The 57,671-nt window shown below is 44.9% G+C and carries 53 protein-coding genes and 2 tRNA genes (1 of these 55 running past the window's edge); 48 read left to right on the top strand and 7 right to left on the bottom strand.

Going from position 1 to position 57,671, the window contains the following annotated elements:
• Positions 1-727, top strand: the 3' portion of a protein-coding gene (trpS, locus tag DXB83_RS15105) for a tryptophan--tRNA ligase (protein ID WP_022461312.1). 359 nt of this gene lie to the left of the window's left edge; only the last 727 of its 1,086 coding nucleotides appear in the window; its start codon lies off the left edge, out of view; it ends in the stop codon at positions 725-727.
• Between the two features lie 102 nt (positions 728-829).
• Complete coding sequence (locus tag DXB83_RS15100) at positions 830-1,525, top strand: anaerobic ribonucleoside-triphosphate reductase activating protein (protein WP_118697826.1); 696 nt, start codon at positions 830-832, stop codon at positions 1,523-1,525.
• A gap of 8 nt (positions 1,526-1,533) precedes the next feature.
• Here the strand turns inward: DXB83_RS15100 and DXB83_RS15095 are convergent, their stop codons facing one another.
• Positions 1,534-2,823 carry a DUF6128 domain-containing protein gene (locus DXB83_RS15095; RefSeq protein WP_147399383.1) on the bottom strand — a complete coding sequence of 430 codons (1,290 nt, stop codon included), beginning with the start codon at positions 2,821-2,823 and terminating at the stop codon, positions 1,534-1,536.
• On the opposite strand from DXB83_RS15095, the gene tadA reads away from it, so the two are divergent.
• From tadA to DXB83_RS15030, 12 genes are all read left to right on the top strand, one after another.
• Entirely contained in the window at positions 2,823-3,371 is a 549-nt protein-coding gene (gene tadA / locus DXB83_RS15090) for a tRNA adenosine(34) deaminase TadA (RefSeq protein ID WP_118697824.1), read from the top strand. The two genes, DXB83_RS15095 and tadA, sit on opposite strands and share 1 nt — an antisense overlap.
• A 179-nt stretch (positions 3,372-3,550) precedes the next feature.
• Positions 3,551-3,636: transfer RNA gene (locus DXB83_RS15085), tRNA-Ser, on the top strand.
• Between the two features lie 172 nt (positions 3,637-3,808).
• Positions 3,809-5,242, top strand: coding sequence for an RsmF rRNA methyltransferase first C-terminal domain-containing protein (locus DXB83_RS15080; RefSeq protein WP_118697823.1), 1,434 nt, complete (start codon positions 3,809-3,811; stop codon positions 5,240-5,242).
• A gap of 190 nt (positions 5,243-5,432) precedes the next feature.
• Positions 5,433-6,728 carry a PcsB-like coiled-coil domain-containing protein gene (locus DXB83_RS15075; RefSeq protein ID WP_117761688.1) on the top strand — a complete coding sequence of 432 codons (1,296 nt, stop codon included), beginning with the start codon at positions 5,433-5,435 and terminating at the stop codon, positions 6,726-6,728.
• Positions 6,729-6,964: 236 nt separating this feature from the next.
• Positions 6,965-7,038 (top strand) — tRNA-Pro (locus DXB83_RS15070).
• A 99-nt stretch (positions 7,039-7,137) separates the two neighbouring features.
• Positions 7,138-7,923 carry a Cof-type HAD-IIB family hydrolase gene (locus DXB83_RS15065; RefSeq protein WP_242857168.1) on the top strand — a complete coding sequence of 262 codons (786 nt, stop codon included), beginning with the start codon at positions 7,138-7,140 and terminating at the stop codon, positions 7,921-7,923.
• A gap of 510 nt (positions 7,924-8,433) precedes the next feature.
• On the top strand, positions 8,434-11,640 hold the full coding sequence (locus tag DXB83_RS15055; RefSeq protein ID WP_117509590.1) for a response regulator: 3,207 nt from the start codon (positions 8,434-8,436) through the stop codon (positions 11,638-11,640).
• A 58-nt stretch (positions 11,641-11,698) separates the two neighbouring features.
• Positions 11,699-13,543 (top strand): ABC transporter substrate-binding protein, encoded by a 1,845-nt coding sequence (locus DXB83_RS15050; protein ID WP_117804602.1) that lies wholly within the window; start codon positions 11,699-11,701, stop codon positions 13,541-13,543.
• A 146-nt stretch (positions 13,544-13,689) separates the two neighbouring features.
• Positions 13,690-15,831, top strand: coding sequence for an ATP-binding protein (locus tag DXB83_RS15045; protein WP_117804670.1), 2,142 nt, complete (start codon positions 13,690-13,692; stop codon positions 15,829-15,831).
• A 173-nt stretch (positions 15,832-16,004) separates the two neighbouring features.
• A complete protein-coding gene (locus DXB83_RS15040; protein WP_022463031.1) occupies positions 16,005-16,469 on the top strand; it encodes a MarR family winged helix-turn-helix transcriptional regulator in 465 nt (154 codons plus the stop codon).
• Positions 16,453-17,802 (top strand): MATE family efflux transporter, encoded by a 1,350-nt coding sequence (locus tag DXB83_RS15035; RefSeq protein WP_117804601.1) that lies wholly within the window; start codon positions 16,453-16,455, stop codon positions 17,800-17,802. The genes DXB83_RS15040 and DXB83_RS15035 overlap by 17 nt, the downstream gene beginning before the upstream one ends.
• 163 nt (positions 17,803-17,965) lie before the next feature.
• Positions 17,966-18,403, top strand: a complete 438-nt coding sequence (locus DXB83_RS15030; protein ID WP_022463033.1) for a MarR family winged helix-turn-helix transcriptional regulator — start codon at positions 17,966-17,968, stop codon at positions 18,401-18,403.
• Positions 18,404-18,493: 90 nt separating this feature from the next.
• Here DXB83_RS15030 and DXB83_RS15025 read toward each other — a convergent pair whose 3' ends face one another.
• The gene (locus DXB83_RS15025) at positions 18,494-19,135 is read right to left on the bottom strand and encodes an endonuclease III domain-containing protein (RefSeq protein ID WP_022463034.1); all 642 of its coding nucleotides are present in this window, start codon (positions 19,133-19,135) and stop codon (positions 18,494-18,496) included.
• A 45-nt stretch (positions 19,136-19,180) separates the two neighbouring features.
• Complete coding sequence (locus tag DXB83_RS15020; RefSeq protein WP_022463035.1) at positions 19,181-20,056, bottom strand: AraC family transcriptional regulator; 876 nt, start codon at positions 20,054-20,056, stop codon at positions 19,181-19,183.
• Positions 20,057-20,223: 167 nt separating this feature from the next.
• Between DXB83_RS15020 and DXB83_RS15015 the strand changes: the two genes are divergently transcribed.
• The 3 genes from DXB83_RS15015 to DXB83_RS15000 all read left to right on the top strand — a co-directional run bounded on the left by DXB83_RS15015 (position 20,224) and on the right by DXB83_RS15000 (position 25,912).
• Positions 20,224-21,174 carry a phospho-N-acetylmuramoyl-pentapeptide-transferase gene (locus tag DXB83_RS15015; protein WP_117804600.1) on the top strand — a complete coding sequence of 317 codons (951 nt, stop codon included), beginning with the start codon at positions 20,224-20,226 and terminating at the stop codon, positions 21,172-21,174.
• 303 nt (positions 21,175-21,477) lie between these two features.
• The gene (gene yicI, locus DXB83_RS15005) at positions 21,478-23,796 is read left to right on the top strand and encodes an alpha-xylosidase (RefSeq protein ID WP_117804598.1); all 2,319 of its coding nucleotides are present in this window, start codon (positions 21,478-21,480) and stop codon (positions 23,794-23,796) included.
• Between the two features lie 88 nt (positions 23,797-23,884).
• Positions 23,885-25,912, top strand: a complete 2,028-nt coding sequence (locus tag DXB83_RS15000; protein WP_117804597.1) for a glycoside hydrolase family 31 protein — start codon at positions 23,885-23,887, stop codon at positions 25,910-25,912.
• 84 nt (positions 25,913-25,996) lie between these two features.
• Here DXB83_RS15000 and DXB83_RS14995 read toward each other — a convergent pair whose 3' ends face one another.
• Together DXB83_RS14995 and DXB83_RS14990 are read right to left on the bottom strand one after the other, a co-directional pair.
• Positions 25,997-26,818 carry a hypothetical protein gene (locus tag DXB83_RS14995; protein WP_117804596.1) on the bottom strand — a complete coding sequence of 274 codons (822 nt, stop codon included), beginning with the start codon at positions 26,816-26,818 and terminating at the stop codon, positions 25,997-25,999.
• Positions 26,799-27,434 (bottom strand): helix-turn-helix domain-containing protein, encoded by a 636-nt coding sequence (locus DXB83_RS14990; protein ID WP_117804595.1) that lies wholly within the window; start codon positions 27,432-27,434, stop codon positions 26,799-26,801. The genes DXB83_RS14995 and DXB83_RS14990 overlap by 20 nt, the downstream gene beginning before the upstream one ends.
• Positions 27,435-27,583: 149 nt before the next feature.
• Here DXB83_RS14990 and DXB83_RS14985 point away from each other — a divergent pair, with 149 nt between their 5' ends.
• The gene (locus tag DXB83_RS14985; protein WP_055265064.1) at positions 27,584-27,859 is read left to right on the top strand and encodes a hypothetical protein; all 276 of its coding nucleotides are present in this window, start codon (positions 27,584-27,586) and stop codon (positions 27,857-27,859) included.
• On the opposite strand, the gene DXB83_RS14980 is transcribed toward DXB83_RS14985, so the two are convergent.
• Both DXB83_RS14980 and DXB83_RS14975 read right to left on the bottom strand, forming a co-directional pair.
• The gene (locus DXB83_RS14980; RefSeq protein ID WP_117804669.1) at positions 27,845-28,045 is read right to left on the bottom strand and encodes a Uma2 family endonuclease; all 201 of its coding nucleotides are present in this window, start codon (positions 28,043-28,045) and stop codon (positions 27,845-27,847) included. The genes DXB83_RS14985 and DXB83_RS14980 overlap by 15 nt on opposite strands.
• Before the next feature lie 38 nt (positions 28,046-28,083).
• Positions 28,084-28,326, bottom strand: a complete 243-nt coding sequence (locus DXB83_RS14975) for a hypothetical protein (protein WP_055265060.1) — start codon at positions 28,324-28,326, stop codon at positions 28,084-28,086.
• A 136-nt stretch (positions 28,327-28,462) separates the two neighbouring features.
• Between DXB83_RS14975 and DXB83_RS14970 the strand changes: the two genes are divergently transcribed.
• From DXB83_RS14970 to DXB83_RS14825, 30 genes are all read left to right on the top strand, one after another.
• The gene (locus tag DXB83_RS14970) at positions 28,463-28,945 is read left to right on the top strand and encodes a glycoside hydrolase family 3 N-terminal domain-containing protein (RefSeq protein ID WP_416388409.1); all 483 of its coding nucleotides are present in this window, start codon (positions 28,463-28,465) and stop codon (positions 28,943-28,945) included.
• Between the two features lie 206 nt (positions 28,946-29,151).
• Positions 29,152-29,415 (top strand): IreB family regulatory phosphoprotein, encoded by a 264-nt coding sequence (locus tag DXB83_RS14965; RefSeq protein WP_022461716.1) that lies wholly within the window; start codon positions 29,152-29,154, stop codon positions 29,413-29,415.
• Positions 29,416-29,426: 11 nt separating this feature from the next.
• Positions 29,427-29,870: a Holliday junction resolvase RuvX gene (gene ruvX, locus DXB83_RS14960; RefSeq protein WP_022461717.1), complete on the top strand. Its 444-nt coding sequence runs from the start codon at positions 29,427-29,429 to the stop codon at positions 29,868-29,870.
• A gap of 15 nt (positions 29,871-29,885) precedes the next feature.
• Positions 29,886-30,146 (top strand): DUF1292 domain-containing protein, encoded by a 261-nt coding sequence (locus DXB83_RS14955; protein WP_022461718.1) that lies wholly within the window; start codon positions 29,886-29,888, stop codon positions 30,144-30,146.
• A gap of 178 nt (positions 30,147-30,324) precedes the next feature.
• Positions 30,325-31,989, top strand: a complete 1,665-nt coding sequence (locus DXB83_RS14950) for a ribonuclease J (RefSeq protein WP_055218756.1) — start codon at positions 30,325-30,327, stop codon at positions 31,987-31,989.
• Between the two features lie 5 nt (positions 31,990-31,994).
• Positions 31,995-32,330 (top strand): YlbF family regulator, encoded by a 336-nt coding sequence (locus DXB83_RS14945; protein ID WP_158568317.1) that lies wholly within the window; start codon positions 31,995-31,997, stop codon positions 32,328-32,330.
• A gap of 26 nt (positions 32,331-32,356) precedes the next feature.
• The gene (locus DXB83_RS14940) at positions 32,357-32,770 is read left to right on the top strand and encodes a solute-binding protein (protein WP_117804592.1); all 414 of its coding nucleotides are present in this window, start codon (positions 32,357-32,359) and stop codon (positions 32,768-32,770) included.
• 30 nt (positions 32,771-32,800) lie between these two features.
• Positions 32,801-33,466 (top strand): O-methyltransferase, encoded by a 666-nt coding sequence (locus DXB83_RS14935; RefSeq protein ID WP_022461075.1) that lies wholly within the window; start codon positions 32,801-32,803, stop codon positions 33,464-33,466.
• Entirely contained in the window at positions 33,463-34,692 is a 1,230-nt protein-coding gene (locus DXB83_RS14930; RefSeq protein WP_118697822.1) for a peptidase U32 family protein, read from the top strand. Before DXB83_RS14935 ends, DXB83_RS14930 begins: the two co-directional genes overlap by 4 nt.
• Before the next feature lie 939 nt (positions 34,693-35,631).
• Positions 35,632-36,900, top strand: coding sequence for a glycosyltransferase family 4 protein (locus tag DXB83_RS14925; protein WP_118697821.1), 1,269 nt, complete (start codon positions 35,632-35,634; stop codon positions 36,898-36,900).
• A gap of 15 nt (positions 36,901-36,915) precedes the next feature.
• On the top strand, positions 36,916-37,503 hold the full coding sequence (locus DXB83_RS14920) for an acyltransferase (protein ID WP_118697820.1): 588 nt from the start codon (positions 36,916-36,918) through the stop codon (positions 37,501-37,503).
• Complete coding sequence (locus DXB83_RS14915; RefSeq protein ID WP_118697819.1) at positions 37,500-38,222, top strand: acyltransferase family protein; 723 nt, start codon at positions 37,500-37,502, stop codon at positions 38,220-38,222. Before DXB83_RS14920 ends, DXB83_RS14915 begins: the two co-directional genes overlap by 4 nt.
• A gap of 266 nt (positions 38,223-38,488) precedes the next feature.
• Positions 38,489-39,421 (top strand): glycosyltransferase family 2 protein, encoded by a 933-nt coding sequence (locus DXB83_RS14905; protein WP_118697817.1) that lies wholly within the window; start codon positions 38,489-38,491, stop codon positions 39,419-39,421.
• Between the two features lie 55 nt (positions 39,422-39,476).
• Positions 39,477-40,097, top strand: a complete 621-nt coding sequence (locus DXB83_RS14900) for a CatB-related O-acetyltransferase (RefSeq protein ID WP_158581121.1) — start codon at positions 39,477-39,479, stop codon at positions 40,095-40,097.
• The gene (locus tag DXB83_RS14895) at positions 40,094-41,194 is read left to right on the top strand and encodes a glycosyltransferase family 4 protein (protein ID WP_118697816.1); all 1,101 of its coding nucleotides are present in this window, start codon (positions 40,094-40,096) and stop codon (positions 41,192-41,194) included. Before DXB83_RS14900 ends, DXB83_RS14895 begins: the two co-directional genes overlap by 4 nt.
• 15 nt (positions 41,195-41,209) lie before the next feature.
• The gene (locus DXB83_RS14890) at positions 41,210-42,265 is read left to right on the top strand and encodes a glycosyltransferase (RefSeq protein ID WP_118697815.1); all 1,056 of its coding nucleotides are present in this window, start codon (positions 41,210-41,212) and stop codon (positions 42,263-42,265) included.
• Between the two features lie 11 nt (positions 42,266-42,276).
• Complete coding sequence (locus tag DXB83_RS14885) at positions 42,277-43,476, top strand: hypothetical protein (RefSeq protein ID WP_118697814.1); 1,200 nt, start codon at positions 42,277-42,279, stop codon at positions 43,474-43,476.
• A gap of 11 nt (positions 43,477-43,487) precedes the next feature.
• Positions 43,488-44,921 carry an oligosaccharide flippase family protein gene (locus DXB83_RS14880; RefSeq protein ID WP_158581120.1) on the top strand — a complete coding sequence of 478 codons (1,434 nt, stop codon included), beginning with the start codon at positions 43,488-43,490 and terminating at the stop codon, positions 44,919-44,921.
• The gene (locus DXB83_RS14875; RefSeq protein ID WP_118697812.1) at positions 44,914-45,840 is read left to right on the top strand and encodes a LicD family protein; all 927 of its coding nucleotides are present in this window, start codon (positions 44,914-44,916) and stop codon (positions 45,838-45,840) included. The genes DXB83_RS14880 and DXB83_RS14875 overlap by 8 nt, the downstream gene beginning before the upstream one ends.
• Before the next feature lie 17 nt (positions 45,841-45,857).
• The gene (locus DXB83_RS14870; RefSeq protein WP_118697811.1) at positions 45,858-47,312 is read left to right on the top strand and encodes a GNAT family N-acetyltransferase; all 1,455 of its coding nucleotides are present in this window, start codon (positions 45,858-45,860) and stop codon (positions 47,310-47,312) included.
• A gap of 23 nt (positions 47,313-47,335) precedes the next feature.
• Complete coding sequence (locus DXB83_RS14865) at positions 47,336-48,682, top strand: Gfo/Idh/MocA family oxidoreductase (RefSeq protein ID WP_118697810.1); 1,347 nt, start codon at positions 47,336-47,338, stop codon at positions 48,680-48,682.
• A gap of 13 nt (positions 48,683-48,695) precedes the next feature.
• A complete protein-coding gene (locus DXB83_RS14860) occupies positions 48,696-49,754 on the top strand; it encodes a pyridoxal phosphate-dependent aminotransferase (RefSeq protein ID WP_118697809.1) in 1,059 nt (352 codons plus the stop codon).
• Positions 49,755-50,072: 318 nt separating this feature from the next.
• Entirely contained in the window at positions 50,073-51,941 is a 1,869-nt protein-coding gene (gene glmS, locus DXB83_RS14855) for a glutamine--fructose-6-phosphate transaminase (isomerizing) (RefSeq protein WP_118697808.1), read from the top strand.
• Positions 51,942-51,959: 18 nt separating this feature from the next.
• Positions 51,960-53,345 (top strand): phosphoglucosamine mutase, encoded by a 1,386-nt coding sequence (gene glmM, locus DXB83_RS14850; RefSeq protein WP_118697807.1) that lies wholly within the window; start codon positions 51,960-51,962, stop codon positions 53,343-53,345.
• Between the two features lie 372 nt (positions 53,346-53,717).
• Positions 53,718-54,713 (top strand): alpha/beta hydrolase, encoded by a 996-nt coding sequence (locus DXB83_RS14845; RefSeq protein WP_118697806.1) that lies wholly within the window; start codon positions 53,718-53,720, stop codon positions 54,711-54,713.
• A gap of 487 nt (positions 54,714-55,200) precedes the next feature.
• Complete coding sequence (locus tag DXB83_RS16965) at positions 55,201-55,668, top strand: cupin domain-containing protein (RefSeq protein WP_243108938.1); 468 nt, start codon at positions 55,201-55,203, stop codon at positions 55,666-55,668.
• A gap of 69 nt (positions 55,669-55,737) precedes the next feature.
• Positions 55,738-56,064, top strand: a complete 327-nt coding sequence (locus DXB83_RS16960; protein WP_243108937.1) for a helix-turn-helix domain-containing protein — start codon at positions 55,738-55,740, stop codon at positions 56,062-56,064.
• Between the two features lie 73 nt (positions 56,065-56,137).
• Complete coding sequence (locus DXB83_RS14835; RefSeq protein WP_118697805.1) at positions 56,138-56,662, top strand: dTDP-4-dehydrorhamnose 3,5-epimerase family protein; 525 nt, start codon at positions 56,138-56,140, stop codon at positions 56,660-56,662.
• A 48-nt stretch (positions 56,663-56,710) separates the two neighbouring features.
• On the top strand, positions 56,711-57,052 hold the full coding sequence (locus tag DXB83_RS14830; protein ID WP_118697804.1) for a hypothetical protein: 342 nt from the start codon (positions 56,711-56,713) through the stop codon (positions 57,050-57,052).
• A 146-nt stretch (positions 57,053-57,198) separates the two neighbouring features.
• On the top strand, positions 57,199-57,585 hold the full coding sequence (locus DXB83_RS14825) for a hypothetical protein (RefSeq protein ID WP_118697803.1): 387 nt from the start codon (positions 57,199-57,201) through the stop codon (positions 57,583-57,585).
• The last annotated feature ends 86 nt before the right edge of the window (positions 57,586-57,671 follow it).

Here is a 57,671-nt window from a genome sequence, read left to right as displayed (position 1 = left end):
AAACTTTGAGGCGAGCATCCCGGTTGGATTCTTCACCTACCCGATCAGCCAGGCAGCCGACATCACTGCATTCAAGGCAACGACCGTTCCGGTTGGAGAGGATCAGATGCCGATGATCGAGCAGACACAGGAGATCGTCCACAAATTCAATACAGTTTATGGCGAAGCACTTGTGCAGCCGAAGATTATGCTGCCGGAGAATGATTCCTGCAGACGTCTGCCGGGTATCGACGGAAAAGCGAAGATGAGTAAATCGCTCGGAAACTGCATTTACCTGTCCGAGGAGCCGGATGAGATCAAGAAAAAAGTCATGAGCATGTACACCGACCCGGATCACATCAAGATCACCGACCCGGGCAAGATCGAGGGAAATACCGTATTTACTTATCTCGATGCATTCTGCCAGCCGGAGCACTTCGAGCGCTATCTGCCGGATTACGCAAATCTCGACGAGCTGAAAGCACATTACCAGAGAGGCGGCCTTGGCGATGTCAAAGTGAAGAAGTTCCTGAACAATGTACTGCAGGAGACCTTAGAGCCGATCCGTAACCGCAGAAAAGAGCTGGAAAAAGACATTCCGGCGATCTACGAGATGCTGAAAAAAGGCAGCGAAGAGGCAGAAAAAGTTGCCGCTCAGACACTGGCGGATGTCAAAGCAGCCATGAAAATCAACTATTTTGATGATCTGGACCTGATCCGTTCCCAGGCAGAGCGTTACGGCAAATAATTACCAATAGAAGATAAATGGAAAAAGCGGACATTATGGTTCCGCTTTTTCTGTTGCAGGGCGGACGAAAGTTCGGAGTCCTGCGGTCAGAGAGGATAGCATATGGTCATACATGGATTTCAAAAGCTGACGCTGCTGGATTACCCGGGCAAGGTGGCGTGCACATTGTTTTCGGGCGGATGTAATTTCCGCTGCCCGTTCTGCCAGAACGGAAATCTCGTGCAGCATCCCGAATGGGAGCCGGTGATTCCGGAGGAGGAGATTTTTGCAGTGCTCGAAAAGCGGCGCGGCGTGCTGGACGGCGTCTGCGTGACGGGCGGTGAGCCGACGCTGGATCCGGATCTGGAGCGGTTCGTGACGAAAATTAAGGAACTGGGATATCTTGTGAAGCTCGATACGAATGGATACCGGCCGGAGATTTTGAAAAAGCTGGTGGAAGAGAAGAAAATCGACTACGTCGCCATGGACATCAAAAACGCGCCGTCCCGGTACGGCGAGACGGCGGGCGTGAAAAAGATCGATGTGATGCGGATCAATGAGTCGGTCGAGTTTTTAAAGAGCGGCGTGGTGGACTATGAGTTCCGGACAACGCTCTGCCAAGAGCTGCATGGAAGGGAAGAGATCGAAGCGATCGGAAAGTGGCTTTCCGGGGCAAAACGGTACTTCCTGCAGAATTACCGGGAATCGGATTATGTGATTGATCCGAGGTTCTCGGGGTATGCGAGGGAGCAGCTCGAGCGGTTCTGCGAGATCCTGCGCGGAAAGATTGAGACGGTGGAGATCCGCGGCGTGGATTAAAAAACGCTTTAAAGCGTGCGGTACCAGTAGCCGAAGCGGGCATCGGGCGCGAGCTCGGAGGGGCGCATCGCCTGCTTGAAGTGGAAAAAGCCAAAGAGGCTTGCCATGAACTGCTCATTCGGCGTGTAGACGCCGGGGACACCGAAATACCAGAGTTCCTGCTGGTCGCGGTTCCGGGCGAGGAGCAGATGGCGATAGGACGAGGAGCCATGGAGGACGAAGCGGTTCGCATCCACCGAAAGACCGGCGGCGCGGAGCTGTGGAAGATCGTCGAGTGAGAGGCGCAGGCAGTCGGTCAGATCATCATCTGGGAACGGGTGGAACTCCGGGAACTGGTCCTGAAGCTGGAGATAGAGAGCAGCGCGGGACGGCGGCACGGCTGCTGCGGCTGGAAAATCAGCGGAAGTCATATGTAGCGGCTGGGCGGCAGAATCCGGGATGGGCTGCGGCGGTTCCGGGTTGGCAGAGGGATAGCTTTCTGCGGTTTTCACAGATTCCGCGGATGCGGGATGGAGTGTGTTGGCGGATGATTGCGTGATCCTGTCTGCAGGAACGGTGTTTACCGTGTCAGTTGATATGGATTCTGTGGAGACGGTGGATTCCGGGTTGGAATTTTGTGGATAAAGTTCGGAATTGCTGCTGAATTTTGTGGAAAGTTCATCGAACTGTGCTTTTGAAGCGTCTGATGATGGCAGGGACTGCGCAGGTACGGCGGGATCCAGAGGTTCGGGTGTTTCGGCAGTTTTCTCTTCGGTCGGTCTGGCACCATTGTCTGCGGATGTTTTGGGCTCCTGCGGGAGCGTGGGAGCGAAAAACTCCGGCTGAATCGGAAGATCGTCCCACTGGGTGGCGATGACGCCGGTCTGGCGGCAGAGCAGGATCAGACCGCCAAGCTCGTCGAGCGTGACATCCGTCTGCCCAATGGCATCGGAGTGCGTGAAGAGTTTTCCACTCGTAGAAGAGCGCCCCGCAAGGAGATTTCCGAGCGGAATGCCGTACATCCGCCCTGACCGGCGGATAAAACCGTAGACCGTGACCGAGGTCTCCGGCGGAAGAGACGGCGATTTGATCTGGAAGTCCATGCGGCAGAAGCCGTTCTGCGACTCCACGCGGACAAAGCCGCAGCATCCGCCCTTGCGGTTGTTCGGGTATTCGTATAGATAGGCAATGAAACGCCGGTAATCAGACATAAAAACCTCCTGCATAGAAGTAAAAAGAGTAGAAAAAGATACTGCGCTACAGTTCACGATATGCGGGAAGGACAGAAAATATACGCAGAGAAGAAAGGAAGTGCACAATGGAAGAAGAAACAAAGCTGGAAACGCCGGAGAAAAAAGCGCACCGGAAAGAACGGGAACGCTTCATGCGCCAGGCGATTACGCAGGCGAAGAAAGCGGAAAAGCTGATGGAAGTGCCGATCGGCTGTGTGATTGTGTACGAGGGAAAGGTGATTGCGCGGGGCTATAACCGCAGAAATACGGATAAAAACACGCTGTCCCACGCGGAACTGAATGCGATCCGGAAAGCAAGCAAAAAGCTCGGCGACTGGCGGCTGGAGGGCTGTACGTTGTATGTCACCCTGGAACCGTGCCAGATGTGCGCCGGTGCGATCGTACAGGCGAGAGTCAGCGAAGTCGTCATCGGCAGCATGAACCCGAAGGCGGGCTGCGCGGGATCGATCTTAAATATGCTGGAAATGCACGAGTTTAACCATCAGGTGAAGGTCGAGCGCGGCGTGCTGAAAGAAGAGTGCTCGGAGATGCTGAGTGCGTTTTTCCGGAGACTGCGGGTGGTGAAAAAGAAGAAAAAAGAAGAGAGGAAGAGGGTGGAAGAAGGGAAAGAATAAAAGAAGAGGCAGCATCGGGATGGGATGCTGCCTGAGGAAGATTATTTGTTTGAGTAAGTTGCACTTTCGAATATTTCCGTAAAAAATACAATCCCCGTATTTCCATCGGAAACCAATGAAAAAATCATTGACGAATCGTAGAAAAAGCACTATAATATATGATGTATTTGACAAAATACGGAGAAGTACCCAAGAGGCTGAAGGGTCTGGCTTCGAACACCAGTAGGTCGGAAACGGCGCAAGGGTTCAAATCCCTTCTTCTCCGCTATGCAAAAAAGAGACAGCAAAAAGATTGAAAAATCGAAAAAGCTGTCTCTTTTTCTGTGAGAAATTATGAAATAGATGCAAAACAAAAGAAACAAAGACAGAAAAAACATCGCCAGTTCACGAAAAGGGACCGATGCACAACAAAGCAAAATAAAAAGGAGAGACAATACATGGCGCAGTTACCACAGGAATTTCTGACCCGCATGCAGGACATGCTGGGCGATGAATTTGATGCATTTTTAACTTCCTACGACGCACCCCGCACAGCCGGGCTGCGTGTAAATACAAAAAAATGCCGGACCGAAGATTTCCCACCGCTTGTTCCGGGAATGTGGAAGAAAATTCCGTGGATTCCAAACGGCTATTTCGTGCCGGACGGCATGCGCATGGGCCAGTCTCCGCTGTATGCGGCAGGCGTCTTCTATCTGCAGGAGCCAAGCGCCATGACCCCGGCGTCCCGCCTCCCGATCGAACCGGGTGAGCGTGTGCTCGATCTCTGCGCCGCACCGGGCGGCAAAGCGACGGAGCTGAATGCGCGCCTGAAAGGAACCGGCCTTCTCGTCGCCAATGACATCAGCAACGCCCGCGCCAAAGCACTGCTGCGCAATCTGGAGCTGTTCGGAAGTGAAAACGTGCTTGTCACCAATGAGACACCGGCAGGCCTTGCAGACGTCTTCCCGGGCTTCTTCGATAAAATCCTCGTGGATGCACCGTGCTCCGGCGAGGGCATGTTCCGGAAAGACGAGGCAGTCATCGGCACCTGGACCCCGGAGCGGCCGGATTTCTTTGCGGATCTGCAGCGCGAGATCACCTCGAATGCTGTCAAAATGCTGCGTCCGGGCGGCCTCATGATGTATTCGACGTGTACCTTCGCCCCGCAGGAGGACGAGGGAACCGTTTCTTTCCTTCTGGAAAACTTCCCGGAAATGGAACTGATCGAGATGGAAGGCTACGAAGGTTTTTCAAAAGGCAATCCAGTCTGGGGAAACGGCGATCCGGAGATCGAAAAGACCGTGCGCATCTGGCCGCATAAAATGAACGGCGAGGGCCATTACCTTGCCCTGTTCCGCAAAAAAGGCGAAGCCATTCCTTATGAGACAGAAGAAAAACCGATCGAAAAGAAAAACAAAAAACAGAAAAACCGGAAAAAAGACCGCGGAACGGAAGCACCGGGTCCGTCGAAAGCAGAAAAACAGATCCTTTCCGATTTCCTGTCCCGGATGACAGCACCGATCCCGGTGGAGGAACTGGAAGTCCGTGCCGGAAAAGTATACCATTCCCCGTCCCTGCCGGATGGCGTGCGGAATCTTCATTTCCTGCGGAACGGTCTGTATCTCGGTGAACTGAAAAAAGACCGTTTCGAGCCGTCACAGCCGTTTGCCGTGACACTCTCCGCGGACAAGTTCAAAGATTACATGAATTTAAAGGCAGATGACGAGCGTACCGAAAAATATCTCCGCGGTGAGACAATTTCCGTAGAGCCGGGAGAGACCGCATCGCCGTCGGGCTGGAAGCTGGTCTGCGTCGATGGATTCGGCCTTGGATGGGGCAAACTGGTCAATGGAACCTTGAAAAATAAGTACCCTGTTGGATGGAGAAAGTAGAAAAATCATGTCAGTGTTTGCAGGAAAAATGTCGAAATATTACAAAGTTATTAACAGAAATTAAAAAAGACTTTCATTTCAGACATACTTGTGTTATAATGGCAAAGTACGGCGGGAAAAAAGACCCATTTTCCGCAGTAACTTGGAGTGACAATCAGCAACAGAACGTAATAAGTATGAGGTGTACGACATGAAAAAAAAGAAATTATTCAGCCTGGTTTTGGCCACAGTGCTTACGGCAGCAACCGTTCTGCCATGCTATGGTGCCAGTACAAAGGAGAAAATTTCAAATGCTCAGGCAGAACAGGCTGCCGCACAGTCTCAGCTTGACAGCATACAGAGCAGGATTGACGAACTCAATTCCAAAAAGGGACAATCAGAAGAATATCTTTCCGAACTGAACCAGCAGCTGGACGATCTGCAGAACCGTCTGCAGGAGCTTCAGGATCAGTATGATGCGAAGCAGAACGAACTGGTACAGATTCAGGCAGATCTGGAAGATGCAAAAGCAAAAGAAGAAGAGCAGTACGAGGCGATGAAGCTCCGTATCCAGTATATGTATGAAAATTCTTCCGGAAACGGATACATGGCAATGCTCTTTTCTTCCAAAAGCATTTCAGAGCTGATCAGCCGGGCAGAATACATACAGAAAATTTCCGATTTCGACCGCGATCTTATGCAGGAGTATGAAGACACGGTAGACCAGGTAAAAGAAAAAGAAACACAGGTGCAGGAAGAGCAGGCAGCGATCGTAGAACTGCAGCAGCAGAGCAGCGATCAGCAGGAAGCCATCCAGGAGCTGTATGCAGCAGCTTATCAGGAACTCCGTACCTACTCCGCAGAGCTGGACGATGCAAAATCCAGCGAGAGTGCACTGGTAGATGAAATCAACAGCAAAGCAGATGCAATCAACGACCTGATCCGTCAGGCGAAAGAAGAGGAGATTGCAGCGCAGAAGAAAGCAGAAGAGGAAGCAGCCGCAGCAGCCGCCGCACAGCAGGCTGCCGCAGAAGCTGAGGCAGAGGCCGCCAGAAAACAGGCAGCCGAGGCCGCAAGAGTCGCAGCCGCAGAAGCAGCAAATGCCGCAGCGAAAGCAGATACCGATACAAGCAGCAGCTCCGGAAGCAGTTCTTCGGACAGCAGCGCATCCTCCACGACAACGGGGAGTCCATCCGCGTCAGATACTTCCAGCAGCTCCTCCAGCGGAACATACCTTGGAAGATTTAAACTGACAGGCTATTGCTCCTGTTCCATCTGTACCGGACAGTGGTCCGGCGGATCCACCGCGAGCGGAACCACACCGACCGCAGGAAGAACGATCGCCATGGGCGGTGTACCATTCGGAACGAAACTGATGATCAACGGCCAGGTTTACACGGTAGAAGACCGCGGAACCGCTTACGGCCACGTAGACATCTTCTGCAGCAGCCATTCCGAGGCGCTGAGCTTCGGCGTGCAGTATGCAGATGTATATCAGCTGAGCTGAGAAACAAAGATAAGAGATATGCCGGAACAGAACTTCCGGCATATCTCTTTTTTTGACTTTCTCAGAAACTGTCATTCTAAAAGAACACCAAAAAGGCCGCAAACCCGTGTGAAATGTACCTTTTGAAGCAATAATAAAAAAAATTAAAAAAATTTCAAAAAAGGTGTTGACATTCCTATAGACATCATATATAATAGCTATTGTTGACGGACGAGAGTTCAGAAAACAAATAAAATCGAAGCGTGGCTCAGTTTGGTAGAGCGCTGCGTTCGGGACGCAGAGGTCGTGGGTTCGAATCCCGTCGCTTCGACTGGAATGAAAATGCCGAAAGCCTTGACAATCAAGAGCTTCGGCATTTTTTCGTATGTCAGAAAGAGAACAGGAAACAGTACACGAGGAGGAAATTTTTGTGAAAGCATTATTTTTTGATATTGATGGAACGTTACTGAGTGAGATTACAAAAGAAATTCCGCAGAGCGCGCTCGATGCATTGAAAAAGACAGCGGAAAAAGGAAATCTTACGTTTATTAATACCGGCCGCACCTGGTCGGAGCTGCCCGAGGAGCTGAAAAAGCTTCCGTTTTCCGGATTTCTGTGCGGCTGCGGGACCTATCTGCGCCGGGACGGCGAAATCCTGATGCATCAGACGATTCCGAAAAAGCGCTGTGAGGAAATCCCGGTTATTTTAAAGGAGTGCAGGATCGGCATGATTCTGGAGGGAACGGATAATGTTTATTTTTCGTCGGAGGTATCCCGTTTTCGGGAGGTCGAGCAGACCCGTGCCTATTTCGCTGCTGTCGGAATCGGACTCGCGGAGACAGCGGAGACAAAAGGAATCATTTACGATAAATTTTGTATCGTAACCGATGCACAGTCTGATATAGAACGTATGTACCGTGAATTTGAGCAGGAGTTTGATATCATGGATCGCCGCGGCGGTGTATACGAAATCGTTCCGCACGGCTGCAGCAAAGGAACAGCTGTGGACTATGCGCTGAAACAGTTTCAGCTGGAGAAAGAAGATGCATACGTATTTGGCGACAGCAGCAACGACCTTACCATGTTCCGGTGCGGCGCACACACCATTGCGCTTGGAAAACATGATGAGATTCTGGATCCGTACACAGAGTACGTAACCGATACCGTCGAGCGGGACGGCGTGGCAAAGGCGATGGAGCATTACGGATTGATCTGACAGAAAAAAAGAAAGCGAAGGGGCGCATTTGAAAAGAAATTTTCAGGTGCGCCCCTTTGGTTGCAATTTTCTGAAAAAGGAAACAAGAAAAGCAGCGTCTGAAAAGGTATGTGCATTGCAAAGTAAAAAATTTCATGGTAATATAAAAATGAGTTTTTATGTATATTTGTAATGATACCAGGAGGTGAGCGTTCAGAAGTTCCATGGAAACAGAAAAAAATCAGATAAATAAAAAAAGCCTCAGATACCGTTTTACAGCAGGAACGATCGGAGTAAGTGTCTGGCAGCAGGAATGAATGCTCACTTGGCAAAGCCTATAAAAATTGAAAACATAAAGAGAATTTTGTGTGAATATTGTGTGTAGTGGCTGCAACTTCTCAAATCCGTATACCTGTTTTTCACGTTTTGTAGGATATTATAACGTAAATGTAAAACTGGCAGGGACAGGTTCTCTGTATACAGATAAAAGCAGGATAATGAAGCATAAAACAGAGAGAGGATTTTTATAAAATGGAAAAGTATGAAGACAAAATATATTCTTTAGGTGAGGCTGTAACGGGACAGACACAGGCTATGTCACAGGCCGTACAGAAAACACTGGAAAATAACGGCGGGGTAGGTATAATGACAGGATCTTATGACCAAAACCTGTCTATTTTGTCTGTGAATAATCTGCTGTTGCATAGTACAGGATATACATTCGATACTTTCATGGAACAGACAAAAGGCTCATTGAGAAACTTCTTTTATGACGAGGAAGATAGACTGGAGCGAGACCGTTTTTTGCAGCTTCACGGAACAGGGGAAGCACAGATCCTTACAGCAGACGGTACAGTGAAAAATGTACGGCTTTGTAAAGAGGATGCGACAGATGAGGCGGGCAGACAGATCTGGGTTATGTCCGTACAAGTCAACTGGGATCATGTAAATTTGACACTGCTCAATGAGGCTATCTGTTCCGGCTTCTGGTATTTTGACTGTGACGAAAACAGTGAGATTGTGAATGCAAACTGGAGTCATGAATTCCGAAAAATGCTTGGCTATCATGACACTCTGGACTTTCCGAATAAACTGGAATCCTGGTCAGATCTTCTGCATCCACAGGATAAAGAAAGAGTAATGGTGCAGCTTCAGGCGGCAATTAAGGATAAGACGAACCAGATAAAATACCAGGTAGAGTATCGTATGAGAATGAAGGATAATCAATACCAGTGGTTTCGGGCATCGGCAGAAGTAATACGCCGTCTGGATGGTTCTGCCAGCAGGATTGCCGGGATTTTTATTAATATTGATGCGGAAAAAAAAGAGGCCATGCAGGCACAAAAATCTGCTGCTTTCCACCGGGCTTTTACGAAAGCAGACCTGTGTGAGTATTATGTAAATCTGGAAGCGAATACTTTTGATACCTTTAAGGTTGAACCGTCCCTGATGACAGTCTTTGAACAGAGTCATACATGGGATGAACTGATCCGTCATTTTGTGGATTCCTATGTTGTGGAGACAGATAAGAAGGCGGTATCCTCTTTTTACGACCGTGGTTATATTGCAGAAAGGCTGAAGGGTCTGGAAACCGAATTGGCTTTAGAGTGCCGTATCACTCTGAATGGAGAAGAACGATGGGTCCGCAATGTGGTCATACGTGGCGAAATAGAGGATTCAGAATATGCCATGATCTTTCTGCGTGATATCACAGAGACAAAGGTAGAGAGCGCACGGCATCTGCAGATGGCGGCGGATAATGCTTCCATGGAGCAGATAATTCAGAGTATTGTGCGTCTGGTTGACCGCTTTGTTGTCTGTGATCTGGAAAATGACAGATATGAATTCTATAACCTGAATGGACAGATGATATATAAACCTCTGGGATTCTATCATGATTTTCAGATGCAGGTTCTTGAAAAATATAAGACACTGGAACCATTGGAAACTATGGACATCCTGATCGCACCGGAAAATATCCGGAAGAATCTGAAAAGTGAAAATGATATTTATAAGTTTGAGTATTGCAGCCTGGATGAAAAGACTTATAAAATCGCTTCTTATATTCCTTTGGAATGGAAGAATGGAAAGCTGGAAAAGGTATTGCTGGCATCCATGGATGTGACACAGGAGAAGAAAGCAGAGATTGAATCCCGTCAGGCACTGAAAGAGGCTTACCGGTCTGCAGAAAATGCAAACCGTGCGAAAACAGAATTCCTTTCCAATATGTCCCACGATATCCGGACACCGATGAATGCCATTGTCGGCCTGACAGCAATTGCAGGAGCAAATATTGAGAGCCAGGACAGAGTCATTGAATGTCTCAGCAAAATTACAAAATCAAGCCGTCATCTGCTGGGGCTGATTAATGAAGTGCTGGATATGGCACGTATTGAAAGTGGAAAAATGACGCTGGCACAGGAGGATTTCAATCTGCCAGATCTGGTGGATAATCTTATAACACTCACAAAACCGGTGATTGATGAACATAAACACAATTTAGATATACACATTAATCACATTGAACATGAGAGTGTCTGTGGTGACAGCCTGAGAATCCAGCAGGTATTTGTGAATCTGATGAGTAATGCGGTCAAGTATACACCGGATGGCGGGAATATTACTTTTTCCATAGAGGAAAAGCCAAATGGATTTTCGGAACTTGGATGCTATGAATTTACGATTGAGGATAATGGGATCGGTATGTCACCGGAATTCCAGAAAATCATGTTTGATCCTTTCAGCCGCGCAGATGACCATCGGACAACCAGAGTCCAGGGAACAGGTCTGGGAATGGCAATCAGCAGAAATATTGTGAACCTGATGAATGGTAATATTAAAGTGGAAAGCACCTTACATAAGGGAACTAAAATTACAGTAACAATTTATCTGGAACTTCAGGAAAAAGAAAAAGAACAGGACAGAAATCTGATGAATCTACCTGTTCTGGTTGTGGATGATGATAAGACATGTTGTGAAAGTACAGTTGCCACATTGAAGGAGATTGGGATTACAGGCGAATGGGTTCTCTCCGGCAGAGAAGCCGTTGAGCGCTGTTATGCACATCATGAGCTAAAAAATGATTACTTTGCTGTTATTTTAGATTGGAAAATGCCGGATATGGACGGAATTGAAACAGCCAGACAGATCCGGAAACGGATAGGGAAAGAGATTACCATTATTGTACTGACATCTTATGAATTCAGCGAGATCGAAGAAGAAGCAAAGGCTGCAGGCGTAGATGCTTTTATTGCAAAACCGCTGTTCCGTTCCCGTTTGGCGGCTACATTGCGGCAGTTTACTTCTGGCAGAAAAGAAAAAACAGCAAGAAATTATCTGGATGAGCTGTCTGAAGCAGATTACACAGGAAAAAGAATTCTGCTGGTCGAGGATAATGAGTTAAACAGAGAAATTGCTGTTGAAATTCTGCAGATGACAGGGGCGGAAGTGGAAACGGCAGAAAATGGAAAAATTGCAGTTGAAAAAGTAGAAGCTTCACCGAAAGGCTTGTATGACCTTATTTTTATGGATATCCAAATGCCTGTCATGAATGGTTATGAGGCAACCGCAGCAATCAGGAGCCTTCCGGGTGAACAGGGAAAACTACCGATTGTTGCCATGACAGCAAATGCTTTTGCAGAAGATGTACAGCTGGCAAAAAATACAGGCATGAATGGACATATCGCGAAACCGCTGGATATGAATAAGCTGAATGATGTTCTGGAAAACTGGCTGTAATTGTTTCCCAATTATTGAATTAATGATTTTATCAGGAAAGAATGAGGAAAATACGAGGATGAAAAAGGCAAAACAATGTCTGACAGCATTACTGCCAGGTGTGCTTTTAGCAATTACTGTTTTGTCTGGCTGTGGACAATCTCAAAAAGCAGTATCTAAAAATGACGATCACCTTACCGTGTATCTGTGGGAAAATCGTTTAATGAAAAATATTGGACCCTATATCCATGAGCAGTTTCCAGATCAGGATATTGAGTTTATTACCGGTAACAATGATACCGATTTATATAGCTATTTTGAGGAACATGGTGAACTGCCGGATATCATAACCGTACGTCGATTTTCTGGAAAAGATGCACAGGATCTGGAGCCATATCTAATGGATTTTGCTTCTTATGACGTGGTTTCCAGGTATTACTCTTATGCATTGCAATATTATAAAAATTCAAAAAATGAGATTCAGTGGCTTCCTATCTGCGGTATACCGCAGACGATTATTGCCAACAAGACATTGTTTGAACAGTATGGAATCAAGATACCGAAAAACTATAAGGAATATGCACAGGCATGCCAGCAATTTTATGATAATGGTATAAAACCGTATTCCCTGGATCTTGCAGAAGACTGGTCTGCTCATGAGGTGATTCAGACAGGTGCAATTGGGGAATTCATGAGTCTGGATGGAATCGAATGGAGAAGCTCAGCTGAAAGTGCATCAGGGGATATCGCGTTTGATGATGCGTTATGGAAACGTATTTTTTCAGAAACCAATACATTTTTGAAGGACTCACATTTTACAAGTGATGATATCAGCGTCGATATTAATACTGCAACGCAGATGTTCCTTGTGGGAAAAGCAGCAATGTTTCATGGTTATCCGGCACTTATGCAGGAATTTCAGGAACAGATGGATGCAGAATTAACTCGTATACCGTTTTTTTCACAGATTTCGGATGAAGCTTTTATAAATATGACCCCTTCTCTGAATATTGCATTTAACAAAGAACTGGAAAAAGATCAGGAAAAACTGGACCTGGCATTCGATGTCCTGGAGTGTATGATTTCAAAAGAAGGACAAACATTGATCGCAGATGGAAAGGGTGTAATTTCATTAAATGTAGATGTTCCAAACATGATGGAAGATGTACCTGGACTGGAAGATGAAATTAATAATAATTCTGTTTATATCCGATATTCTGCTCAAAAATCATTTTATGCCAGTCTTGAGGCTGTTCACGGATTATTGTCAGGGGAAATGGATGAAACACAGGCTTATGATGCTTTTCGCAGCACAATGAACAGTAAGGATTCAAAAGAAGAAACCACAGTTAATTTTGAAAATGAATATTCCATTTCGCTAAATGATAAAAACGGTCGTGATGCGGCATCTTCTATTTTAACTACGATTAGAGAAGAAAAGGATGCTCAGCTGGCTTTGGCACCATATTATTATTTTACTTCCTCCATTTACAAAGGGGAGTGTACCTGCAGCCGGGTTGGTCTGATGACAGCAAAGAGTTCAGATACACCATTATACCTGGCAAAAATCAATGGCAAAGAGATTTATGAACTTGCGGAGAAATATCTTGCTGATTCTGATGAAAAATTCCATATAACCAATAAATATGAATTACCAATTGCATCCGGTATGAAAATAATCGTCAGGCAGGAGGAAAACGGATTCTCATTAAAGGACATAGAAGTAAATAAGAAAAAAATCGACAAAGAAAAGGAGTACTCTATTCTTCTTACAGAAACCACAATGTCTGTTTTGAAAAAAATAAATCCGGAATGTGAGATCAGGCGGCTTGGTAACACAACATTATCAAGTGCATGGACCGCAGCAATGGAAAACGGACAGCAGCCGTCAGCACCGGAAGATTATATAGAGGTTGAAAAATAAAAGTGGGAACAGAACAGGCGAAAACAAAAAGAAAAAAGATGATAGTACCATTGTTCTTTTTAATTCTTATCTTTTTAAACTTAATTTTTGTAAAGCTCCTTTTGAACAGGATGAACAGCTATATCGCAGAAAACGGGAAAAGCAGTATGGGAGCAGTTGTTGAACAGATACAGCAGACCTATGATCTGCAGGTGAATGGATACTACAGTCGGCTGCATATGCTTGAGGATTTTCTTACTCAAGAGGGAGTGAGATCTATTGAACTGGATAGAAACAAGAAGTTCTTTGAGGCATGGCAGAAAGAATCTGAAAGTACACTTATATTTCTCCAGGAAAATGGAAAGGCAATAACCACTGATGGAACAAAACTTCGGGTTGACATGCCAAGTAAACTTTTGTTGGATTTGAGGAACGGATATAATATTGGAAAATTGGTTTCTCTTGATTACAACCAGAAGAAAAAAGATGGTTATCTGGTTGCAATTCCATGTCAGGAATATACGATTAAGGGGGAAACTTATACGGCAATTGGAACCTTGTATGATCATTCAAAATTAGATTCCATGTTAAGTGTGAAAAGCTATAACGGGAATGCGTATCTGTTTATGCTGGATAACGACGGAAATATTACTTATACAAATCAGAAAGAAGATAAATTTTTCAGGAACTATTTCTTGTTAAAGCATTTAAAAGGAGATCAGGCTATCACTGAGGAAGAGGCTGATTCTCTTCAAAAAAAGCTGGATGGCAGAGAACAGGGGGTAGAACTTGTGGAAAGTGACAAACCTTACTATCTGGGATACTGTCCGATAGAAAATAATAACACCATGCTGATTTGTATTGTAGAAAAAAGTGTTGTAGATAATGTACTAAGAGACTATCAGAAAACAATAGTGTTTGAAACAATACTCATGGCAGGTTTTATACTTTTGCTTTTTGCCGGATTATTCTACAGTATTTCCAGACGCAGTCTTGCTGAGCAAAAAGCTGAATACGAAAAAAGAAATAATGAGATTCAGACGCAGGCAATGAAGGATATGGAGGAGTCCAATAAAAAACTGAAAAAAGCAAAGGACATTACAACGGAAGCCTTGCAGACCGCTGAAAATGCAAATAAGGCGAAAACGGATTTCCTGTCCAATATGTCACATGATATTCGTACACCAATGAATGCAATTATCGGCATGACATCATTGATCAGACATGATGCCGGTAATAAAGCGAAAGTAATAGAGTATGCAGATAAAATAGACATTTCATCACAGCATCTGTTAGGAATCATTAATAATGTTCTGGATATGAGCAAAATTGAGGCAGGAAAAACAGTTTTTAAGTATACCGATTTTTCCATCTTGGATTTTATTACAGAACTCAATACCATATTCCATTCACAGATAGACGAAAAAAATCAGACTCTTACAATCATAAAAGAAAACATCCGGCACGAGTGGGTGAACGGAGATCAGGTTCATCTGATGCAGATTTTCAGCAACTTGGTTTCTAATGCAGTGAAGTACACGCAGGAAGGTGGAAAAATTCAGTTTCTGGTAGAAGAATGTGAGACAAAGTCATCTGTCTACGCAAAGTACCGTTTCTTGGTCAGCGATAATGGCATGGGAATGTCGGCAGATTTCAAAGATACAATTTTTGATGCTTTTACTCGTGCTGAAAGTTCTATGACGAATAAGATACAGGGAACTGGTCTTGGAATGGCTATTACCAAAAATCTGGTTGAAGCAATGGGAGGCACCATTGATGTGGAGAGTGAACTGGGCCAGGGAAGCTGTTTTGAGGTTCTTATAGATCTGAGAATAGCAGAAGATAGATTTGTTTCTTCAGCAGAACAGGCAGAAAAGGATGAACCGGCTGGCAATGTCCTGAAAGGAATGAGGTTTCTGTGTGCAGAGGACAATGAGCTGAATGCAGAAATCCTGATGGAATTGTTAAAGATTGAGGGTGCAGAGTGTACAATCTGTGAAAATGGTAAAAGGGTCTTAGAGGCATTTGAGCAGTCTGCTCCGGGGGATTATGACATGATCCTGATGGATGTGCAGATGCCGGTTATGAATGGTTATGAGGCAACAAAAGCAATCCGAAGAAGCTCCCATGAACTGGCAAAGACAATTCCAATCATTGCTATGACCGCCAATGCGTTTTCTGAGGATATCCAGCATTCTCTGGCAGCCGGTATGAATGCCCATGTTTCAAAACCGGTTGAGATGAAGGTACTGGAAAAGACGATCAGAAGCATAAAATCCGGCGGGGGGCACCGAAATGCAGCTCATTGAACAGTGACAAATGGATATGGAAAAGAGCTGATGAAAGAATCTGGCATTGCCAGAACTTTCAATCAGCTCTTTTTTATCATCAGTTCCCTCTTGACATTTTTTCATTTTCTGCTATACTTATCAAAAGTAATTACTAAAGATAACTAATTTTTAAACAGAAAGGAACCTTTTCCATGACACAGGAAAAATTAAAGCAGTTCCTGGATGCGTGTTTTGATGCAAAGCGTCTGATCGAGAAGCTCCCGGACCTGCCGGACGGTATGAAGCCGCGGCAGGTGCATGTGCTGGATGCGGTGAATGAGATTCAGAAAAAGCAGGGCTTCTGCCGCGTCAGCGACATCAGCAGCTATATGAACACAACGCTGCCGAGCATCACCAAGCTGGTGCAGGAACTGGAGGAGAGAAATCTTCTCGTGAAACAGGCGGATGAAAAAGATAAGCGCGTGATCAACCTGACACTGACCGAAGAGGGAAAAGAGTTTGTGGAACTCCGCGTGACGCACTTTCACGGGGAATGGGCATCCCGCCTGCCAGATCTGGACGACGCGGTGGTGGACGAATTTGTGCATGCAATCACACGGATGCAGGAAACGATGCCGGGAATAAAAGGAGTGAAAAACAATGGCAAAAGAAAATAAGAAAGAAGTATCGTTTGTAGAGGGACCGATTTTCCAGTCCCTGATCCGTTTTGCGCTGCCGGTGCTCGGCGCGCTGATTCTGCAGGCGGCTTACGGTGCGGTCGACCTTCTCGTGGTCGGCTGGTTCGGCGATGCGTCGAGTATTTCCGCTGTCGGAACCGGAAGCAACTTCATGCAGATGGTAACATTTATCATCACCAGCCTTGCGATGGGTTCGACCGTTATGATCGGCCAGCACATCGGCGAGGGCAAGCCGGATAAGGCCGGCAAAACCGTGGGAACCTCGATTGTTCTGTTCGCCATCATCGGTGTCGTCATGACGGTGATTCTGGAGCTGTTCGCAGGCCCGATCGCCAATATTTTACAGGTCCCGGCGGAGTCTTTTGACAAAACCGTCCTCTACCTGCGGATCTGTTCCGGCGGTATTCTGATCATCATCGCGTACAACGTCATCAGCAGCGTGCTTCGCGGAGTCGGTAATGCAAATCTGCCGCTTTTATTCGTCGGCATCGCCTGCGCAGCCAATATTGCCGGAGATCTGTTCTTCGTCGGTGTGCTGAAACTGGACGTTGCGGGAGCAGCGCTTGCGACGGTTCTGGCGCAGCTGATTTCTGTCATCGCCTCCATGGGTGTGTTGAAAAAAGGCAATCTGCCGATTGAATTCAAAAAAGAAGACTGCCGCATCGACCATGACGAGCTGAAGAAAGTCCTGAACGTCGGTGTGCCGATCGCGCTGCAGGAGACGACCGTACAGATTTCCTTCCTTGTGATCAACTCGATCATCAACGGCATGGGCCTTATGCCGTCCGCCGGATACGGTGTGGCGCAGAAGCTGACCTCATTCATCATGCTGATCCCGTCCTCTGTGATGCAGTCTGTGTCAGCATTCGTGGCACAGAACACCGGAGCCGGAAAGAAAGACCGCGCGTGGAAGGGCTTCCTCACCGCAATCGCAACGGGCTGCTCTCTTGGAGTTGTGATTTTCTGCATCGGTTTCTTCGGTGGAAGTGTCATCTCCAGAATCTTCACGAGCGATCCGGCCGTTATCGAGCAGAGCGCCGCTTACCTGCGCGGTTTCGCACCGGAATGTATTCTGACCTGTGTGCTGTTCAGCAGCATCGGATACTTCAACGGCCGCGGCATCAGCATCCCGGTTATGATCCAGGGAATCACCTCCGCCTGCCTGATCCGTATTCCGCTGGCGCTGTTCTTCTCACACCTGCCGAATACGAACCTGACCTTCGTCGGCATGTCCACCCCGATCACAACCGTATACGGCATCTGCTTTTTCATGATCTGCTTTGCACGGTTAAAGAAAAAAGGGCAGATGTAATTGAATCAAACATAACAGAACTGCCTGGGAAACGGCACGGAGTGATCCGCCGTTTCCCAGGCAGTTTTTGGTATTGTTTGTCCGGAACTTTTTTGATACAATACAGACAGAAAGAGCGGAACCCTGTTCAGAAGGGACAGAACAGACGGAAAGGGGAAGAGGAGTGGATAACAGAGAAATCATCAATGAGACACTGGTCCATCTGTTTCACGAGATACAAAAACTGGAAGAAGAGGCGATCATCACCGAGGATTTCAAGGATCTGACGAACAACGATATGCACATCATAGAAGCCGTCGGCCTGGAGGGCGGCAATATGTCATCGATCGCGGCAAAGCTCGACATCACGGTCGGATCGCTGACAACGTCGATGAACAGTCTGGTGAAAAAAGGCTACACCGAGCGGGAGCGCAGCGAGAAGGACCGCCGGATCGTCTACATCCACCTGACCGGAAAGGGACGGCAGGCATTCCATCATCACGCAAAATTCCACGAGCAGATGACGGATGCCGTGATGGCGGAACTCGGAGAAGAGGAAGTGCAGGTGCTCGGGAAAACGCTGAAAGCGCTGACGGACTTCTTTCGGTCATATAAAAAATAGAAACAAAAAGGCTTTTGCAGCCGGGACAGAATCAGAAAAATCTGTCCGGTATGCAAAAGCCTTTTTCGCATGGAAACGCATAGAAAAATGCTATTTTTCTACGCCGTTCTTCTCACAGATATCCGCGAGCACACACCGTTCACAGTGCGGTGTCGTCCTCGCAGTACAGACCTCGCGTCCGTGCTCCACAAACCGGTGGCAGAGCGAGCTTCCTTCTTCCGGCGGCACAATTTTCCAGAGTGCCATCTCCACCTTCTTCGGATCCTTGCAGTCATGCACGAGCCCGATGCGGTTGCACAGCCGGATGCAGTGCGTATCCGTCACAATCGCAGGCTTTTTGAATACATCGCCCATAATCAGGTTCGCACTTTTCCGTCCCACGCCCGGGAGCTTCAAAAGTGCGTTAAAGTCATCCGGCACCTGGCTGTGGTACTCGTCGCGCAGCATGCGCATGCAGGCGTTGATGTCGCGTGCCTTGCTCTTTCCAAGACCGCACGGCCGCACAATTTCCTCGATTTCCTCCGGTGTCGCGTTTGCCAGCGCATCGATATCAGGATACTTTGCGTAGAGATCCTCCACCACAACATTGACCCGCGCATCGGTGCACTGTGCGGCCAGGCGGACACTGACGAGCAGCTTCCACGCCTGGTCATAGTCAAGCGTACAGTCGGCGTCAGGATATTCTTGTTTCAAACGTTCAATGACGGCAAGCGCCAGTTCTTCTTTTGTCATCGTGTTAAACTCCCATTCTCAAAGATATAAAAACAGCGAAAGCTATCAGGATCCTTTCTCGCGTGCTGCCTTCCGAAGCTGCAGCGGCGTCGTGTGAAACCGCTCGCGGAAGAGGCGGTGAAACAGCTTATCGTTTGTAAAGCCATGCTTTTCCGCGAGCGTGCCGACCGGCAGATCCGTGGCGATCAGGTCGCGGTAGATGCGGGAAAGACGGTAGGAATTCAAGTATTCCAGATACGTCGTTTCCATGTTCTGGCGGAAGAAGCGGCAGAAATATTCCGGCTGCAGCGAGACAACATCGGCAGCCTCCTTCAGCGTAATCGGCCGCTGGTAATTTTCCTGCGTGTACGTCAGAATCGTATCGAGCCGTGTCTGCGTCCGGGAGCTCATCGGGTGGTGCGCAAGCGGGCTCTTCTCAGAAAATTTCGTGTAGAGCAGATCGAGAAACGTAAAAAGCTCCCGCTGGAACGTCAGCAGATAGCCGTCGGGCATTTCCTCATGAAGCTGCATCATCGAAAGCAGAAGACGCCGGAACTGGCTGATATTTTTCTGCACTTCCGGATTCGTACTGTCGTAGTCAATCGAGAACCAGAGCTGTGACGGATCAGGCAGATAGTTCGCAAGGAACGCATCCGGAATCTGCATCAGAATCGAGCGGTTTCCCGTGGACGGACAGCGCGCCGTGTGGATACGCCCGGAATTGATCAGCAGAAATTGCCCCGGAAGGACGGTCTTTGTGCGGTCCGAGAGCGTGACAATGGAGGAACCCTCCAGAATATAAATGATTTCCAGCGCGTCGTGCCAGTGCGGCGGCGAAAAACTGCCGAAATCGTCGGTTACACGAAATTCGATGCTGCGGTTCGGCTGCAGCGTGATGTGTTCCTGGCGTGTCTGGCGCGGCAGATGATCTTTGCGTGGCATAAAAAACTCCTTTTTTGTTCAACTTAGTGTATCACTATCTTATCACGAAACCCCCGAATTGGGTATAGCAATTTTTGTATGAAGTTGTTATAATAAATGAACACAAAGCCACGTCACATACGGCTTCGTGCAAACTCAATCTAAAGAAAAGTGAAGGAAGAAAACGTATGTATCAAGTATGGAGTAATTTTTTAAATCCCGGCCAGATCGCCATGCTGGGAATCGTGGTCACCTTTCTGCTGACCTTTCTGGCGTTAAAGCATCCATTTTCCTTTCTGCCGAGCGATCACGGCAGAGAATTTGCCGTAAACGGCGGCCTCTCCCGCGGAAAATTGCGCGGCGTCGGCCTCGTGATCGTCATCTGTTTCCTGATCGGAAGCGTATTGTTCCTGCCTCTTGGCGCCGAGTATGTGATCTACGCGATCCTGCTCGTCTGCATCATGCTGAGCGGCTACCTCGATGATGCATCCGAAACCCCGTGGAGCGATTACAAAAAAGGCGCGATTGACCTCGTCATCTCCATTGTGACCGTCATCACCTTTGTGAATTACAATTCCACCACGATCTGCTTCGGAAGCATGTCCCTTACCATTCCGAAAGTGGTCTACATAATCCTCGGCATCATCCTGATCTGGATTTCGATCAACGTTACAAACTGTTCCGACGGTGTCGACGGACTCTGCGCGAGCCTTTCCTGCGTGGTTATCTTCGCGTTCAGTATGATTTTCCACGATGTCCTTGGAAGCTTCACCGTAGCCAATTACCTGTTCGTGGCAGCGCTTCTCGCGTACCTGTATTTCAATACCTCGCCGAGCAGCATGCTGATGGGAGACGCCGGTTCGAGAGCACTTGGCTTCTACATCGCCATCCTTGCCATGCAGTCCCGCCATCCGTTCTTATATCTGCTGATGGCAGGCGTGATGATCGTCGACGGAGGAATCGGTCTTGTCAAAGTATTTTTACTCCGTTTCCTGAAAATCGCGATCCTCAAAAATACAAGAACACCGCTGCATGACCATGTCCGCCTGAAATACAAATGGTCCGACAGTCAGGTTGTGATCCGCTTTGTGATCCTGCAGATCCTGCTGGCAGTTGTTGCCTATCTGATTGTGGCATAAAGAAAAAACAAAAGAAGAAAGATGGGAGTGTGTCCCGGCAAAAGTAACTGGAAATGAAACAGGATACTTTTGCGGGACACACTCCCGTTTTGCATATTGGAACCAGAAAAAGGTTCAAACCGGAAAAAAGATAATATCGCCGTATTTTTTCACAGAATCCTCCCTGTTTTCGACAGGAAAAGTGTGGTAGGATAAAATTACCAAAAAACGTCAGCCTGAAACAGGAATTCTGTAAAAAATGATGAAAAGAGAGCGCTTTTCATCCTCTGTTTCGGGCGCATCAAATCAGGAGGTAATGAAAAGATGAAATTCACAGAAGGTTACTGGCTTCCGAGTGAAAAAGCAAATGCATCCCATGCAATGCAGGCTTATGAAGTAGAGCAGATCCCAGGCGGTATGCGTATCCTGGCTACCACCCGCCCGATCGAGCACAGAGGTATGACCCTGAACCTGCCGACCATCACCGTTGAGTTCGTGGCACACACACCGGATACCATCTCCATGGAAGCATGGCACTATGAAGCCTACGACAACAAAGTTCCGTCCTTCGACAAAACAGAGAGCGTATACGAGGACGTAACCGTTACCATCAACGACGATGAGGCAGTTCTCGACACCGGAAGCGTACTGGTACGCGTACAGAGAAAAGGAATCTTCGCTTACACCTTCGAGGCAGACGGAAAAGTCCTGACCGGAAGCGGATTCCGCAACCTTTCCTATATCAGATGGGATCGCAAGCAGAGCACCATGCTGCCGGCACCGAACTACATGACCGAAAAATATCAGCCATACATGGTAAGTGAGCTGTCCCTTGGCGTAGGTGAGTGCGTATACGGCCTTGGCGAGAGATTCACCCCATTCGTGAAAAACGGACAGGTTGTCGATACCTGGAATGAAGACGGCGGTACTGCATCCGAGATCGGATACAAATGCGTACCATTCTATATGACAAACAACGGCTACGGTATTCTCGTTGACAGCACCGACAACGTTTCCTTCGAAGTAGCAAGCGAAAAAGTTGAGTATGTCGGCTTCTCCGTACCGGGCGAGAGAATCAAATATTATCTGTTCCACGGCCCGTCACCGAAGAAGATCATGAACGAGTACACCGCACTGACCGGACGTCCGGCACTTCCTCCGGCATGGTCCTTTGGTCTGTGGCTGTCCACATCCTTTACCACAAACTACGACGAAGAGACTACCACATCCTTCATCGAGGGAATGGAAAAGAGAAATATTCCGCTGAGCGTTTTCCACTTCGACTGCTTCTGGATGCACGAATTCCACTGGTGCGATTTTGAGTGGGACAAGAAATGCTTCCCGGATATCCGCGCAACCTTAAAGAAATATCACGACAAAGGTCTTCACATCTGTGCATGGATCAACCCGTATATTGCACAGGGAACCACATTCTTCAAAGAAGGCGCTGCAAACGGCTATCTGCTGCAGAGAGCAGACGGAAAAGGCGTATGGCAGACCGACAACTGGCAGGCAGGTATGGGCCTTGTGGACTTTACCAACCCGGATGCGGTCAAATGGTATACCGATAAACTGAGAACTGTTCTGGACTGTGGCGTAGACTGCTTCAAGACCGACTTCGGCGAGAGAATCCCGGTTGACGTTGTTTACCACGACGGAAGCGATCCGCAGGCAATGCACAACTACTATACATACCTGTACAACCAGGCAGTATTCAATCTGTTAAAAGAAGTAAAAGGCGAGAACGAGGCAGTTCTGTTTGCAAGAAGTGCAACAGCAGGAAGCCAGAAATTCCCGGTACACTGGGGCGGCGACTGCTCTGCAAACTATCCGTCCATGGCAGAAACCCTGCGCGGCGGTCTTTCCTTCGCGATGAGCGGCTTCTCCTTCTGGAGCCATGATATCTCCGGATTCGAGAGCACCGCAACACCGGATCTGTACAAGAGATGGTGCGCATTTGGACTGATGTCCACCCACAGCCGTCTGCACGGATCCACAAGCTACCGTGTGCCGTGGCTGTTCGACGAAGAGTCCTGCGACGTAGTAAAATTCTTCACCAACCTGAAATGCTCGCTGATGCCGTACATTTTCCAGAAATCTGTAGAGGCACACGAGGAAGGAACCCCGGTAATGCGCCCGATGGTATTCGAGTTCATGAACGACCCGGCCGTTCCGTATCTGGATCAGCAGTACATGTTAGGTGATGCCCTTATGGTTGCACCGGTATTCCGCGAGGATAAAGTTGCACAGTACTACCTGCCGGAAGGCACCTGGACTGAGCTTCTGACCGGCGAGACAAAAGAGGGCGGCAGATGGTATCAGGGAACCTACGACTACTTCTCCATGCCGCTGTATGTAAGAGAGAACAGCATCGTAGTAAGAGGAAACTGCGACACCAGACCGGATTACGACTACGATGACCACGCAACTGTTTGCGTATATCAGTTAAAAGACGCAGCCGAGACAAAGGTTTCGGATATCCACGGAAACACCGTATTCACCGTGAAAGCAGTTAAAGACGGCGATGCAGTGAAAGTGTCCGTAGAAGGCGCACATACCGAACTGAAAGTAGAAGTCTTCGTCGGAAATGAAAAGAAAGAAGCTGTTCTGGCAGCAGATGCAAGCGAAGTTGTTGTTGCATAAACATCGGAATGTAAGAATATAGGGGAGGGAGAGGCACGGAAAAGAAAATTTTTCTGTGACCTCTCCTTTCAAAAAGGAGGAAAAAACAATGCGTTTTCAGACAGAAAATGGTGTACTAATTGCACAGGCAAACGGAGAAACACTGCGGATTGAGCCGTGGGGAAAAGATTCCTTACGTGTCCGCGCAACGATGCTTCCGGGATTTTCCGGAAAGGACTGGGCACTGACCGAAGTGCCGGAAAAAACAGAGGCAAAAGCAGAGCAGTTTGAGGTCGATCATCTGGAAATCGACGGATCGATGGGAAAAAGAACCAGCGCATCGATCACCAATGGAAAACTCCGTGCTGTGGTCAACTTTGCAGGCGTTATCACCTTCTACAAAGAAGATCAGGAAATTTTAAGAGAATATCACCGGTGCTACGACGGAACGATCAGCAAAGAGAGCCGCTGCTTAAAAACGGTCAACCGTGAGTGGAAAGGTGTGATCGGCGGAAGCGAATACAGCCTGAACCTGAAATTTGAGAGCAACGACGAAGAGAAGATTTTCGGAATGGGCCAGTATCAGCAGAAATACATGGATCTGAAGGGATGCACCCTGGAGCTGGCGCAGCGGAACTCCCAGATCAGCGTACCATTCGCCGTATCCAGCTTAGGATATGGTATGCTGTGGAACAATCCGGCTGTCGGACAGGTAACCTTCGGAAAGAACTACACCGAATGGACTGCACGCTCGACCAAAGATATGGACTACTGGCTGACCGCAGCCGATACACCGAAAGAGATCCTGGAAAATTACACCGCAGTGACCGGCCGCGCGCCGAAATTCCCGGAGGACCGTATGGGCCTGTGGCAGTGCAAGCTGCGCTACCGTACGCAGGAGGAAGTGCTTGAAGTGGCACGCCGCTACCAGAAGGAAGGCATCAAAATCGATCAGGTTGTCATCGATTTCTTCCACTGGACCGTACAGGGCGACTGGAAATTCGATGAAAAATACTGGCCGGATCCAAAAGCCATGGTGGACGAACTGCATTCCATGGGAATCAAAGTTATCGTTTCCGTATGGCCAAGCGTAGACCGGAAGAGCGAGAATTTCTGGCCGATGCTGGACCGCGGCCTGCTGATTAAAACAGAGCGCGGCGCCCTGCAGACGTATGATTTCCAGGGGGACTGCGTGGAAATCGATGTGTTCAACCCGGAAACCAGAAAATACGTCTGGGAAGTCTGCAAGAAAAACTATTATGATTTTGGAATCGATGCCTTCTGGCTGGACAACTCAGAACCGGATTTCGGCGTTTACGATTTCGATCATTACCGCTATATCGACGGACCTGCTCTTTCCTGCAGCAATATCTATCCGCAGCTGTACAGCCGTGTCTTCTATGACGGCATGAAAGCAGAAGGAGAAGAAAATATTGTAAACCTGCTTCGCTGCGCCTGGGCCGGAAGCCAGAAATACGGAAATGTTGTATGGTCCGGCGATGTGCCGAGTACCTTTGAAGCCTTCTATGATCAGCTCCAGGCCGGCCTTAATATGGGTCTTGCCGGCATTCCGTGGTGGACAACCGATATCGGCGGCTTTATGACAGATGATGTCAACGACCCGGATTTCCAGCAGCTTCTGATCCGCTGGTATGAGTTTGCCGTTTACTCTGCTGTTTTTCGTATGCACGGCGACCGCGGACCGCACAACATTCCACCGCTCGATGACCGTGATTTTGGCGGCGGCTACCTGTATACCGGCCAGTCCAATGAACTGTGGAGCTATGGAGAAGAAAATTACCGGATCATGAAAAAATATTACGACATCCGCATCAGCATGCACGATTACATCAAACAGCTGTATGACGAAGCATCCGAAAACGGTTCTCCGCTGATCCGTACCATGTTCTACGAGTTCCCGGATGACAAAAAATGCTGGGAGCTGCAGGATCAGTATATGTTCGGAAGCGAATACCTGGTAGCGCCGATTTTCCATCTGAACGAGTTCGAGCGTGAAGTATATCTTCCGGCAGGACGCTGGGAAGACACCAGAGACGGAAAAGTGTACGGAGGAGGACAGACCGTTCTTGCCGCCGCACCAATCGATTCGATTCCGGTATTCAAGAAAATAGCATAAGATCGTGTAAAAAGGTCAAAAAAGAAAACAGTACAGAAGACACACACAGCGTGGGGACTTTTCTGTACTGTTTTTACTTTGTCTCTAACTGCGCATCAGATATCCATATTTGCGCATCTGTCGGCGTATGATTTGCTCAACACGCTGGCGGATTTCCAGAGGGTAGTAATCGGCCAGAGAAGCCAGTTCCGTGCGGACATCTTTTGGCGTAAAGGAAAAGTGAAGCTGGATACCGTATAATTCCTCCGCAGCATCCAGCTGTGTATCAAAATCAGAGCTGAAAGGTTTGGCTTCGATGCGTTCCATACAAACATCCATCGGCAGATCCAGAGGGTAGTCATTGCTGGTGTCTGCAAACAGGCATAAACCCTGATCGAACAGGGGACTTAGAGAATATTGCGCTGTTTCTGTATCATATAGAACAGCGATGTTGTTGGTGTGCCGGTCTTCATTCAGAAAGAAGGCATCAATTTCCAGCATAGCGGTCAAATATGCGCCGAAGTTCTGAATTCCCGTCATGTTTTCTAACTGGTCTGCCAGAAAACGAATGCGTTCCGCAGGTTCTGAAAAAGCAGCAAGTGAGATTGCCAGACTGTCTCCGGTATTCTGACGGTACAGTTTTTCCAATGGGATCAGCATCTGATTTGCTTTTAGAAAATCAGGACTGGAACAGCCACTGCGGAGAGTGCCGCGGTATGCAATCCGAACAGGCTGATACAGGACAAACGGATGGGAAAGAGTGCTTTTTTGCAGTAAATGAGACACCAGTGTCTCCGAGAGTCCCTCATATCCCATATAGTCGGATTTGTACCAGATATTACCGATTTTCCACTTGAGCTGGTCCCCTTTTGAGGTGTGATCTGTTTTTTTGACAGGCAGCTGATTATCAAGACGGATCTGTTCCATGGCGTGCCTCCTTATTCTTCAGAATCAGGATCCATTGCTCGTCACCGGCCATTCGCCCATCTGTTTTTTCAATGATAAGCAGCGGATCATAAAAGGGAAGTCCCATTTCTTTTAAAATATCTTTGGCATGATCGCGTGTTTTGGGAAAACAGCGGCTTTCCAGAAACCAGGTAAAATCATCCCAGGTCGGATGCTCCACAACGCCAAAGGCACGAAGCGGAATTTTTTTTGTGTAATTCTGGATTGCAATTTTCTCATGACGGAAGTCGATATCAATCGTTGTGCAAAGCTGATCGCGGTAAAGAAAACACATCCGCGTTTTGACATCGGGATCCGTGCTGAAACAGTGAGCACGGGCAATTTGATTGTATACTGTCTGCCTGCTGACCTGAAAGGTGCGCGCGATCTCGGCAATACTTTTTCCCTGCTGCTGCATGGCAGCCATCTGAATGATTTGCGGCAGCGAAAAAGCTGGTTTTCTTCCAGCCGCATGGCGCAGTGCTTCTTTTTTCGCTAACTGCTGGTATTGTTTCGCGTCTTTGGAAAGCCTGCGCAGCTCCTTTGGGTCCGTTGTTCCAAAGATCTCGTAAATCTGTTGCTCAAATGTGTTTTTCATGCAATCACCTCGTTTCTGCCATTACTGTATCACAGAGATCTGAAAGCGTCAAGAAATCATTTATTGACAAAAAACGAACTGATTGAGAAAAGTTACGGCTCGCAGATGTCTGAGAACAGCAATCATGGCGATGAAAGAACTTCCCTGCAGTGCAGGCAAAAGCTTGGCAGAAAAAAGCAAAGGCAGACCCCATTCTGCGTGAAAAACTGCTTCAGACAAGGGAAAATCCGAATCCAATCCACGCATTCTGCGAAATCTGCCATGCCTATGGCGTTTCCATCTATGAAATGGATCTTGCCATGGCAGGTGAAGAATTTTACGCAGAAATCAAACGCAGCACCAATGGCGGCGGAGAAAATTCCCCGGCGCTTGAAGGGGAAGATGACTTCTATGAGCTGTTTCTGGCAGCGTTAGAAAATATATGATTTTTTGCGAAGAATGTAAGTATTGATGAGTGTAGAAAGCTGCATGGATAGTGCCTGATGAACCTGCGAAGGGCTTGCCATGTCGTAGACGACACCGTCAAAAACTTCGAAGCGTTTCTCTTCTGGAAGCATTTCATACTGTTCCAGCGTGACTTTTTCGAGCTGTGGTTGAAGAACTGGCGTCATAAAATACACATCTTTTCCCAAAAATGAAATGAAATCGCTTAAAATTCTTTCTTTAAATGTTCTGCGAGAATCGTATCGTAATCGCCTTCGATTTCCTCATCGCGCCCTGCATACCGCAGATTGGTCTCCACGCCGACCGGCTCCACATCGTCTGCAAATTCCCAGATATGATACCGCAGACCGCGGTGCTCAAAGTCGATGCTTCCGCAGTTGTCCTCTTCCGTATAGGAAAACGTGATTTTTTTCTCGTTTAAGACAGATTGAATTTGTGTCATATGCATAAAGCGTGATACCTCCGATTTTGTAGTTATCTGGAATAAAAAACAGCTACATTTGTTTACATTAGTATAGAACAGGGCGGGAGAAAATTCAATCGAAATTCTGGTCAGAATCATCGCAGCAGCTCTCACACGCGGTGTGCAGAGACAGCACGGGGTCGGAACGACCATCAAACATTACGCCTGCAACAATCAGGAAGAAAACCGCCGCGGCGTATCGAGCATCGTCTCCGAGCGCGCTCTGCGTGAGATCTATCTGAAGGGCTTCGAAATTGCAATCAAAGAATCCCAGCCAAAGGCGATCATGACCTCCTACAACAAGGTAAACGGTGTCCACACCGCCAACAGCTACGATCTGTGCACAACCGCTGCAAGAAAGGAATGGGGCTTTGCCGGCATCATCATGACAGACTGGACCACAACAAACGCCGACGGAGGCTCCTCTGCCGCAAAATGCATTGCTGCCGGAAACGATCTTGTGATGCCGGGAACCGAAACCGACCGCCGCGAAATCCTGGATGCGCTGAGTGCCGAAAATGACCAGTATCTCGAGGAAAAAGACCTGACCGCCTGTGCCCAGAGAATCCTGGAAATGATTTTTACTTCCAATTCATATGAATAATGCGGCGTTTTCAGGGATAAAATAACATCAGAAATAGCTGCCGCCTCTTCGCAAAGCAAAATTTTCCATGCGGGCTTTGAATATTACAGTTCGCTGAGATGCAGTGAACTGTAACATTCAAATAGTTGGGCAATTTCACGATTGAAATTTCCCATAACATGTATTAGAATATAAATGATATCAATAAATACGAGGACGTGAAAAGAATGTCAGGATTAAGTAACACACAATATTTTAAAGTAAAAACAGAGCCGGAGATTCAGGTAAAAGAGGTACTCGAAACCGTTTACAACGCCATGGTAGAAAAAGGGTATAATCCAGTCAACCAGATCGTAGGCTATATCATGTCAGGCGACCCGACGTACATCACAAGCTTTAAGGGAGCCAGAAGCCTGATCATGAAAGTAGAGCGTGATGAACTGGTAGAGGAACTGTTAAAAGAGTACATCAAAAATGAATCCTGGAAGTGAGCGTAATTACTATGAGAATAATGGGATTAGATTACGGCTCAAAAACAGTAGGGGTGGCAGTCAGCGACGCCCTGGGTCTTACTGCGCAGGGAATCGAAATTGTCCGCAGAAAATCGGAGAATAAGCTGCGTCAGACGCTGGCCCGGATTGAAGAGATAGCAAAAGAGTACGGCGTGGAAAAAATCGTACTCGGCTTCCCGAAACATATGAACAACGACATCGGAGAGCGGGCCGAAAAATCTCTCGAGTTCAAAGAAATGCTGGAGAGACGGACAGGCCTGCCCGTTGTCATGTGGGACGAGCGGCTGACAACGGTCGAAGCAGACCGCACCATGATGGAAACCGGAATCCGCAGGGAAAACCGCAAGGAGTACGTAGATATGATTGCAGCTGTTTTTATCCTGCAGGGATATCTGGACTATCTTTCCCATCAGAAGGAATCACAGGAAAACTGAACAAAGGAATATTGTATGGAAAAAATAACATTTGTAACAGATGATGGCGGCAAAGAAGAATTTTACGTGGAAGAGCAGACCAGAATCAATGGAGTCAACTATATTCTGGTATCCGATTCAAAGGACGACGAGGCAAATGCCTATATTCTGAAGGATATCTCCACCGACACCGACGCAGAGGCAGAGTATGTTATGGTAGAAGACGACACCGAATTCGATGCCGTTTCCGGCGTATTTGCTTCCATGTTGGATGACGAGGCAGACATCACCTATTGAACCAGCCGTTTTGAAGCCATACCGGGACGCAGACAAAGCGGGACCGGGACAGCGCTTTAAAGGGCAAATCCTGCAGGTGCGGGACATGCTCCATCAGCCTGAAGTGACGCTCAGGGGATGCGCGCGTGAAGCCGTACCGGTAACGGAATCGTTTGGAAAACATGCGCGGAGGTGCTATTTGAAAAAGAATAATGGAAGTAAATTAAAAATTATACCGCTTGGCGGTCTGGAACAGATCGGTATGAACATCACCGTTTTCGAGTATGAGGACAGTATCATCGTCGTAGACTGCGGACTTGCATTCCCGGAAGACGACATGCTCGGTATCGACCTGGTCATCCCGGATGTAACATATCTGAAAGAAAACATCGACAAAGTCAAAGGCTTCGTCATCACCCACGGCCACGAGGACCACATCGGTGCGCTGCCGTACATCTTAAAAGAAGTGAACGTGCCGGTCTACGCCACCAAACTGACGATTGGCCTGATCGAAAACAAATTAAAGGAGCACAACCTGCTCCGCACCACAAAACGGAAAATCATCAAACACGGACAGTCCATCAACCTGGGCGCATTCCGTATTGAGTTTATTAAAACAAACCACAGTATTGCAGATGCAGCAGCACTGGCAATCTACTCCCCGGCTGGCATCATCGTCCACACCGGAGACTTCAAAGTCGACTACACACCAGTCTTTGGTGATGTCATCGACCTGCAGAGATTCGCAGAGATCGGAAAGAAAGGCGTTCTGGCACTGATGTGCGACAGTACCAATGCAGAGCGGCCTGGCTTTACCATGTCCGAGCGGACCGTAGGAAAGACGATCGACGGCCTGTTTGCCGAGCATCAGAATTCCCGAATCATCATCGCAACCTTCGCATCGAACGTCGACCGTGTGCAGCAGATCATCAACTCTGCTTATAAATACGGCCGTAAAGTTGTCATCGAAGGCCGCAGTATGGTCAACATCATCTCCATCGCGCAGGAGCTGGGCTACATCAATATCCCGGAAAATACCCTGATCGATGTGGAGCAGATGAAAAACTACACCGGCGAGCAGCTTGTCCTGATCACCACCGGAAGCCAGGGCGAGTCCATGGCAGCACTGTCCCGTATGGCGGCACACCTGCACAAAAAGATCTCGATCCTGCCGGGCGACACCGTGATCTTCAGTTCCCACCCAATCCCGGGAAATGAAAAAGCCGTTTCAAACGTCATCAACGAACTGTCTGCACAGGGTGCCAACGTCGTATTCCAGGACGTTCACGTATCCGGACATGCCTGCCAGGAGGAAATCAAACTGATCTACTCCCTGGTAAAACCGAAATACGCCATTCCGGTACACGGCGAATACCGCCACTTAAAAGCACACGCAGAAGTAGCACAGAGCCTCGGCATCCCGAAAGAGAACATCTTTCTCATGTATTCCGGTGATGTCATGGAACTCGATGAGGACGGCGCAGCAGTAACTGGCAAAGTCCACACCGGAGCCATCATGGTCGACGGACTCGGCGTTGGTGATGTAGGAAATATCGTCCTGCGTGACCGCCAGCATCTGTCCGAGGACGGAATCATGGTCGTTGTACTGACTCTCGAAAAGAGAACGAACCAGCTTCTGGCCGGCCCGGACATCGTATCCCGCGGTTTCGTCTATGTACGCGAATCCGAGGATTTGATGGGCGAGGCAAGAGAAGTTGTAGAAGAGGCGCTGGATGGCTGCCTTTCCAAAAATATCTCCGACTGGGGCAAGATCAAATCCACGATCAAAGATGCCCTCGGCGATTATGTATGGAAGAAAACAAAGAGAAGACCGATGATCCTTCCGATCATCATGGAGGCATAAATACCATGGACAAAGTAACAGAATGTCTGGATGCGCTCATCGAAGAAATGAGGGAGAGCAGGGCATATCAGAATTACTTGTGGATGGAAGAGGAACTTGAAAAAGACCCGGACTTAAAAAGCCGGGTCGACGACTATCGAATCCGCAACTACCGACTGCAGCAGTCCGAAAACGTAGACCTTTACGATGCGGTAGATTCCCTGGAGCGGGATTCCTACGCACTCCGCAAAAGCGAGAAAGCAAACGCCTATCTTGAAGCGGAACTCGAGGTCTGTAAGATGGTACAGAAGGTGCAGGACTGCATTTCAGAGGCAATCCGCATCGGAGTACCGGAAATCTAAAACCGAAAATCAAAAGGAGAGCGCCCATGTCCGAAAAGAAAAGGGATGCCGGATACCGCGCAGCGCTGACAGGTGCGAAAGGAACCGTGCGCCTGCTCATTTACGTCTGCGTGATTCTTGTGATCATTCTGGCAGCGAAAACTTCATATCAGTTTGGACATGACGTGTTTGCCGAGGAGCCAGTCGCATCCAGAGGAAAAGGAAAGGAAGTCACCGTACAGGTGCGTTCCGGCATGGAGGCGAAAGAACTTGGCGAACTCCTGAAAGACAACGGACTGATCGACGAAAGCCTTCTGGTTTTCGAAGTCCAGTACCGCCTGTCCGGCTACTACGGCGGCATCAAGGACGGTTCCTACGTGCTGAACACCGCACAGACCGTCAATGAAATGCTGGAAATTCTGGCGGGCGTCAACACCGAAGGACAGCCGTCCGCGGAATAACGCACGTTTGCAAAACAAGAGGAATCTTACATGATAATAGACGAACGAATGGTAACCTACATCAATTCCCTGGACACCGGCCACACCCCGTTTCTGGAAAATCTGGAGCGGACGGCCAAACAGACAAAAGTGCCGATCATTCGCCGTGAAATGCAGAGCTTTTTAAAAGTATTCTTAAAGATGAAACAGCCAAAGAGAATCCTGGAGGTAGGAACTGCCGTAGGATTCTCTGCTGTTTTCATGGCACAGTACGGCGAACCGGACGCAGAGATTACCACAATAGAAAATTACGAAAAACGCATCCCGATCGCACGGGAGAACTTCGAAAAATCCGGCTTCGCCGACCGCATCACGCTGATCCCGGGAGACGCTGCAGAAGTCTTAAAAACCCTGGATGGTCCGTACGATTTTATCTTTATGGACGCCGCTAAGGGACAGTACATCCACTTCCTGCCGGAAGTCCTGCGTGTCCTTGATAAGAACGGCGTACTGATCACCGACAACGTGCTGCAGGACGGCGACGTCATCGAATCCCGCTTCGCCGTGGAACGCCGGAACCGCACGATCCACAAACGGATGCGGGAATACTTATTTGAACTGACACACAATGAAGGGCTGCTGACATCGGTCGTGCCGCTGGGAGATGGAATCGCGATCACGATGAAAAGCCATGAGAAGAGAGAGGAAACAACATGAGAAAACCGGAATTACTGGTTCCAGCCAGCAGTCTGGAAGTATTAAAAGTAGCAGTGATCTTCGGCGCAGATGCCGTATATATCGGCGGAGAAGTCTTCGGACTCCGCGCGAAGGCGAAGAACTTTTCGATGGGAGATATGAAAGAAGGCGTGGAGTTTGCGCATGAGCATGGAGTGAAAGTGTATGTCACCGCGAATATTCTGGCACATAATCAGGATCTTGAGGGCGTACGCGCTTACTTTGCCGAATTAAAAGAGATCGGACCGGATGCACTCATTATTTCGGATCCGGGAGTGTATCGGATTGCGATGGAAGTGTGCCCGGAGATTGAGCGGCATATCAGTACACAGGCGAATAATACGAACTATGGAACGTATCAGTTCTGGTATGAGCAGGGGGCGAAGCGCGTCGTGACGGCGAGGGAGCTGTCGCTGGCGGAGATCAAAGAGATTCGGGAGCATATTCCGGAGGAGATGGAGATTGAGACATTTATTCATGGGGCGATGTGTATTTCGTACTCGGGAAGATGTCTGCTGTCCAATTATTTCACGGGAAGAGATGCGAACCAGGGGGCTTGTACACATCCGTGCCGGTGGAAGTATGCGGTCGTGGAAGAGTCCAGACCGGGGGAGTATCTGCCGGTGTATGAGAATGAGAGAGGGACGTATATCTTTAACTCGAAAGATCTTTGTATGATTGAGCATATCCCGGATTTGCTGGATGCGGGGATTGACAGTTATAAGATTGAAGGAAGAATGAAGACGGCGCTGTATGTGGCGACGGTGGCAAGGACGTATCGGAAGGCGATTGATGATTATCTGGAGAGCCCTAAGAAGTATGAGGAGAATATGGAGTGGTATCGGGATCAGATCTCGAACTGTACGTACAGGCAGTTTACTACGGGATTTTTCTATGGGAAGCCGGATCATGAGAGCCAGATTTATGACAGTAATACGTATGTGAAGGAGTATACGTATCTGGGGATTGTTGGGGAGAAGAATGAAAAAAGCAGATATGCGATTGAGCAGAGAAATAAGTTTTCGGTTGGGGAAGAGATTGAAGTGATGAAACCGGATGGGGAGAATGTCTGCGTTACGGTGAAGGGGATCTGGGATGATGAAGGGAACCAGATGGAGAGTGCGCCGCATCCGAAGCAGAAATTGTGGATTGATCTTGGCGTGGAATTGGATAGGTTTGATATTTTGAGAAGGAAAGAAATGGAATAGGATAGGAAAATAAAAGGGATTAGGAACGTGTCATTTTCGAAAGGTTGCTAATCCTTTTTTGTGCGAATAGAGATTATGTAAAGCAATAGTAATGATAAAAGAAACAAATAGGAAAAAGTTCGACATTCTGTGAAGAAAGTTGCTTCATAATGTTTACAAACTGGAGCAAATAAGCTAGAATGTACATGATATTATTGGACTAAGGCTAAATGCTGTTTTAATAGGCCATAAGTCACAAAAATATGGTAAGTATCATTACAAACGGAATGTATATAACTGGCAATGTCTACTCAACAAAATCAGCTGAGGTCTGATGGTCTATGGTGGCGTATAAAACGCATGCGAAATACCCCTATTACGAGCCTGTTTTATTGAAGAGCAAGGGACGGACATGATACCTTCATTTTTCCGAAGAATTAGAGGTGGAGGTTAAAAGTGTTGAAAAGCCCAAAATCTATTTTTCTGGAAAAGTTTATTGCAGACAAGAGATGGACATGATAACTGCATTTTTCTGGAAAATTAGAGGTAGTGAGGGGAAGATGATTGTTCATATTGCAACAAGGAAATGGTATGAACTTGTATAGTTTTAACAAAGTGAGTTGGTTTACGAGTTATGACAATAAAGGTCAGCACTTTGAAAAATGGAGAAGCGCGACAACGAGTTATGACAATAAGACACAGCACTTTGTCGGTGAGCTGGTATGAAGGTGTCTACCATAAAGTTTCAGTTGAGGAAAAATGAGAGTGTAGCCCGTGACAGGTCTACATAAAAGATTCAGTGATGGTCGGAAAAGTAGATACCCACTGTGAGAAAAAGATGACTACAGTGCGATAGTTCATCCGGCATAGATGATGAACACACTGTTTGATATAGATAAAGTCCGCCGGTGTACTGCTTTGGCGGTTAGAAATAAAAAATTGTGAGAGGAATATAGCGGAATGTCAAATAAGAAAAATCTACTGATTTATGCTCATTACTATATTCCAGATACTGCGTCAACGGGGCAGATCCTCCGTGAGCTGGCGGAGGGAATGCTGGATAAGTTTGATATTACTGTAATTTGTGTGGTTCCGAGTTACTTAGGAACTATTGAAGATAAATATAAGACACAGAAGTATTACGAAGAAGAAATCAACGGTGTGAAGGTGCTGCGAATCCGGGTTCCGGAGTTCAGCAAGACCAACAAGAAAAGCCGTGTGAAGAATATTGTTTCCTACTTTTTTGGGGCAATGGGCGCGACCTTTAAGGTTGGAAAACAGGACTACGTGTTCTCTATTTCCCAGCCACCGATCCTTGGCGGTCTGCTGGGTGTCTGGGGCAAGTGGGTAAAACACGCCAAGTACATCTATAACATTCAGGACTTCAACCCGGAGCAGGTGCTGGCTGTTGGCTATACCAAGAGCAAATTTATCACCGATGCCATGATGTGGTTTGACAAGTTCAGCTGCAAGAGAAGTGATCTGATCATCACAGTTGGCCGGGATCTGGTTGAGACGGTAGAGGGGCGGTTCAAAGGTAAGAAAGTCCCGAAGACTGTCATGATCAACAACTGGATCGATGAGAAGGAGATCTATCCGCTGGAAGCAGGTAACGAGAGAGTAGTCGCTTTCAAGAAGAAGTACGGTTTGGATGGCAAGTTTGTCATCATGTACTCCGGCAACATCGGTCTGTACTATGATCTTGAAAATTTAATTAAAGTGGTTGAGAAGTTCGGTGCCGGCACAAAGACCGCGGATGGCCGAGAGGTTGTTTTTGCATTTGTCGGTGCCGGTTCCGTCCTGAAGACACTGAAAGACTATGTGGCAGAGCATCACATGGAGAATGTGGTCTTCATTCCGTATCAGGATAAGGCAGACTTGATATATTCCTTAAACGCCAGTGATGTCCACTGGTGCGTGAATGCAAAAGGTATTAAAGGCGTGAGTTGCCCGTCAAAATATTACGGGCTGGCATCTGCGGCAAGGCCAGTAATTGGGGTCTTAGAGTCAGGCTCTGAGATCCGTTGCATTATCGAGGACACAAAGGGCGGCCTGTGTTGTGAACCGGGCGAGTATGACAAGGTTGAAGAAAACATTCGCTGGTTCATTGACAATGCCGGAAGCGAAGAGCTGAAGGCCATGGGAGCCAGAAGCCGTGAAAACCTTGAAAAAAATCTAACTAGAAACGTAAGTGTACAGAAGTACGCAGAAGAAATTCTGAAGCTGTAAAGGAGGCGAGAGGGAATGAATAGTAACTGGTTTAAGCTGGTTATGAAGATGACAAAAGTTGAATATGGAAAGAACCTCTTGCTGAAGGGTGTGCCGATCATCTTCAATAAAGGCGGTGCCAAGCTGAAGATTGGTGAGAACGTCACGATTAAGAGCAGCTTCCTCAGTAATCTGGTGGGCCTTTACAGCCGGACAATCATTGTTACCCGCGCTTCGGGAGCAGAGATTGAAATCGGAGATAATGTGGGAATTTCGGGCGCAACAATTTACGCCCGCAAGAAGATCACGATTGGTGAGAATACCTGCATCGGCGGTAACTGCAAAATTCTGGATAACGACTTTCACCCAATCGAGGCAGAGGAGAGAAACAAGCTGCTTCGGGATGAAAACGGTGGTGAGAGCGATCTGGTACCGAGCAGAGAAATCAAAATCGGCAAGAACTGCTTCATCGGGTGCAACAGCATAATCCTGAAAGGCACAGTGCTAGGCGATGGCTGTGTTGTCGGTGCTGGTGCTGTGGTGTGCGGAAAGTTTGAGGATAACTGTGTGATTGCTGGTAACCCGGCGAGGGTTATTAAGAGGTTGGATGGTAAAGTGCAATGAAATACTTTGTACTTCTTACAGGTTTGATTTTGGCGTGTTATCTGCTGGGCTTTATCAAGAAGTCGGAAAAATACCAGTGGATGGACAGAAATTATACAACAGCAATTAAAGGTTTTTCAATTTTGACTGTTGTCTGGGCACACAGCGGAGCAATGCTTTCTGTTGGAGGAATTCAGTTCGTTGCTGGAATTGGCGTGGCATTGTTTCTGATGTGTTCTGGATATGGACTAGAGATTTCATATGAGAAGAACGGTCTAGAAGAATTCTGGAAGAAACGTCTGTTGAGTGTATGTTTGCCGTTCTGGGTAGTAGAACTGGTAGGACTGTTTGCTACAGCGACATTCACCATCAAGACATATTTATTTGATTTCTGCTGTTTGAAGCCTGCAACAGGATATGGTTGGTTCATGGGCTATATCGTCATCTGCTATCTGATTTTCTACGCAGTAAAGAGGCTGATTAAAGATAGAAAAATGCAGATGGTGGCTTTGTTTGGAACTTTTGGTATTTGGTTTGTAGTAGAGTCGGTATTCTTTGCAAATCCAGATATGCCGTTCCTTCGTGCAAGACAGATGCTGTCTTTTCCAGCTGGTGTATTGCTGGCAGTAAATAAAGATAAGATCGAACGGATATTGACAAAATCTAAAAATATCCTGGTTTTAACGGGGGGGTACAGTGTGCCTTCTCTTCATGGCAGTAACACAGCTGAATGTGGTTAAGAACCTGCCGTACCTTGTATCGAATGCGATGGCATTGTTGACCTGTTTGCCGATGGCGATAGGAATTATGGTATTTGGAAAATCATTTAGTGGATTGTTTGAAAATAAAATGTTGGCCACGATTGGAATGATTTCGTATGAGATTTATCTAGTTCATGCTTTTACATTAGGAATAGTTAAACCGTCAATAATAAGCGTTTTGGCGTTTGTAGTGGTTACATATATATTCGCTTATATCTTATATATAGGGATGAGGAAAGTGAAAAATGACAGATTTAACGGTAGTTATACTAACAAAAAATGAAGAAAAGAATCTTAGAAAGTGTGTGGAATCCTTTCGTGGAGTTGCTAAGAGGTTTGTTATTGTAGACAGCTTCAGTACGGATGGAACAGAAGCACTGTGTAAAGAGTTGAATACGGAACTTCAGAAGATTGGATCTGGTTTGGATTTTTACCAGAATAAATGGGTTTCCTATGCAAATCAGCTGAATTGGGGGCTCCAAAACACTGGCATTGATACAGAATGGTCTATGCGTATGGATGCCGATGAGGAAATTATGGAAGACTTAGCGGCTGAAATCGATGAGAAACTTCCACAGGTTAAAGCACCTGTAAACGGTGTGATTCTCCGTCGGAGAGTCTATTTTATGGGCAGGTGGATCAAGCATGGTGGTCGATACCCGGAACTGTTGCTGCGCATCTTCCGGACGGGTAAAGCATCCTGTGAAATGAAAATCATGGATGAACACATGATCCTGTCAGAGGGGACAACTGTTGAGTTCAAGCATGATCTGATTGACAACAATCAGAAGGATTTGGAATGGTGGACAGCAAAACATAACTGGTACAGTAACCGTGAAGTGCTGGATCACCAGATGACACTTGAAAATGCAATGGATGAGAGCCTGGAGCAGGATGGCACATCGTCTGGACAAGCAAAGATGAAGCGTGTAGTGAAGAATAGCGGATATTATAGACTGCCGAAGTTTTTCCGTGCTCATCTGTATTTCATCTATCGGTATTACATTAAGCTGGGGTTCCTAGATGGACCGGAAGGAAAGATATTCCACTTCTTGCAGGCGTATTGGTATCGTTTCTTGGTAGATGCCAAGATTTACGAATGCGAGAAAAAGGGAATAAAGATGGAACAACAGGGAGCATTGGAAGCAATTCCCAGTAATCGGGGGGGGCAGCACTAAAAATTAAGTTTTTCCCTAATTTGACTTTCGTTAGCACTGGAAGGGCGGTGCTGGCATGAAATTGGGGTATATTATTCAAAAGATTCTAAAAAAGATGTTTAATCGCCCTTGCATTAATCAATCAAATATTGAGAAAAGTGCGCGAATTGATATTGGATCAGTTGTAGTAGAAACATCTATGGATCGCTATTCATATATAGGAGAACATACATCGGTTTTGTGTGCAGAGATAGGAGCATTTACCTGCATATCAAATTATTGTGCAATTGGCGGAGGAAGCCATCCAATAGATTGGGTTTCAGTTTCACCAGTATTTAATACAACAAAAGGAATAATTAAGAAGAAATTAAGTTCGTTACAATATTCACCGTTTCAGAAGGTTCATATCGGAAATGACGTATGGATTGGGTCACATGTGTTAATAAAAAGTGGTGTGACAATTTCTGATGGTGCAGTTATTGGAATGGGTTCCGTAGTTACACATGATGTCGGTCCATATGAAATTTGGGCAGGAAATCCAGCTCGAATGATTCGGAAAAGATTCAATGATGGAACAGTGGAAAATTTAAAACAGATTAAATGGTGGAATTGGAACGAGGAAAAAATCAAAGAATATGCCGCATATTTCTCGGATTCCAATGAGTTTATGCGTCATGTGGAGGAAAAACAAAAGTGAACAAATTACTAATTATAGGAGAGTTCCCAGCACCGTATCGTGTTGAAGTGTTTGCAGATTTGGCAAAGCATTGGTCATCAAAAGTATATTTTGAATATCAGCAAGATGAAAAAAGAACGGCTGAGTGGCTATCAAGAGTATCTGTGGATTGTAATATTCTTGATAATCCATCTGCAAAAAAAGAATTCAAACAGGACATAAAAAATCTGAAATCATACGATGCAGTTATTCTGTACAATAACTGCCTAAAAAATGCTATCATTTTGGAATTGTTTTGCAAACTTAAGAGAGTTCCTTACTTTATCAATTGTGATGGATGCAATGATATTGAGGAATCGAATCCTCTAAAGAAAGCATTAAAATGCTTTTTGATGCGAGGGGCAACTGGGTATTTTGCGGGTGGCCAATCTGCAGTGAAGTATTTTGAATACTATGGGGCAAATCGCAAAAGAATACATTTGCATAATTTTACTTCACTCCATCAGGAAGATATTAATAAGAAACTCTTGTCTAATGCTGAGAAAAACTGCCTGAAAGAGAAAATTGGGATGACTGGAAAATTTAATGTTGTCACAGTTGGCAGACATATTGAATGCAAAGGTTTTGATATTGTACTGAAGGCAGCAGAAAAAATCGGTAAGTCTGTAGACTTTTATATTATCGGTGGAGAACCGTCTGCGGAAAATAAAAAGTATAAGGAAGCACATAATCTTTCAAATGTCCATTTTGTTGATTTTCTAGGCAAGGATGAACTGAGAGAATACTACAACGCAGCAGACCTTTTTGTGCTTATGACTCGTGGGGATACATGGGGGCTTGTAATCAATGAGGCTATGGCAAATGGTCTTCCAGTTATAACAACGAAGCGATGCGTGGCGGGCGTAGAACTTATTAAAGACGGAGAAAACGGCTACATTATTGAGGTTGATGATACAGAGGCGTTGGTAAATAAGGTCTTAACGCTAAGGGATAATGAAGAACTATGCAGACAAATGAGCCTTGCTAACATCAATAAAATGCAAACAAATACGATTGATCAAATTGCAAAGAATCATATTCAAGTGCTTGAAAGCTTCTTTAAGGAAAAGAAGCAGTAAGTAGAGGAAAAATAAGTGAAAGTATTATATGTAGATATAGAAACAGGGGGACATCATCAAACATATCTGAAAGCGTTGATGGACATTCCTGGAAAGGAAAACGTTCTTGTTCTTCCTGAAAAAATAGAAGGGCTTAATGCGAAACAATATGTATTCCGGAAAACAGATTTTTTTAACAAGAAACTGCTGGAATATTATAAGTGGACAAAAGAAGTCAAAGGCATTATAAAAACAGAAAAGCCAGATGTTGTTCATTTCCTGTACGGAGATGTGTTTTATAAGTATTTTGGGTTAGGACTAGAAGGACTAAAAAAGAAACACAAGGTTGTCAATACAATTCATGCACTCAAAAAGGGAAAGATTGGAATTGTAAGCCTTAAGAGAATCATGCACTTGTCAAGCGTTGGTGTTGTACATACAGATGCTATTTTTAATGAAGTTAAAGATGCAGGAATTGAAAATGTTGTGCATATTGAGTATCCGCATTTTTCAACTGGATATGATATTGATAAAGCGGGAGCACGGAAACATTATGGCCTAAGTGAGAATGCCTTTGTACTGGGATGCATTGGTGGAACACGCTATGATAAGGGACTGGACATTTTACTTAAGGCATTGCGAAGCGTAACTGGAGATTTTGAATTACTTGTTGCTGGAGCAGAGGATGCTATAAAGCGAGAGGAAATTGAAGAACTAGCAAGACCATATAGAGACCGAGTGAAACTGCATCTCAGTTTTTTGACTGATGAAGAGTTGGAAATGGCAATTCAGGCTGTAGATGCAATTGTACTTCCTTATCGGAAAACTTTTAATGGAGCCAGTGGTCCTTTAGGTGAAGGTGTGGCTAAAGGAAAGATAATTATTGCAGCAAACCACGGCAGTCTAGGAGATATAGTCGAAAAGAATCATCTCGGATATACGTTTGAAAGTGAAAATATTGAAGCCCTTAAAAAAGTATTAAATATGGCAATACAACGGACAAATTATACATATGATGAAAAAGCAAATGCGTATAAAAATAAATTGTCGATAAATGAATTTAAAAAACAGTATTGCAAACTGTATTTCTGAAAGGAAATGCTATGAAAATTAAATTAGGATTGTTTAGAGAAAAAATCACATATTTGCTTTTTTTTGGTTGCCTGTTTTGCGCATCAATGTATATGTTTGAAAGCTATAGTGGAATGGTTTCAAGCGTACTACTGCTAACGCTGTCTGTTTTAATATATTTATTCAATATAAAGCCATTGGCTAAAAGTCAGATTTTGAACTGTCTGATCATCTTATCATTCATTATGTTTTCAATGGTGGTGAACCGGTCGTTTGCATCAATTGATATTCGTACTGTTGTAATAGTTATTTCTTCGTATCTTGTAATACAAAGTTTTTCTTACGAAGATTTTTTGAAAAAGTATACAGACTGCATAATGGCAATAGCGTTATTTTCGATTGCTGTATATTTTCTGTATAAAGTTGCCCCTGGAGCATTTGGGGCATTTCCGCGACATCTTTGGAGAAATCATAGTGTTTTATTTGTTAATTTGTGGCTCTCTGTTGTGCCAGTTGGTATGCAGGATTATTTCAGAAACTTTGGTATTTTCTATGAACCCGGTATTTTTCAATTTTATCTAAATATAGCCTTGTTAATAGAACTCTTTTCAAACAAAAAAATAAATGTATTTAGAGTTCTTGTGTTGACGGTTGCTGTGATTACGACATTGTCTACAAATGGATATATTAGTATCGTTTTGGTGTTTTTTGCGTACGGATTTTTTGTGATATTAGGCTCTGGAAATAGAGATAAAATATATAGAAAAATAGGATTTCTTGCGCTGCTATCAGTAATTGCGATAATTTTTGTCGTTCTAATAGATAAAGGCATAATCGGAAGCAGAGTGTTTATGAAATTCTCATCAACTAAAACAAGTGGAAGTTATTACGACCGAACCAATGCTATTAGTTATGCGCTTTCAAAAATATTTCAAAATCCATTGTTAGGTGTAGCTGCAAGAGGAATCGAAGATTCGTACAATGCAACGTTTACGCCATTAAATTGGATGATGCTTTATGGAATAGTTATTGAGGGATACGCTTTAGTTGGATACAGCAAAATGTTTTCTAGGCTAGCATCCAATAGGTGGTTGAAGATTTTTGTTGTTGCTGCAGCGTTTTCAACAATTTTGACACAAGATCTTTCATTTGAATGGATTGTATGGTGCTTTATATTTTGCGGGATTAAAAATGGTGTTAGCAAATATAATAAGAAAAGTGAATTATATTAATGAAGAAAAGTATGAAATCAAAAATTAAAACAAACAAAGTACTCCAAGCTGGCATGGGGTACACGATTGGAAATTATTTATTAAAGGGAATCAATCTAATTACATTGCCCATATTTGCCAGACTGATGAATAAAACAGATTATGGCCTGTTTAACATATATATGTCCTATGAGGGAATATTTGTCATCTTGATAGGAGTGACACTTCATAGTAGCTTGAAAAATGCAAGATATGAGTTCAAAAATGATTATAGAAAATATGTATCATCAATTGAGATTGTTCCTATGATAATGCTGGCGGTTGCATTATTGATTGTGAATTTGTTTTCAGGCTCGGTTACACAGGTGACGGGTTTAAATCTTCTGACATTGGATCTACTGATGATTCATAGCTATTGCAGTGCGTTACTTCAGTTTTATAATGCGGATCTTAGCATAGATTATAAATACACTTCTTTTTTGAAAATTGCATTTTTCAACACTATAGCAAATGTGCTGATATCATTGATTTTGATGACAACGGTACTCAGCAGCAAAAGATATGCAGCAAGAATAGCAGGGTGTGTTGCGCCACTTGTTTTAATATGCGTCTATATTTTGTTTAAGCTGTTTTCTTCAGAGAAACCTAAATATAATAAGACATTCTGGAAGTTTGGCGTTAAGTATAGCCTGCCGATTGTTCCACATGGATTATCTCAAATTGTTCTTTCACAGTTTGATAGAATCATGATTAACAATATGGTTGGCGTTGCAGAAGCTGGTATCTATAGTTTTGCGTTTAATATTAATACCATAATACAAATACTGGTTAATTCACTAGATACAGTTTATGGACCATGGTATTACGAAAGGGCCGACAAAAAGGAATTCAAGCAAATTAAAGAAGTATCTACGATTTATATGTACGCCATGTGGTGTGTGATTGTAGCAGTAATGCTTGTGGCCCCAGAGGTAGTACTTATTCTTGGAGGAAAAGAATATTACGAGTCGAGAATAGTTGTATTGCCGTTGTTAGCATGTACCTTCTTTACATTTTTGTACTTACTTCCATCGACAACGGAGTATTATTTGAAGAAAACTTGGAATATTGCATTTGCAACATCATGTATTGCTGTACTGAATATTATTCTGAACTACTTCTTTATTAAACGGTTTGGGTATATTGCTGGTGCTTATACAACTTTGTTTTGCTATATCTGCTACTTCTTATTCCACTACCTGATGGCAAAGAAACTGATCGGATTTCAACAGTTTGATACAAAAATCATTGCGGTTTTAGCAGTTCTGCTGTTTGCAGTACTGGCAGTTTGCTATGTATTGTTGGATCTCTTGGTTGTTAGATGGACTCTTATGATAATTTTTGTGTTAGTAAATGCGCTTTTGTTGCTGAAGATGTACAAAACAGGAAAACTCAAGGGATTAGTAGGAGAAAAGAATAATGAATAAAGAAGATTATCTTAGAACTGAAATCAGAGACGGATATCAGGTTTCAGTTACAAGAAAAAAAGTTTGGTTATGTGAACTGGAAATGGCGACATGGTTTTGCAATGTATGCGAAAAATATGGTTTGAATTATTTCCTGATTGGAGGAAGTGCAATTGGTGCAGTTCGTCATAATGGATTTATTCCATGGGATGATGATCTGGATATCGGTATGCTACGAAGTGACTTTGATAAATTTAGAAAAGTGTCGATAAGAGAGCTTCCGAGCAACTATAAAATCGAATATGGTGTATTAAAAAACAATGTATTTAGTTCGTTACTGCGAATTCGCAATAATGATACGACCGGAATTATTGTTGATGAATATGAGCAAAATGCGCCTGGTGGTGGTATTTTTATTGAGTTATATCCATTTGATAATGTTCCAACTGGTATAAAAAGAAAAGTGCAGTTGGCAAAATCTAGTATGCTTTTTCTTGCATTGAATAATTGGAATCGAAAAGAAAACTTTAGTGGAATAAAGAGATTGATTATCAGTGGGCTAAAAATGTTTCCGATTGAATCTGTTTGGCGAATGTATGAAAAAAATAATACAAAATATTCTGGTAAAAAAACAGAATATGTGGATACTGTAGCGTTGCCATCCTATGCGAAACAGGGAATTCATTTCTATAAGAAAACAGATGTACAGCAAACAGTTTCACATAGCTATGAATTTATAGACTTGAATATCCCTAAAGGAAATGATACGTGTTTGCGGCAACAATATGGGGATTATATGGAACTACCGCCGCTTGAAAAGCGCGGAACACATCATGATTTTATTGTTTTTTACGATCCAGATAGATCTTATCTGGGATATAAAGACAGTGAAATATTGAAGAGATACTTTAATGGCGATATTTCAGTAGAGCTTCTTTAAGAAAATAGGGGTATTGAATGATGTTATGTGAGAAATATAAAGAACAATTCTTGCAGCCGGAAGTCAGGTGCGATACATATATAGGAATTGAAATAAAACAGGTGTGGTTTGCAGAGTTGCAGCTGCTGGAAAAATTTATAGATGTTTGTAATAAGCATGGTTTGTCATACCAATTAGTGGGAGGCAGTCTATTGGGAGCGATCCGTCATAAGGGATTTATTCCTTGGGATGATGATGTTGATGTAGGAATGCTCCGCCCTGATTATGATCGCTTTGTGCAATTGGCGAAAAATGAGTTGGAAGCACCATTTTTTTTGCAAACACCTTTGACAGATCCGGGTCGAAATATAGACTATGTTCAAATTAGAAACAGTGCAACAACAGCAATCGATTTGAGATATGTTGACGATCATAATACATTTAATCAGGGGATTTTTATTGATATTTTTCCGATTGATGGGGTTGGATCAGATGAAGTATTGCAAAAGCAGGAAAAGCAACAGCAATTTATCAGAAGAGTTTATGGAAGTGCCTTTAAGACGAATGCTACTGGAAAAGCAAAAATAAAGCACTATGTTTCGAATGCTATTTATAAGATTGCAGGTCCAAAAAATATTGATAAAAAGAGAAATGACATATTTAGAAAAGTCAGTATTGAATCGAGCAATGAAATAGGTCTGGTTAGCTTTCTATTCAATAATAATCGACGAAATTACTGGAAGAAAGAATGGGTCTTGAATTGTACGAATGCTCCATTTGAATTCTTAAATGTTACGGTTCCGATAGCTGCTGACGAAGTCCTGACGAAAACATATGGTAACTGGCGAATGTTTGAAAAGGGAATGGCGATGCATAGCGGCATTGATTTTGATGTATCAAAGTCATATATGGAAGTTTTGAGAGACAAGTATCACTATGAAGAATTTAAATCATATAACAGTCAGAAAGGGAAAAAACTTGATTACGAAACTGAACGGGGGGGGGTACTACGCCCCATTGCTCCAAATGAAAATCAAACGATTTATGATATGCTACAGGGCATTGATAGAAGAGAAAATGATTTTACAAATGATGTGAAAGATATGCCATATGAGGAATTCCCGGAATGGTGCAAATTGCAGTATGAGTATGCAAATGGAAGGTTGCTTCCGGCTGGGTATGTGCCACAAAGTATTTATTGGCTGTATATTGATGGAGAACCTGTAGGTATTGGAAAAATACGTTGGAAACTTACAGAAACCTCACGAGAAGCAGGCGGTAATATTGGATATGCGATTTCAAGACAGTATCGCGGACATGGATATGGAACAATACTGTTAAAGTCACTTATTGATATTGCAAAATCTGGAAATTGTCCGGAGCTTTTGGCTACTGTGAAAAAATATAATTACGCATCAAAACGTGTGATGGAAAAATGTAGTGGAGAACTGGTAAGAGAAACAGACGAGCGTTGGTATTATAGGCTTGGATAAAATAAACGAAAGGGGGAGAAACAGTGGTCAAAGTAATTACCTATGGAACATACGATATGTTGCATAGAGGACATATTAGACTTCTTGAAAGAGCAAAAGCATTGGGTGATTATCTTATTGTTGGTGTCACAGCTGATGATTTTGATAAAACTCGAGGAAAGATTAATGTACAGCAATCTTTGATGGAGAGAATAGATGGAGTAAAGTCCACAGGATTGGCTGATGAAATTATTGTTGAGGAATATGAAGGGCAAAAAATAGATGACATCAAAAAGTATGATGTTGACATTTTTACGGTTGGCTCTGACTGGAAGGGTAAATTTGATTATCTGAATGAATATTGCAAAGTTGTCTATTTGGAAAGAACACAAGGTGTATCAAGTACAGAAATTAGAGAACAGAAGAGACAGCTTCGCATGGGACTGGTTGGTGAATCGAAATATTTGTGTAAATTACTCAAAGAGAGCACATATGTAAATGGATTGAGTATAGAGGCAATTTATTCTGATTCATTGGATGATGTGCCGGCTGAACTTAAAAAACTAAAGACGGTAACGGACAATTTAGACATTTTTATAAATACAGTTGATGCAGTTTATATTAGATCTTTTCCTACAAAACATTATGAGCAGATAAAAAAAGTATTAAATGCAGGAAAACATGTCTTATGTGAATCTCCTATTACACTAGATAAGCAGCAGTGTAAAGAACTCTTTGAATTGGCACAAGCAAAAGGCTGCATTCTGATGGAGGCAATAAAAACTGCGTATAATACTGCATTTTCACGTCTTGTACTGTTGGCTAAAAGTGGAAAAATTGGAGACATTGTATCCGTTGATGCTACCTGCACTAGTTTAAAAGAACTTGCGGCAAATGAAGTTGAAAAACTTACCGTATGGAATAGTGCGTTTGACTGGGGACCTACAGCTATGTTGCCGGTCTTTGAAATTTTAGGTACAAACTATAAGCTTAAAAGGATTGTAACACATTACATTGATAAAGAAAGAAATTTTGATGATTTTACAAAAATGGATTTCACATATGATAATGCGGTTGCATCAATTAAGGTTGGAATGGGAGTGAAGTCAGAAGGAGAACTGATTGTATCGGGTACCAAAGGATATATTTATGTTCCAGCTCCGTGGTGGAAAACAGACTATTTTGAACTACGTTATGAAAATGCAGCGGATAATCGGCGATATTTCTACCAGTTGGATGGGGAAGGAATTCGGTATGAATTAGTCGCTTTTGTACGAGCAATTGATAATGGCCGTATGGCACGATATATTGAAGAATATGTTTCTGAAGCGATTTCTTCGATTTTAAGTGATTTTCATAATGGTATAGATGTTATTGCAATTAAAAATTGAGGAGGATATAAAAATGTATTATTTGGATAGTAGGGTAGAAAATCTGTATAGAATTTTTGATCAGAATGCAAGAAAGGATTATCTTCGATTAGATTTGAATGAGAATCCTGGTGGTCTTCCGCAGGAGTTTATTGATGATGTTCTTAAAAATGTTACACCGCAGTTTGTTGCACAGTATCCGGAAACGTTACATTTCACTGAAGTTCTGGCGAATCATCTCGGAACGGATATTTCTCATATTTGCCTGACAAATGGTTCAGCAGAGGGCATCCGTTACATCATTCAGGCGTTTACCTCAGTAAATGGACGTATTGTCGGTGTTGTACCATCCTATTTTATGTTCCAGGTTTACTCTGAAATGTATGGACGTAATTTTGTAAAGGTTCCGTATAAAGAAGACCTAAGTATGGATGTTAACGATATTATTCGTGAAATGACGGATGATACACAGCTTTTAATTCTTTTGAATCCAAACAACCCGATGGGAAATGTATATTCGGATGATGAATTTGAATCTATTATGAAGGTTGCAAGACAAAAGCAGATTACAGTATTGGTTGATGAGGCCTATCATTATTTTTATCCGAAGACATTTATTAAATATGCATTGACAGAGGATCATGTGTTTATCACAAGAACATTCTCCAAGCTGTTCTCTATGGCTGGTTGCCGTCTGGGATACGTTGTTGGCTGGTCAGATGGCGTTAAAATGGTACAGAAGATGTGTACACCACATAACACGAACGCATTTGCTATGATGTTTGCAGAAAAAGTATTGACAACGCCGGGAATGCTTGATTCTCTGATTACAAATTTTAACGGTGGAAGAAAGTATCTTGTCGATTCCTTGGATATAAATGGGTATCGCCATAAGGGCGAAGCTGGTAACTTCATTTTTATTGAGCCTAAGACGGATGCACAGACTATCGTAGATAGAATGAAAGCAGAAAAGAAAATCTTGATTAAGGCTTATCCGAATGTTGGTGAGTTTGGTAATTGTTTGCGCGTGTCAATTGGTGAAGAAAAGTATATGAAGCAATTTATGGATGCATTGCTTGAAATTGATCGATAAATCATTTGGGAAAGATGATTGATACCAGAAAAGTGAGAATTTATAATAAAAAATCTTCAGATTGGGACAAACAAAAGGCCGTGTGAGGAATCACACGGTAGCTGCTCGGAAAATGCACACCGCTACGAGGTGAGCAGCAGGCAACGTTCAATGAACGGCTAAGAGGCGTAGAATAATTAACTGATGTACTGTTATAAGGTTAAAAATATAAAGTATTATTTGAAAGTATGATAAAGCATAATTAGGAGAAAAGATGCAAGAATATAGGAACTTTGTATTGGCTTGATTACTGTATAAATTAGAGGGAGAGATAAAATTATGTGTGGAATAGTAGGCTTTACAGGGAACCGACAGGCGGCACCGATCCTGTTGGATGGTCTGTCAAAATTGGAATATAGAGGATATGATTCGGCCGGACTGGCTGTCCGTGACGGAGAGAATCTGGCGCAGGTCGTCAAGGCAAAAGGCCGTTTGTCCAACCTGATTGAGAAAACGGATGCAGGCAATGCTCTGAAAGGAACTTGTGGTATTGGTCATACTCGCTGGGCAACACATGGTGAGCCGAGCCAGACCAATGCACATCCGCACGTTTCTGGCAATTGCAGCCGTTCCGGCTCCGGTGCAGTAGAGTCGGAAGTGGTTGGCGTTCATAACGGTATCATCGAGAATTATACAGAGTTGAAAGAAAAGCTGTTGAAACATGGCTATACCTTCTATAGCCAGACGGACACCGAAGTAGTCATCAAGCTGGTGGATTACTATTATAAAAAGTATAATCTGGGTCCCATCGATGCTATCGCCAAAACGATGGTGCGTGTCCGTGGTTCCTATGCCCTTGAGTTGATGTTCCGTGACTATCCGGGCGAGATCTGGGTGGCACGAAAGGATAGCCCGATGATCATCGGCATTGCTGACGGGGAAACCTATGTGGCATCGGATGTTCCTGCCATTCTGAAGTATACCCGTAATGTCTATTACATCGGCAACCTTGAGTTTGCAAAGCTGACTCCGGGCGAGGCTCACTTCTATGACCTGAACGGTGACGAGATCGAGAAGCAGACCACGGAAATCAAGTGGGATGCAGAAGCAGCAGAGAAGGCTGGCTTTGAGCATTTCATGATGAAAGAAATCCATGAGCAGCCAAAGGCTGTGCAGGATACTTTGAACTCTGTCATCAAGGACGGAAAGATTGATCTGTCCAACGTGGAAATCACAGAGGATGAGATCAAGAACTTCGAGCAGATCTACATCGTAGCTTGTGGCTCTGCATGGCACGTTGGCATGGCAGCACAGTATGTGCTGGAAGATATGGCAGACATCCCGGTGCGTGTGGAACTGGCATCTGAGTTCCGCTATCGGAAAATGCCGTTCAGTCAGAAAGCACTTGTGATCGTTGTCAGCCAGTCTGGTGAAACAGCCGATACACTGGCAGCTCTTCGTCTTGCAAAAGAAAAGGGTATTATAACACTGGCTGTTGTCAACGTGGTCGGCAGCAGTATTGCCCGTGAAGCGGACAAGGTGTTCTACACCCTTGCTGGCCCGGAAATCTCCGTTGCTACAACAAAGGCATACAGCGCACAGTTGGCAGCGATGTACTGCTTGGCGGTTCAGTTTGCCAAGGTCAGAGAGAAAATCACAGAAGAACAGTACAGCTACTATATTTCTGAACTGCTGACTATCCCGGAAAAGATGCAGAAGATTCTGGAAGACAAAGAGCGCATCCAGTGGTTTGCAGCAAAGTATGCCAATGCACATGACGTGTTCTTCGTGGGCCGCGGCATTGACTATGCAGTTTGCTTGGAAGGAAGTTTGAAGCTGAAAGAAATCAGTTACATCCACTCCGAGGCATACGCTGCGGGTGAGCTGAAGCACGGAACAATCAGTCTGATCGAGCAGGGGACACTTGTAATTGGAGTATTGACACAGAGTGATCTGTACGAAAAGACTATCAGCAATATGTTGGAATGCAAGAGCCGTGGTGCGTATCTGATGGGCCTGACTACTTACGGAAAATACGAGACCGAGGATCAGGTGAACTTCACAGTCTATGTGCCGAAAGTGGATGAGCACTTTGTCGGTAGTCTGGCTGTTATTCCGTTGCAACTGTTGGGCTATTATGTATCTGTTGCAAAAGGTCTGGACGTAGATAAGCCAAGAAATCTGGCGAAAAGCGTTACTGTAGAGTAACAGAATTGAGGAAAAGCAATGGGAAAATACTTTGGAACAGATGGCTTCCGTGGTGAAGCCGGAATTACTTTAACAGCCGACCACGCTTATAAAGTAGGTCGTTTCCTCGGCTGGTATTACAATGTTCTTCGTGAGCGTAACGGAGATAACGAGCCCGCTCGTATCGTTATTGGTAAGGATACTCGCCGCAGTTCTTATATGTTTGAGTACAGCCTTGTGGCAGGCCTGACTGCATCTGGTGCAGATGCCTACCTGCTCCATGTTACCACCACTCCGTCTGTAGCTTACATTGCCCGTGTGGATGACTTTGACTGCGGTATTATGATTTCCGCCAGCCATAATCCATACTATGACAACGGCATCAAGCTGATCGACTGCTACGGAGAGAAGATGCCAGAAGAAACGCTGTTGCTGGTTGAGGACTACATTGATGGTAAGCTCCATGTGTTCGACCAGGACTGGTTAGAGTTGCCGTTTGCACATCGAGAGCATATTGGCTGCACGGTGGACTATGTAGCGGGTCGCAACCGTTACATGGGTTATCTGATTTCTCTTGGAGTTTATTCTTTCAAGGGTGTCAAGGTTGGTTTGGACTGTGCAAACGGTAGTTCTTGGAACATTGCAAAGTCTGTGTTTGACGCACTCGGCGCAGATACCTATGTGATCAATAACCAGCCCAACGGACTGAACATCAATAACGATGCAGGCTCTACTCATATTGAGGGTTTGCAAAAGTTTGTTGTAGAAAAAGGTCTGGATGTTGGATTTGCTTACGACGGCGATGCGGATCGTTGCCTGTGTGTAGATGAGAAAGGCAATGTCATCACTGGTGACCACATTCTGTATATCTATGGTTGCTACATGAAAGAGCGTGGTAAGCTGCTGACCAATACCGTTGTCACTACAGTTATGTCCAACTTTGGCCTGTACAAGGCTTTTGACGAGCAGGGGATTGGTTACGCAAAGACCGCCGTGGGCGACAAATACGTCTACGAGTATATGGCCAAGAACGGCTGCCGTATTGGCGGTGAGCAGAGCGGTCATATCATTTTCAGCAAGTACGCCAGCACCGGCGATGGCATCCTGACGAGCCTGAAGATGATGGAGGTCATGCTGGCCAAGAAGAAGCCGATGAGCGAGCTGGCCTCCCCGCTGAAGATTTATCCGCAGGTGCTGGAGAATGTCCGTGTTACGGATAAGAAGGCGGCACAGAACGACCCGGCTGTGCAGGAAGCAGTAAGTAAAGTTACCGATGCACTGGGCGATACTGGCCGTATTTTGGTGCGTGAATCCGGTACCGAGCCGGTGGTGCGTGTTATGGTGGAAGCGCCTGAGCACGATACCTGCCAGAAATATGTGGATGAAGTGGTCAATGTAATCTGCGAAAAGGGCTATAAAGCATAAATCAGGCTGTGTGGATATACATCCACACAGTAAGCTGCTCAAATCTTCACACACCTCTCCGTGGTGAGCAGCAGGCAACGGTCTTATGACTGGCTGAGATGTGAAGGAATAGTTTGTAATGGAAACGCAGGATTAATGCTTGGATGCCTGTTCTTGTTTTGTAGATGCATCAGTGGAGAGTCTGGAGGGAAAAAGTATTTGCATCTATTGGGTATATTGGCAAGTACAGCTATGGAATCTACTGTTTCCATTAGATTGTAATCAACTGTGCACTTATGTTAATGCTTAAGGATAACAATTTGCTTTTATGGTTCGCCACGTTTGCTTTAATAGCTGTTGTCTCTTGTGGAGCTGGCATTGGAGGGGAATTGATTGAAGAAAATAATACCAAAAGTAAAGACAGTTTTGAAAATAAAACTACATATAAAAAGAAAAAGTGGTTTAATAGTCCTTCTGGCTTTAACAAACGTAATAGTAGCAGTGCTAAGATTAAGTAAGTATTCTTTTCAAAAGGCCTGCTTGAAGAGAGAAATTCGTTGGCCAGATTTGGGAAATGCTGATGATTGGCAATACAAAATTCTCACAGAAGCATATAAAATAAAAATTGAGTCCAATAGAAAGATTACAATTGCAGCTTCTGATGGGATAGAGTTGGTTGGTCACTATTATGAAAGAAAAAAGAATGCACCTTGTATAATCTTTATTCATGGGCTTTGGTCAAACTGCTATACAAATGGTGTGCCGATTTACAGAATTACAGAAGAAAATGGATGGAATCTACTGTTGGTAAGTTTGCGGGCACACGGAGAGAGTGGAGGAAATGTTTCAACGCTCGGTGTTTTAGAAAAATATGATTGTCGTGATTGGGTGAACTGGGTGGTTTCCGAATATGGCGAGCAGATGCCAATATTTCTCATGGGAATTTCCATGGGAGGAGCGGTAGCACTTATGAGTAGCGATTTAGGATTACCTGAATCAGTTTGTGGAATTATTGATGACGCTGGTTTTACATCTCCGCTAGAGATGATAAAAGCAAATAGTAAAGAAAAAATTCATCATAAAATATTGTCAGATTTATTTACGCAGTTTGTAAATGTAGGAACAAAAATCTGGGGCGGATTTGACTTGAAAGAAGCAAACGCATGTGTTGCAGTGTCTAAGACAAGTGTGCCAGTTCTAATTATTCATGGAGACAAGGATAAGCAAGCACCGGTATCTATGGCGTATAAAATTTACGATAGTTGCAAAAGTGAAAGAGAGTTGTATATAGTTTCAGGGTCAGAACATACAGATTGCTATAGATCGAATCCTGAGAAATACGAAAGTATTGTTTCCGAATTCCTTAAAAAACATATTCCAACTAATTGATGCAAGATCCTTTTACAATTTCTTACGATTTAAGGAAGGTAGGAACATTCCAACTATCAGACATCTTCTATAACACAGTTGGTGGAGCAGTTGGTGGTTTGATGTACTATGCGGCAATGAAAATAAGAAGGACATTTAGCAGGTAACGCATAATAAGGTAAGCGTCTGAAATGTAAAGGTATATTAAATATTTGTACATAGAAAAGGATCGCCGGAGAATGTAATAGAAACTGTGTAAGTTTTTCTAACCTGCTCTCAAGATTTTATCAAATGCCAGAATTGTCAGTCAAGGCTGGAACCCTTACCTTGACTGGCATTCCGGCATTTAAAGCAAGGTAGTCAAGCAGGCAAAGGGGAAATTGTCAGACAATTTACTTACACAATTTTTTAGACATTCCCGATCGCGGCATATTCCCAAGGATGCCGTTCCACCAGTTGGATATAAGCGAAGGAAAAAGTGATATTTCGTATTGGAAAGGAGCAACTTATGGACCAAGAACTATTCAACCCACAGTCTTCTTCCGTAAGCTCCTCTCGAATCATTTACACCCCATCAACCTTTGCTGGAACGTCTCTTTTGCATCTGCAGGAGGTCGGCTCTTTGCAGGCTGTTCACCCACATGTATCCCAGAGAGAGGATTTGGTGTCGTTTCTTTGCTTTATTGTTTTGTCTGGCGAGGGAGAACTTTCCTACGAGGAGCAGACTTATCAGCTAGGCCAGGGAGACTGCGTGTTCATTGATTGTCGGAAAGCATATAGCCATTCGACTTCTGATAATCTCTGGTCTCTCCAATGGTGCCATTTCTATGCACCGTCCCTTCCGGCTGTATATGAGAAGTACAAAGAGCGAGGCGGTCGGCCTGTGTTCCATCCGGATGACATAGCTTCGTTTACCAGTCTGCTCAGTGACCTCTACAATCTGGCATCATCTTCCGATTATATCCGGGATATGTGAATTAATGAGAAACTGGGGACTTTACTCACCTTACTGATGGAACAGTCTTGGCATCCAGAGAGTATGACTGTGGGCCGGAAGCGGCTGGAACTTGCAGCTGTAAAGGAGTATCTGGACGAGCATTATACGGAGAAAATCGCACTGGATTACCTGTCAGAACATTTCTTTATCAACAAATTTTATCTGTCCAAAATCTTTAAGGAAACTTATGGAACAACGGTCAATAACTATCTGATCTCAAAGCGGATCACCAGAGCAAAGCAGCTACTCTGCTTTACGGATATGACTGTGGATGAAGTTGGTGTTGCGGTCGGCATGGGAGATGCAAATTATTTTAGCCGGATGTTCCGTAAAGTGGAAGGCATCAGTCCAAGGGAGTATAGAAAGCAATGGTGACACAGGGGAGAACACCCTGTGTTTTCCTAAAAAACATATAGTTTGAAACGAAAATAAAAAGAGAGGCGCAACGATGGATACAAGACAAACAAGGCCAATAATACTCACAGTCCCGGCCTTTGAAGACTTCAGAGGATATCTTGCCGTGCCATACGACCAATCTATAAATTTCAATGTTCGGCAGATCAATCAGGGATACAGCAGGAAAGCGTTCACACTGCGAGGTCTGCATTATCAGGAAGGGGAACACGCCCAAGCGAAGTTGGTATCCTGCCTGCGAGGGAGCATATTCAATGTGGCCGTAGATCTTCGCCCCGGAGAAACCTTCGGTCACGCATACAGTGCGGTGTTGTCGTTTGAAAACCGGAAGCAGATGTATATACTACGAGGCTTTGCTTATGGGTACCTGACATTGGAAGATGATACCCTGATGCAGTGGTGTGTGGATAATGATTTCTGTGCAGAAGCAGCGAGAGCATTGCGATACGATTCAGATTTCATCTGGGAGAGCGAGAGCTGGCCTGCCGGGGAGTACATTGTTTCGGAGAAAGACAGGAATGCGGAGAAATTTTCATTCTCTATTGCCAAAGGTAAATAATGGTGGTTTAATAAAAATACATATAAAACTGAATCGAGGTATCGTATTATGTCCAGAACCAAAGGAAGCAAAAACCGCACAAAAATCGACTTTGATGCCCAGATTGTAAAGCTGCAGAAGGACAAAGCTCTCTTAGAAGAGGGCGTAGCCAAGACCGTCGCTCAGATTGAGGAATTAAAGACGGACATCAAGTCTATGCGTGAATCGCTGAAGCCGCAGAGAGCGGAGATTAAGCAGGTCGAAAAGGAAATCGCCAAACTCGAAGCAAAGAAAGCAAAAGCCGAGCAGAAAGCAGCGGAAGAAGCAAAAAAGTCGGAAGCCGAGGCTGTGGTTAAGAAACTATTGGCCGGTGGCATGAGTGCTGACGAGATCCTTGAAAAGTTGAAGTAATATAGGTGCCGTGTGGACAAACTGAACTCCAGAAGTTCACACGGTTATTTTTAGAGATACTGGTTAGTTAAAACTAATTACAAAAACAAGTTGCTATGTGCAAAACCTGATGCTAATATCCATCCTAACCGGGGAGCAGAATGTAATTGCTTACGGTTGGAAAGGATGGTAGCGTCATAGAAAAACTGAAAGAAATACTGGAAAAATACTTGGAGGGAGCGTCGCCGAAGTACTATCCACCGGTCGAGAATCTGCTGGATTTGATTTACGAGCATTACACGGAGAATAATTCCATAGCACCGCAGACCACCGAGGTCGGCAAGGAGGCCAAGCAAAAAGAGAAAAATCTGGAAACTTGGCTCAGAGGTATAGCTGGAATGGATGTCTTGGTGGATGACTACGGCGGAGACATCCCGCTGTGGGAGAAAATTATGGACAGGCAGGGAAGCGTGTGCTGTGCCTGGGAAAAGACCGCCTTTGAGGAAGGCATGAAAGTCGGGATGCGGCTGATGCTGGAGGCCCTTGACGTATAGTTTGTAACGAAAAATGCCTCACTGTGAAATATGGTAAGTGCAAAATAATTCGACGGATTGTGTTGCCCTAAAAAATATCCCATAAT

The organism is Blautia sp. OM06-15AC (genome assembly GCF_003481425.1).
GTDB lineage: Bacteria > Bacillota > Clostridia > Lachnospirales > Lachnospiraceae > Fusicatenibacter > Fusicatenibacter saccharivorans.
Note: the sequence above shows the minus strand (reverse complement) of the source record. Positions and strands in the feature narration are given on the sequence as shown.

Coding starts and splice junctions, on each gene's coding strand:
- DXB83_RS15100 (WP_118697826.1), top strand. CDS start 830: ATGGTCATACATGGATTTCAAAAGCTGACGCTGCTGGATTACCCGGGC.
- tadA (WP_118697824.1), top strand. CDS start 2,823: ATGGAAGAAGAAACAAAGCTGGAAACGCCGGAGAAAAAAGCGCACCGG.
- DXB83_RS15080 (WP_118697823.1), top strand. CDS start 3,809: ATGGCGCAGTTACCACAGGAATTTCTGACCCGCATGCAGGACATGCTG.
- DXB83_RS15075 (WP_117761688.1), top strand. CDS start 5,433: ATGAAAAAAAAGAAATTATTCAGCCTGGTTTTGGCCACAGTGCTTACG.
- DXB83_RS15055 (WP_117509590.1), top strand. CDS start 8,434: ATGGAAAAGTATGAAGACAAAATATATTCTTTAGGTGAGGCTGTAACG.
- DXB83_RS15050 (WP_117804602.1), top strand. CDS start 11,699: ATGAAAAAGGCAAAACAATGTCTGACAGCATTACTGCCAGGTGTGCTT.
- DXB83_RS15045 (WP_117804670.1), top strand. CDS start 13,690: ATGGGAGCAGTTGTTGAACAGATACAGCAGACCTATGATCTGCAGGTG.
- DXB83_RS15040 (WP_022463031.1), top strand. CDS start 16,005: ATGACACAGGAAAAATTAAAGCAGTTCCTGGATGCGTGTTTTGATGCA.
- DXB83_RS15035 (WP_117804601.1), top strand. CDS start 16,453: ATGGCAAAAGAAAATAAGAAAGAAGTATCGTTTGTAGAGGGACCGATT.
- DXB83_RS15025 (WP_022463034.1), bottom strand. CDS start 19,135: ATGACAAAAGAAGAACTGGCGCTTGCCGTCATTGAACGTTTGAAACAA.
- DXB83_RS15020 (WP_022463035.1), bottom strand. CDS start 20,056: ATGCCACGCAAAGATCATCTGCCGCGCCAGACACGCCAGGAACACATC.
- DXB83_RS15015 (WP_117804600.1), top strand. CDS start 20,224: ATGTATCAAGTATGGAGTAATTTTTTAAATCCCGGCCAGATCGCCATG.
- yicI (WP_117804598.1), top strand. CDS start 21,478: ATGAAATTCACAGAAGGTTACTGGCTTCCGAGTGAAAAAGCAAATGCA.
- DXB83_RS15000 (WP_117804597.1), top strand. CDS start 23,885: ATGCGTTTTCAGACAGAAAATGGTGTACTAATTGCACAGGCAAACGGA.
- DXB83_RS14995 (WP_117804596.1), bottom strand. CDS start 26,818: ATGGAACAGATCCGTCTTGATAATCAGCTGCCTGTCAAAAAAACAGAT.
- DXB83_RS14990 (WP_117804595.1), bottom strand. CDS start 27,434: ATGAAAAACACATTTGAGCAACAGATTTACGAGATCTTTGGAACAACG.
- DXB83_RS14980 (WP_117804669.1), bottom strand. CDS start 28,045: ATGACGCCAGTTCTTCAACCACAGCTCGAAAAAGTCACGCTGGAACAG.
- DXB83_RS14975 (WP_055265060.1), bottom strand. CDS start 28,326: ATGCATATGACACAAATTCAATCTGTCTTAAACGAGAAAAAAATCACG.
- DXB83_RS14965 (WP_022461716.1), top strand. CDS start 29,152: ATGTCAGGATTAAGTAACACACAATATTTTAAAGTAAAAACAGAGCCG.
- ruvX (WP_022461717.1), top strand. CDS start 29,427: ATGAGAATAATGGGATTAGATTACGGCTCAAAAACAGTAGGGGTGGCA.
- DXB83_RS14955 (WP_022461718.1), top strand. CDS start 29,886: ATGGAAAAAATAACATTTGTAACAGATGATGGCGGCAAAGAAGAATTT.
- DXB83_RS14945 (WP_158568317.1), top strand. CDS start 31,995: ATGGACAAAGTAACAGAATGTCTGGATGCGCTCATCGAAGAAATGAGG.
- DXB83_RS14940 (WP_117804592.1), top strand. CDS start 32,357: ATGTCCGAAAAGAAAAGGGATGCCGGATACCGCGCAGCGCTGACAGGT.
- DXB83_RS14935 (WP_022461075.1), top strand. CDS start 32,801: ATGATAATAGACGAACGAATGGTAACCTACATCAATTCCCTGGACACC.
- DXB83_RS14930 (WP_118697822.1), top strand. CDS start 33,463: ATGAGAAAACCGGAATTACTGGTTCCAGCCAGCAGTCTGGAAGTATTA.
- DXB83_RS14925 (WP_118697821.1), top strand. CDS start 35,632: ATGTCAAATAAGAAAAATCTACTGATTTATGCTCATTACTATATTCCA.
- DXB83_RS14920 (WP_118697820.1), top strand. CDS start 36,916: ATGAATAGTAACTGGTTTAAGCTGGTTATGAAGATGACAAAAGTTGAA.
- DXB83_RS14915 (WP_118697819.1), top strand. CDS start 37,500: ATGAAATACTTTGTACTTCTTACAGGTTTGATTTTGGCGTGTTATCTG.
- DXB83_RS14905 (WP_118697817.1), top strand. CDS start 38,489: ATGACAGATTTAACGGTAGTTATACTAACAAAAAATGAAGAAAAGAAT.
- DXB83_RS14900 (WP_158581121.1), top strand. CDS start 39,477: ATGAAATTGGGGTATATTATTCAAAAGATTCTAAAAAAGATGTTTAAT.
- DXB83_RS14885 (WP_118697814.1), top strand. CDS start 42,277: ATGAAAATTAAATTAGGATTGTTTAGAGAAAAAATCACATATTTGCTT.
- DXB83_RS14880 (WP_158581120.1), top strand. CDS start 43,488: ATGAAATCAAAAATTAAAACAAACAAAGTACTCCAAGCTGGCATGGGG.
- DXB83_RS14875 (WP_118697812.1), top strand. CDS start 44,914: ATGAATAAAGAAGATTATCTTAGAACTGAAATCAGAGACGGATATCAG.
- DXB83_RS14870 (WP_118697811.1), top strand. CDS start 45,858: ATGATGTTATGTGAGAAATATAAAGAACAATTCTTGCAGCCGGAAGTC.
- DXB83_RS14860 (WP_118697809.1), top strand. CDS start 48,696: ATGTATTATTTGGATAGTAGGGTAGAAAATCTGTATAGAATTTTTGAT.
- glmS (WP_118697808.1), top strand. CDS start 50,073: ATGTGTGGAATAGTAGGCTTTACAGGGAACCGACAGGCGGCACCGATC.
- glmM (WP_118697807.1), top strand. CDS start 51,960: ATGGGAAAATACTTTGGAACAGATGGCTTCCGTGGTGAAGCCGGAATT.
- DXB83_RS16965 (WP_243108938.1), top strand. CDS start 55,201: ATGGACCAAGAACTATTCAACCCACAGTCTTCTTCCGTAAGCTCCTCT.
- DXB83_RS14835 (WP_118697805.1), top strand. CDS start 56,138: ATGGATACAAGACAAACAAGGCCAATAATACTCACAGTCCCGGCCTTT.
- DXB83_RS14830 (WP_118697804.1), top strand. CDS start 56,711: ATGTCCAGAACCAAAGGAAGCAAAAACCGCACAAAAATCGACTTTGAT.